Genomic DNA, 48,085 nt, shown 5'->3' on the forward strand with positions numbered 1-48,085 from the left:
CGGCACCCCGGAGTCGGGCAACCAGGTCTACGTCCTCGACGACCGGCTGCACGCGGTTCCGGCCGGTGTCACCGGCGAGCTGTACCTCGGTGGAGCGCAGCTGGCCAGGGGGTATCACGGACGGCCGGCGCTGACCGCGCAACGGTTCGTCGCCAACCCGTTCGGCACCCTGGGGACGCGCCTGTACCGCACCGGCGACATCGTGCGCTGGGGCGCGGACGGCAACCTGGAGTACGTCGAACGCCGTGACTTCCAGGTGAAGGTTCGCGGCTACCGCATCGAGCTCGCCGAGATCGAACACGCGCTGCGCTCGCAACGCAATGTGTCGGAGGCCGTCGTGGTCGCCCAACACACCGGGGACGCGAATGCGATGCTGATCGGGTATTTCACGGCGACCGAGCAACTCGAGCAGGACGCGCTGCGCTCGGCGCTGACCGATGTCCTGCCCAGCTACATGGTCCCGGCGCTGCTGTGGCAGCTAGAGGCGTTGCCGCTGAACGCGAACGGCAAGGTCGACCGGGCGGCCCTGCCACGACCGGAGCCGAGTACCCGCGAATTCCGGGCGCCGACCACCGAACTAGAGCGGACCGTCTGCGCGGTCTTCGCCGAGGTGTTGGATACCGGGCGAATCGGGCTCGACGACAACTTCTTCGAACGCGGCGGCAACTCGCTGCTCGCCACCAGGCTCGCCACCCGCCTGAGTGCTGCGCTCATCGAAGAGATCCCGGTGGTCTGGCTGTTCGCCGCCCCGACACCGGCGGGTGTGGTCGCGCGGTTGGCCACGCGTCGGTCCGGCCGCGGCCGGGTCGAGGCACAGGCGGCGTTCGACGTGCTGCTGCCGCTGCGGCCGGGCGGTGCCCGCGAGCCGCTGTTCTGCCTGCATCCGGTCGGTGGTGTCGCATGGTCTTTCGCGGGGCTCGCCGCGCATATCGACCCCGAGCGCGGCATCTACGGCCTCCAGTCGCCGGTGTTGAGTTCGGATGCCGCCCTGCCGGATTCGATCGAGGACTGGGCGCTGCGCTACGCACGCGAAATCCGCGCCGTACAGCCGGAAGGCCCATACCACCTGCTCGGCTGGTCGCTCGGCGGTGTGCTCGCGCACGCCGTGGCGATCCACCTGCAGGATGAGGGCAGGCATGTCGCCTTGCTCGCCATGATGGACAGCTCGCTGAACGTTGAGGTGGATGAGTCGGCGACAGTGTCGCTGGCCGATCTGCTCGGCGGCCTGCTCGGCGAACAGGCCGACGACGCGGACGCCGAACTCGACGCGTCCCGGCTCGCACAACGCATCGCCGTATTGCCGGAACCGTTCGCCTCCTTCGGCGCCGAGCGTCTGGGTCGGGTCCTGGAGGCGGGCACCCGCTCGCTGCGGCTCATCACCCGCTACCGCCCGCGCCCCTACAAGGGCAATCTCGTCTATTTCACCGCGGCGCTCGACGACCCGACCGGCGCTACCGGCGCCGCGAGCTGGTCGGACGCCATCGACGGCACCGTGCACAACCACGCCGTCCAGTCCTCGCACTGGCGGATGACTTCCGGGTCCGCTCTCGCCCGTATCGGCCATGTACTGACCACGGTGTTGGCCGATGCGGACCGTGCGTGATCCCGATTCTCCCGTTCCCACCAGAAAGGTCCCTCGATGAACAACCCGTTCGACGACGATGACGCCCAGTTCTACGTCCTGATCAACGAGGAGGGCGAACACTCGATGTGGCCGATCTTCGCGGCCGTTCCCGGCGGGTGGACCATCGCCTACGGTGCCGCGTCCCGCGCCTCCTGCCTGGAATACGTCGAATCCCACTGGCTCGACATGCGTCCCAATTCGCTGATCGCGGCGATGCACCCCGAAACCAACTGAATAACGGGGCGCGCCGGCCCACATCCCCCTGCCGGCCGGTGCGCCCCGGCAACACATCACACCAATCGGCACGTCATGCATACAGAGTTTGCCCAGGCGAGGATGATAGAAGACATGACAACCCGCCGAATCAGCTTGACACTGCCCGAGGAACTGGTCGCCACCGCCGAACATGCCGTGGCGGCGGGCCATGCCAGTTCGGTGTCCGCCTACATCGCCGATGCCGCCGAAGTCGGCCGGGCGCACGCGCCTTTCGCCGACCTCATGCCGAATTCCAGCGCTACCAAGACGGTCGGCGTGTGGTTGGCAGGCGTCATGCGGGGTAAGCGGCAGCGTGCGGCCCGCAGCAGCGTCGTGTGACGGTCTGTGAACTCGGCGTCCTCTGACGCTGGGATCTGCAGCGTCGTGTGACGCGTCGACCCGTCATGCCCGCGTCCGCGCGGAATCACAGATCAGCCGGGCCTGTTCGCGCCAATCGGATACCGCGCGGCCGCGCTGCCCGGTCAGGGTCGAGTCGAACTGTTCGGCGCGCTTGGTGACCGTCAGGCCGACGTAGGTGTGGCCGTTCGTGATCGCCCGGGTAGCGATCGCACACGCCTCATCGACCTCGCCGGAGCTGAGCAGTGCCGACGCGTGCTCGAATTGAACGAGGGCGGGTTCCATCGTCTCCTGCGGGTCGTACAGCGAAATCGCCCGTGCCGCGGCACTCGCGGTCTCCTCCGCGCGGCCGAGTCGGGAATATCCGATGGCCTGATAGAAGGCGAGTTTTTCCGGGCGAAAAGAAAAGATTCCGACCGGCAGGTCTGCGGGGGCGAAGTCATCGAGTGCGGCGGAAGATTTATTTATGCAATAGGCGAATTGGTCGGCGTCACCAAGACTGGCGTGTGCGCGCGCCGCCATTCCCCATAACCAGGCGACGGCGGGGCCGTGTCCCGGATTTTCTGCGAGACGTGGGTCGAGTAGGTGTAAAACTTCCTTCGGTTTATCGCTGTAGGTGGGCAGGTAGGTGAGGCCGGCCAACGCGATGTCTTCCGAGTAGCGGTCGCCGATGTCCTGCGCGGCATGAATCGCGGTCATATACCACAGCCTGGCCTGGCCGAAATGCCCTTCGTTGAAAAGGATTTCACCGACGATGTTGGCCAGTCGGCCCGCCGTGCGGACCAGCCGAATCTGATGATGGGTGGCCTGTCGCTCGGCGAGACAGCCTCGCACAGTACGGAATTGGTCGAGCGTGGCGTGCAGCAACTCGTAGGGCGGCACCTGTACTACGCGCGTGCCGAGCGTCTGCGCCGACTCCTCCAACAGGCCGAGTCTGCGCTCGCTGATCGATCCGGCATCGAGTGTGGCCAGCATCTTCTCGGGCTCGCTTGCCACGAGATCCGCCGCTCGGCCGGCCAGGCCGGCGCCCACGCAGGCTAATAGTTCACGCCGTCTCACGTCGTTGTCCTCGACTTCCTTGTCGAGCCCAGTTTCCCTACCGAGCTTGGTATTACGAACGAGCGCCGTGCTCGTGTCTTCGGTCTCGCCTGCCGCTGAGCGGTCCGCGAGGATCGCGTGCTCGAACCGTGCGACGACCACTGAATCGGCCTGCGACAGGACCCCGTCGAGTAGGCGCCTGCTTGCGTCGTGCATCCGGGTTGTCCGGCCGTTTTCCCACAGGACCACGGTGCGCGGGGTGACGCCCACCAAGCGCGCGAACTCGTAGCGACTTCGCTTCATCGCCGCGCGGAGAGCGCGTACCTCCTCGCCAGTCCAGTCGACCTCAACCATAGGTCTCGCTCCCTCGCGCCAGGTTGATTCAATCGGAAATTACTCGGATTTACCGGTTTCGGGACTGTTATACGCCGAATCGCAACGCGCACGCTTAGTCGGTACCCGGCATCGGGGGTTATGCCCAAACCCTGTCGGGGCGCCCGCTTTCCGGAAGACCGACGCACGGTCCCGACTCGGTCCGATCCAGCCGAGTCGAGCGCGGTTCCGGCGGTGCCCCTCGGTGTCGGGTGCATTTACTTTTCCTGGAGGTGAAAGATGGACGCATTGCGCTCGGATATCAGGGAATTGTGGCTCGTGCAGAGCCGCGATTGTGCACAGGAACCGATCGGTCTCACTTACGAGAGAGCCCGCTTCGTCCTCGCCGTCCACGCGGGTCACGGCGCGCACTGCCGCCAGTACCTGGCGTCGTCGGCCTACTGCTCCCGCCGCGCCGCCGAGAAATAGGCAGCTGCCGTCGTCGAGGGCTGCGCCGGCCCCTCGTCGCGCGCGCGGGGTGTGGTGTCGGCACCGACATCGGCCGGGGGCGAGAGACGCCGATCAGCTCACTGCGCGGTCGGCGAATACTTTACGTGCCACCGCGATTGCGTTGAGGGCGGCTGGGAAGCCTGCGTAGACCGCCATTTGGGTGATCACTTCGATGGCCTCGGTGGTGGTGCCACCGACGTTGAGTAGGCCGTGGATGTGCACATCCAGTTGGGGCGCGGCGGTGCCGAGGGCGGTGAGCATGGCGACGGTGGTCAGTTCGCGCGTCTTCAGGTCGAGGCCGGGGCGCGAGTAGATGTCGCCGAAAACGAATTCGAGGAGGTAGCGCGCCAGGTCGGGGGCGATGTCCTGCAGCGAGGCGATGACCTGCTCGCCGGCGTGGCCGTCGATCTCCGAAAGCCGGGCGCTGCCACGTTCGAACCGGTCACCGGTCGGGGCGGGCGCGGTGTCGGTCCGCGCTGGAAGGTCGGCGCGGGCTTCGAAAACCGCACGGGCCGCGGTCAGTCCGTTGAGCGCGGCCGGGAACCCCGCGTACACGCTGACGTGGATGAGGGTCTCCACGATATCCTCGCGCGTGCAGCCCACATTCAGCGCGCCGTCGAGGTGGAAGCGCAGCTGTGGCGCCGCATTGCCCATGGCCGCGAGCGCGGCCACCGTGGCGAGCTGACGTTGCGGCAGTGTCAGGCCGGGGCGGGACAGGATATCGCCGTAGCCGAATTCGACGGTCAGCCTGCCGAGGTCCGGTGCGATGTCGGCAAGGCTGTCGACCGCCGCGGGATTCGGGGTGCCACTGATGGTCCGCAAGAAGGCCGAGCCGCGTTCGAAGCGATCATTTTCGCTGGTAGAAGCCGCTGTTGTGGACTGTGTGTTTGTCATGTCCGAACTGTAAAAGCTGGAGCGCACTCCAACGCAAGCCCTTTCTCCGAGGCCGACGTCGAAATCAGGTGAATCTCGGGGTTCGGCCCGGATGTGGCGTTGCGCCGCGACTCCTAACGTCGAGGTATGCGCCTTCTTCCGATCGTGATGGCTACGTTCACGGTTACTCTTCTCGTCGGATGCTCATCGGACCCGAAACCGGCCACGCCAGGGGTGTCCGACAGCCGAAAGCAGGCCGTGCAGGCCGATATCGATCGTATGGTGGAGTCCGGGGTGGCCGGGGCGATCGCCACGGTCACCGAGAATGGTGCGACGGTCATCTTGACCAGCGGTGTCGCCGATCGAGACACTCGCGCGCCGATCCTCGCCGATCCACCGCAGCGGACACGAGTCGGTTCCATCAGCAAGTCGTTCATCGCTTCGGTGGTATTGCAGTTGGTGGCGGAAGACAAGATTCGGCTCGACGAACCGATCGACACCTACCTGCCCGGGATGCTGGTGGGCGACGGCATCGATGGCCGCGCCATCACCGTGCGCCACATACTGCGCCATCAGAGCGGACTGCCCGAATTGACCGACGACCCGCAGATCGACGAGTACCTGGCAGCGCTCGAAGGCCGCACGATGACCCCCGAACAGGAGGTCGCGAGCGCGCTGACCAGGCCGGCGGTGTTCGCGCCCGGCACTCGGTGGGAGTACAGCAATACCAACTACATCGTCGCGGGCATGCTGGTCGAGCGGGTCACCGGCGCGCCGTATACCGAGGAGCTGAACCGGCGCATCCTGCGCCCGCTCGCGCTCGAAGATACTTATCTCCCTGGCCCCGGTGAGCTGGACATCCGCGGGCCGCACCCGAAGGGGTACGCCTCCGTCGACGGGGTGATGACCGACGTGACCAGGATCGAACCCTCGGTGCCGTGGGCCGCGGGCGCGATGGTGTCCACGGGCGCGGATCTCAATCGTTTCTACTCGGAGCTGCTCGCGGGTCGGGTGGTGCCCCCGGCCCAGCTGACCGAGATGCGTGCGGGCGTAGCGACGGGGTCCGAGCTGGCAGGTATGAACTACGGACTCGGCATCGGGTCCACGCATTTGCCTTGTGGCGCAGAGTATGTCGGCCACACCGGCGGGATATTTGGGTTCCTCACGGTTTCCGGCGCCACGCAGGAAGGGCGCGCGATCACCTACGCCTTCACTCAGGTCCCGGAGTCGCGACCCGACATCCCGAGCATGTTGAGCCATGCCCTGTGCCCTTGACCGGACGCTGCCACCGCTGATACCGCCATCGACCGCCGCTACCCCACGTGATAGCCGGATCGAACGCAGTCGAATGGTTGCCGAGGCCCCTATTCGAGCCGCCCTTCGACTACCTTCGCCGAACTATCCGCAGGGTGCTGGTTGTCCACAGGGCTGGTGAGTGTGCTGGTGGGGTGGGATGGGTGGTGGGCGGGAGCGTCGATGCTGGGCGGATGCGGTCTGAGTTGGGACAATTCCGGGACAAGCAGTTCGGCGTGTTCACCGCGCAACAGGTGCGGCGGGAGTACACCCGCGCGGAACTGCGCGCCCGAGTCGACCGACAGGAATGGGTGCGGGTCTTCCAGGGTGTGTATCGCGAGGCGGCCATGCCGCCGACACCCGCGCTACGCGTCGAGGCGGCACGGCTTTCGATGGGCCTGCCGTTCCTCGCGGCCTGCTACGACACCGCAGCCGAGTTGCACGGATTTTCGGTGCTCGACGATCAGCTCACGCACGTGCTGGGCGGCCAAGTGTCGCGATCGCGGCGGCTGATCGTGCACCGCGATCGGATCGACCCCACGGAACTGGAGCTGATCCAGGGCTCGGTGGCCACGAACGCCGCCCGAACCGCGGTAGATGTGGCGCGCACCGCGAACCGAATGGATGCACTGGCAACTCTGGATCTAGCCCTTCGCCGCGGCCTTTCGCGCGCGGAGCTGGCCTTCGAGGTGGCCAAGCAGGTCGGCAGACGCGGCCGTAGGCAAGCCGTCGAACTGATCGAACTGGCCGACCACCGCGCCGAATCCCCCATGGAGTCGCGCACCAGACTGCAATGCATCGACGCAGGCCTGCCGCACCCCGAGCCCCAGGTAGAGGTTCGAACACGAGATGGCCTCCGCCGCATAGATCTGGGCTGGCGCCACTGGCGAATCGGCCTGGAATATCACAGCGCCACCTGGCATTCCGGCCCCGCCGCCGCGCTACGGGACAACCCCCGCCACAACTGGCTGACCACTGACGGCTGGACCATCTACTACGCCGACGCCCCCGACGTCTACCACCACCCAGACCACTTCACCGAACCCATCCGGCATGCGATGTATCGAGGGTAGTCGGTTGGCGGCTCGAATCAGGAGCTCCGGCCGCCATTCGACTACCGCCGATCGAGGCAGAGCTGACCCAGGTCGAGTCGGCCAGACCATCACCAGCAGGGGCACCCAGGGCAAGTAGGCGCCGGGCCGGTTGTGGATGGTGATGCGTTTGGCGAAGGTGGATGGAAAGTGGCTGGTCAACAAGGTGAAATCGCGCTCGCTGCGCGCAGGACGCCGTAATCAGATTGCGGGACGGCCGAACAGAATGAGCTGCATCAGGTGGATCACCCGCCGCCGCGAGCAGACCGGATTGTCGGGACCGAGCCATTGACCGAGGTCGACGACCAGCGCGAGCGCGGCGTGCACGAGCAGTCGCGCCTCGGCCGCGGTGAGCTCGGGACGAACAGCGGCGAGCAGCTTCGCCCACTCTTCGACGTTGAGCCGCTGGATGTTTCGCAGCACTGTGCGAGCCTCTGTCGGCACGTTGCTGATCTCGGCGTAGTAGACGAAGGTCAGGTCGCGCTCGGCGAACGAGCCCGTCACATACAGCTCGATCAGCGTCGTCAGCGCCTGTTCGGGGCTGTCGGATGCGGCGATCGCGGGCCCGATCGCCGCCGAAACCCGGTCCGCGGCACGACGGAACGCGGCGGCGAGGATATCGCCTTTACTGCGGTAGAAGCGGTACACCGCCGACGATGCGGGTAGTCCGGCCGCGTTGGCGATGTCCTCGACACTGACATTCGGATAGCCACGCTCGTGGAACAGTTCGACAGCGCGTTTGAGCAGCAGCTCGTGTTTGAACGTCAGCGGAATCTCGCTCGCCCCAACGGATTCGGTGTCGGTGCTCCGTGGTGGCAGCTCGGAGGTGGTCACCGAACGGCAAGCGGCACGCAACAGCGTGGTCAGCGGACGAACCGGCACCGAGACATGGTGATCGGAGATGCTGCCGATCACGCTCATGGCGGCGGCCGCGAGCACCGCTCGGTCCGCACCGTCCAATTCCGGACGTGTTTCGGCGAGCAGTGCCCGAACCACCGCATCGGTGGCCGTGAGTTGGTCGATCAGGATCTGGCGATCGGCATCCTCGAGGTAGCGGTTCTGCCAGCGCAACAGAGCGGCGCTGCGCCGATTCGCGATGGATGCCGCGATCAGGGCGTCGAGGATGTGGCCGAGACGTTCCTCGGCGGGCCGCTCGCGCAGCTGCGCGGGCAACGTCACGGCTTCTTCACTGAGTCCGCCCAGGCGCAGCGCCTCCTCCCGGAACAGCGCGTACTTGCTCGGGTAGTGCCGGTAGAGCGCGGTGGAGCTGATGTCGAGCCGGGAGGCGATGTCCTCCATGCTCACGCCGTGGTACCCGAAGGATCCGAATGCCTCCGCGGACGCCGCCGCGATCTGTGCCCGCCGGTCGCGCGGACGCCGCCGCACCGCGCGTGCGGAGCCGCCCGCGCCTGCGGCCACTTTCCGCGCAGTGCGGCGATCCTGGGCATCCATGCCGCGATGGTAGCCCAGTCGGATGCTTGGTATTCGCAGCTCTTCTGGCCTGTGATCGAATTGAATCGAAGATTACAAATTATCGTCGATACCGGCTTCTACATCGAGTATCTATTGCCAGCAGTATCAGAATTATTGATAACTTCATTGGCCGATCGGTATGGCATTCTGCCCACGTTTGGGGAGGATGCGGGACCCGCCCACGATGCGGGCGGACTACGCCCGCGCGGGACGCCCGAAGAGGACGAGTTGCATGAGCAGGGCCACCCGGGCCGGCGATGCGATCGGCTCGGTGCCGAAGGAGCGGCCGAGATCGACCACCAATGCGAACGCCGCATGAACAAGGAAGCGGGACGCCGCGGGCGACAGTTCTCCGCGCACCTCACGCACCAGCCTGGCCCATTCCTCCACACTGAGCCGCTGAATATTTCTCAGCACCGCTCGCTCGTCGGCCGGAACATGCTGGAATTCTGTGTAATACACGAACGTCAGCGCACGCTCGGCGAACGAGCCTTCCACGTACTGCTCTATCAGCGCGGTGATGGCTGCTTCGGAATCGGGTGCCGCGGCGACCGCGGGCCCGATCGCACCCGAAACCCGGTCGGCGGCGCGCCGAAACGCGGCGGCCAGCAGGTCGCTCTTGCCCCGGTAGAAGCGATACACCGCGGAAGCCGCCGAAAGTTCTGCGGCAGTGGCGATCTCCTCGACGCTGACATTCGGGTAGCCGCGATCGTGGAAGAGCTCGACAGCCTTGCGCAGCAGCAGCTCGTGTTTGAACGAATCCGGGATCTCCACCGCGGGCACCGGGTCCACCGCCGCCTGCTCGGGCGGCAGTTCCGCGGTGCTGATCGCCAGACTGGCCGAATTCAACAGGCGTGCAAGAGATTTCGACGGCAAAGTGGCGTGATGGTCGGCAATGCTGGTGATTGCGCTCAACATGGCCGCGCGCAGCACTCTGACGTCGTTGTCGCTGAGCGTGGGTCGCACTGCCGCGAGCTGATCGCCGAGCGCGCCGACGACGGTCAGCTGCTGTTCGGTGAGCACCTCGAGGTCCTCCGGTTCGAGGTAGCGCCCTTCCCAGCGGACCAGCGTGACCGTGGCGCGGTTCTCGATCGTCACGGCGATCAGCGAATCGAGCACCTCGCGCAGCCGCTGCCCGGGCGAGGAGTCCGCGGCCGTGTCCGGCAACTCGACGGACTGGGTCATCGCGGTGCCCACTCGCAGCAGTTCCTCCCGGAACAGCGCGTACTTGCTCGGATAGTGCCGGTACAGCGCCGCCGAGCTGATGCCGAGCCCCGAGGCGATGTCCTCCATGCTTACGCCGTGATACCCCAGCGCGCCGAAGGCCGCCGCCGATGCCGCGGCGATCTGAGCGCGCCGATTCTTCGGTCGACGCCGGATCTCGCGTGGTGCCGGGTCGCCGTTGACCGCCTTGCGCGCCGTACGGCGATTGTCGACACTCATGCCGACAATGGTAACGACCTGGCGGTCCGCATGATTTCCCCAGGTCGCGGTCCGACATCAGGCCCAGTGAACGCCAATGGTTTAACGTTTGATTTCTGCTTGATGTGGGAGGCTGGGCAATGAGTGCTCAACAAATCGCGATCGTTCTCTATCCGGGAATGACCGCGCTGGACGCGATCGGGCCGTACGAAGTGCTGCGGTTCGCGCCCGGCACCGAGATCAGGTTCGTCGGACACGAGCCGGGCCCGGTGATCACCGACAGCGGAGTACTCGCCCTCGGCGTGACGCATACCTTCGAGGAAACTCCCGCACCCCAGATCATCGTGATTCCCGGCGGTCCCGCCGCCACTGCCATCGCCAGCGACAAACGTGTTCTCTCCTGGTTGGAGCAGGCGCACGAAACCACCACGTGGACCACTTCGGTGTGCACCGGCGCGCTGGTCCTCGCCGCCGCGGGCCTGCTCGACGGAATACCCGCCACCACCCACTGGGCCGCACAGGGCGCACTCGGCCTGCTGGGCGCCAAACCCCAGCGCGACCAGCGCATCGTGCACGCGGACCGCATCGTCACCGCGGCGGGCGTTGCGGCAGGCATCGACCTCGCCCTCTGGTTGGTCGGTGAAACCCACGGCCGCGAACGCGCCGAAATCATCCAGCTCGACATCGAATACGACCCACAGCCGCCTTTCGACGCGGGCCACCCGAGCAAGGCCTCGGCCGTGGTGTGCCGCAAGGCGTTGGCCGATCAGGCCAGGATGGCCCCGGCCCTGCGGCGCAGCGAATCCTTCGTCCTGACCATCACCGGAGCTCAAAAAGCATTGTGGCGCAGCACAATTCGTCGAATCCGCAGCTGACGTCTCATGATGGATCGCGGTGCCCGTCGGACCCGCGGACTTGGCCTCGTAGTAGCCGACCTGATCGCAAAGGCAATTCCGGCGGAGCCGATATACGGCGCCTGAGCATTGACCGGAGGACCACCCCGGCTACGCGCTCACGCTGACTTCGAAACAGTGCGCGGACCGCCCCGTCCCAGATGCGCGGCGCCCACATGAGGTGCCGCGCACCCCGGATATATAGCCCACCCGAGGTGTACCGAGACCCCACTCACCCGACTTCAGCGCTGAGCGTAGTCGAAAGGCGGTTCTTACCCCTGCCTCCAGCCGCCACTTCACTACGCCCGAGAAAAGATTCCCAAAGATGGCAAAACAGTTGGCGCGCAAGATCTCATGGCTCTGCAATGATCGCCGCGTAGGGGCGGTCGACTGATACGCTGCGGCCCGTCCGGTTTCGAGCGTGACGAGGAGCCATCCGGTGAGTGCATCGCAATCGAACGCCCAGGGCGCCACCTGTCCGGTCCCGCATCTCGACTCACCGGTGACATCAGATAGTGAACGCGTCGCGCTGTACGCCCCGGAGTTCGCCACCGATCCGCATAACGCCTATCGGGCATTGCGCGATCGCTATGGCTCGATGGTGCCGGTAGACGTCGCCCCTGGCGTGCCTGCCACTTTGGTGATCAGCTACCGGACCGCGGTACGGATCTTGCACGATCCGGAACGGTTCCCGGCCGATCCGCGCACCTGGGAGCGCGACCTCCCCGCAGACTGCCCGGTACTGCCGGTGATGGGGTGGCGTCCGAACGCGCAGCACAGTGCCGGCCTCGAACACCACCGCTACCGGCAGGTCAACACGGCCAGTCTCGACGCGGTCGATCGGCACGCCATGCACGCCACCGTCGAGCAGATCGCCGTGCCGCTGATCGACAGCTTCTGCGAAACCGGTACCGCTGACCTGATCAGCCAATACGCCTTTCCGCTCGTTTTCGAGGCCGTCAATGCCATGCTCGGCTGCCCGCCGGAAATCGGCCGCCGGATCGCGGCGGGCATCGCTGTTGTCATCGAGAGCGTCGACTCCGCGGAGGGCAATGCGATGCTCGCCGAGGCGCTGATGGAGCTGGTCTTGCTCAAACGTGAACAGCCGGGTGACGATGTCACTTCACGGGTGCTACAACATTCGGCCGCACTCGATGATACGGAGGCGCTGCATCAGCTCGCCGCCCTCTACGGCGCGGGGATCGAACCGCTGCAGAATCTGGTTGTCAAAACCATGCTGCTGATCCTGGTCGACGAACGGTTCGCTGGTGATGTCCTGGACGGCAGATTGTCGACTCGCGATGCCCTCGACGAGGTCTTGTTCAACGACCCGCCGCTGGCGAATATGTGCTTCACCTATCCACGGCAGCCGATTCTGATCGACGGGGTCTGGCTGCCCGCCCATCAGCCGGTCGTCATCAGCATTGCCGCCTGCAATGACGACCCCGCGGTGAATACCGGCGACCGGGTGGGCAACCGCTCGCATCTGGCCTGGAGCATCGGACCGCACGCCTGTCCGGCCCAGTCGGTGGGCTACCAGATCGCTGAGGACGCCATCGACCAGCTACTCGACGCATTGCCGGAGCTCGGACTGGCCATCCCCGTTGACGAATTGGTATGGCGGCCAGGGCCGTTTTACCGCGCCCTGGCCGCGCTGCCGGTCACGTTTCCCCCGTCGTCGGCGTCGACGACGCTCTAACGCAGCGCCGCGTACCAATCGAGCAGGTCAGGGTTGTCGACGGCGCTGCGCTCGACGACGCGAGCCGGGTCCGCGCCCTGGAAGAGCTTCTTGATCGGGACCTCGAGCTTCTTCCCGGTACGGGTGTGTGGAATACCCGGGGCGACAAGGATTTCGTCCGGTACGTGACGTGGCGAGACCTCGGTGCGGATGGTGGTGTTGATGCGGGTCTTCAGCTCGTCGGTGAGTTCGGTGCCCGGCGTGAGGACCACGAATAGCGGCATCCAGTAGCCGCCGTCGGGTTGTTCGGCCCCGATGACCAGCGCCTCGGTGATTTCGGGAAGACGCTCGACGGCCTGGTAGATGTCGGCGCTGCCCATGCGAATCCCGTGCCGGTTGAGGGTGGAGTCGGAGCGGCCGTGCACGATGACGCTGCCGCGGTCGGTGATGGTAATCCAGTCACCGTGCCGCCAGACACCGGGGAACATGTCGAAATAGGCATCGTGGTAACGGGTTCCGTCGGGGTCGTTCCAGAAGCGCACCGGCATGGAGGGCATCGGCTTGGTGACGACGAGCTCGCCGACCTCGTCGCGCACGGGGTTGCCGTCGGTGTCGAAAGCATCCAGCGCTACGCCCAGGTAAGGCGCGGAGAGTTCGCCTGGCCAGGTGGGGACGGTGCGTGCGCCGCCGATGAAGGCGGAGACCACATCGGTGCCGCCGCTGATCGAGGCGACCTGTACGTGTGCACCGACGTTGTCGCCCAACCAGACTGCCGACGAGGGCGGCAGCGACGAACCGGTGATGCCGACCTGGCGCAGCGCGGACAGGTCGTGATCGGTGCGTGGCACCGCGCCCGCCTTGATGCAGGCGAGCACGTAGCCGGGACTGGTGCCCAGCACTGTCGCGCCCACCTGGGCGGCGTTGTGCCACAACGCATCCGGGGTGGGGTAGGTGGGGCTGCCGTCGTAGCAGACGATGGTCGCGCCGACGAGCAGGCCGGCGATCTGGAAGTTCCACATCATCCAGCTCGGACTCGTGTACCAGAAGAAGGTGTCGTCTGTTCCGATATCTGCTTGCAGCGCAATAGCTTTGAGATGCTCGAGTAGCACGCCACCGTGGCCGTGCACGATGCCCTTCGGCAGCCCTGTGGTGCCCGAGGAGAACACGATCCACAGCGGGTGGTCGAAGTCGACGGCCGCGGTCTCGATGATGGCAGCGGTGGTCTCGGCATTGGCGGTCGCCTCGCGCCAGGACAGCGTGTCGGCGACCTCGAGGCCCAGCTGCGAGACGGCCACGGTGGCCTTCAGCGAGCCGAGTCCGGTCTGGAGTGCGGCGATGTCATCGCGCTTGTCATGGGCCTTGCCGCCGAACCGGTAGCCATCGGCCGTGACGAGCACCGTAGGTTCCAGCTGGCCGAGCCGATCCAGCGCGGCCTTGGGCGAATAGTCCTGCCCGCAGGCGCTCCACACCGCGCCGATGCTGGCGGTCGCCAGGAACGCGATCACTGCCTCCGGGATGTTCGGCAGGTATCCGGCCACTCGGTCTCCGGCCCGCACGCCCAGTGAGCGCAGAGTGCGTGCGAATGCCGCAGTGCCGTCGATCAATTCGGTCCAGGACACCTCACGCAGCGGGCCGTCCTCGGTGACCTGGACGATGGCGGGCCGGTCGGTGCGGAACCGGCGTACCACCTGGTCGACATAGTTCAGCCGCGTGTCGGGAAACCACCGTGCACCGGGCATTTCGGCGCTCGCGAGCACCTCGCCGCCGATCTGGCCCAGCTCGAAGTAGTCCCACACGGCATGCCAGAAACCGGTCAGGTCATCGACCGACCACTGCCATAGCGCGCGGTAGTCCGCGGCGGCGACGCCGGTTCGGGCTTCGGCGAATCGCGCGAAGTCGGTGATCCTGGCGTCGGCGATATCGCGTTCGGTGGGCTCCCATTGTGGTTGCACCGCACTACCTCCTGCTCGGGAACTTGCTTATCTCAGCCAATCGGTGTGTGGCCGCAGGGCACTCTCAGCCGCGCGTGACACGGTCGGCGCGCCGCACAATCTGCTCAGCATGCCGTAGGACGGGAGCGTCGACCATGCGACCTTCGAAGGCGAACACGCCTCGATGTTTCGGCACCTCGTCGAGTACCCGACGCGCCCAATCCACCTCGTCGGGCGCCGGCGCATAGGCCTTCCGGATGACAGGAACCTGGCTCGGATGGATGGCCACCTTCGCGTCGAAACCGACCGCGACCGCATCCAGCGATTCCGCCCGCAACCCGTCGAGATCGCGGAAATTCAGGTACACCGAGTCGAGGGCGAACTTTCCGTGCGCCTTGGCCGCGAGCAGCGAGGCGGACCGAACATGCCGTGCCACATCGCGATAACTGCCGTCGGCATACCTGCTCGAGTTCCCGCCGAGCCCGGCGACCAGATCCTCGGCTCCCCACATCACGCCGATCGTATTGCGCGCCATCGCCGCCCTGCCGACCACGAGCGCGCCGAGCGGCGATTCGATCAGCGCGATCACTTCGTACTCCGACAGCGCGGTGAGTTGTTCGGCGGATTCGCACTTGGGCAGCATGATCCGTCGATATCCGGTGTGGTGCAGTGCCTCGAGGTCCAAGTCGTGGTCCTCGGTGCCGACGGCATTGATGCGCACGACGGTGGTCTCGGGATCGAGCGGGGTGTCGGCCAGCGCCTTGCGGGCCGCCGTCTTGTCACCGGCCGCCACGCCGTCCTCGAGGTCGAGGATCACCACATCGGCCGCGGCCGCGGCCTTTTCGTAGCGTTCGGGGCGATCGGCCGGGCAGAACAGCCATGCGGGACCCGCCATCTCCCAGCTCATGCGCGGCTCGGATCTTTGCGGACCAGCGTCTTGCGCACCGCCGTCGCGACGATATCGCCGTGCTGATTGCGTGCGGTGTGCGCGAAGGTGGCAATGCCCTCACCGGGGCGGCTCTTGGACTCCCGCTTGTCGGTGACCACGGTTTCGGCGTACATGGTGTCGCCGTGGAACAGCGGCTTCGGGAAGGCGATCTCGGAGAAGCCGAGGTTGGCGACGATGGTGCCCTGCGTCAGCTGCGCGACCGACAGGCCGACCAAGGTGGAGAGGGTGAACATCGAATTCACCAGGCGCTGGTGGAACGGCGGCAGCTGCTCGCTGAACGCCGCATCCAGGTGCAGCGCCTGGGTGTTCATCGTCAGCGTGGTGAACAGGACATTGTCGGCCTCGGTGATGGTGCGGCCCGGCCGGTGCTCGTACACCACGTCGGTCTCCAACTCCTCGAACCACAGGCCACGCTGCACAATCCTGCGCGGCTGCGCCGGTGCGTTCACAGCCCCAACTCCCGCCCGATCAGCATCAACTGCACCTCCGTTGTGCCCTCGCCGATCTCGAGGATCTTGCTGTCGCGATAGTGCCTCGCCACAGCGTATTCGTTCATGAACCCGTAGCCGCCGAAGATCTGAGTGGCGTCGCGGGCGTTGTCCATAGCCGCCTCGCTGGCCACCAGCTTCGCGATCGCGGCCTGCTTCTTGAACGGCTTGCCCGCGAGCATCAGTGCGGCCGCGTCGTAGTAGGCGGTGCGCGCGGCGTGCGCCCGCGCCTCCATGCGGGCGATCTTGAAGGCAATGGCCTGATTGCGGCCGATGGGCCTGCCGAAGGCTTCGCGGTCCTTCGCGTAGCGCACGCTTTCGTCGACGCAGCCCTGCGCGGCGCCGACCGAAAGCGCGGCGATGGCGATGCGGCCCTCGTCCAGGATGCGCAGGAAGTTCGCGTAGCCGCGGCCGCGTTCGCCGAGCAGGTTCTCCGCGGGCACCCGCACGTCGGTGAAGCTCAGCGGGTGGGTGTCGGAGGCATTCCAGCCCACCTTGTTGTAGGCGGGCTCGGCGACGAAGCCCGGGGTGGTGGCCGGCACCAGGATGGTGGAGATCTCCTTCTTGCCACCCGACTGGCCGGTCACCGCGGTGACCGTCACCAGCTTGGTGATGTCGGTGCCGGAGTTGGTGATGAACTGCTTGCTGCCGTTGATGATCCATTCACCGCTGTCGAGCGTGGCGGTGGTGCGGGTGCCGCCCGCATCGCTGCCCGCGCCGGGTTCGGTCAGCCCGAACGCGGCAAGGGCGCGGCCACTGGTCAGCTGCGGCAACCATTCCTGTTTCTGCTCGTCGTTGCCGAAGCGGTAGATGGGCATCGCCCCGAGCGACACTCCCGCCTCGAGGGTGATGGCCACACTCTGATCGACCTTGCCGAGTTCTTCCAGAGCCAGGCACAGCGCGAAGTAGTCGCCGCCCATGCCGCCGAACTCCTCGGGGAACGGCAGGCCGAACAGGCCCATCTCCGCCATGCCCGCGACCACCTTGTACGGGAAGGTGTGGTTCGCATCGTGTTCTGCCGCCACCGGCGCCACCACCGACTGCGCAAAATCACGCACGGTCATGGCGAGGTCGCGGTAGTCGTCGGGCAGTGTGCCCGTGGACAGGAAGTCGGTCATCGGGTGTTCGGCGCGGTGTCTGCCTCGTTCCGGAGGGAGAGAGCAAGCGCCATCCTCCTTTCAGAGGTTCGGTCGCGAGAATGTGTCGGTGTGCTGATCAGGGTGTCGAGTCAGCGGTATTCGTCTCGGTAGGCGCGGCGGGCGCCGCCTCGGTCGGTGCCGCGATGACGCGCGCGAGGGGCTGGCCGAGTCGAACCTGGTTGCCCGGCTCGACAAGCAGTTCGACGATGCCCGCGATCGGCGCGGTGAGCGAATGCTCCATCTTCATCGCCTCCACGACCACCACCGGTGCTCCGGCGGCCACGACGGCGCCGGAGCGGACCGGCGCCGCGATCACCGACCCCGGCATGGGGCTGACGATCTCGGCGTCGCCGACATGTTCATCGCCGCCGCGGACCTTGACCTCGGCCAACTCCCGCAGCGCGGTGACGCCGCCGGGTCCGGCCACCCAGAGCTGTTCGTCGTGTTCGGCGACGCGGTATTCGCGCCGCAGACCAGCCAGTGTGAGGGTGAGAGCACCGGCCGTTGCCGAGCTCCGCGCGACGAAAGCAGCGGACAGCGCGGCCGGTTCGCCGTCACCGACCCGCACGACCGCCGCATCCGGAGTCCCGCTCAGGTACACGTGCTCGATGCGATCGCCACCGGCCAGGCGGATCGGCGTGGGTGCGGCAGCCCCGATCCGCCACCCCGAGGGCACCGCCCATGGGTCGCCGGCAGTGCTGGGCCAGCGCCGCAGCCAGTGATAGGTCGCGGCCGCGATGAGGTCGTCATCGGTGACCGGCGCGGGGCGGAAGTCGGTGACCCGGCGATCGAGCAATCCGGTGTCGAGCTTGCCCGCGACCACATCCGGGTCGGCCAGCAGAAAGCGCAGGAACTCGATATTGCTCGTCACGCCGAGCAGCACCGTATCGGCAAGTGCCCGATCCAGTTTCGCGAGTGCCGCACCTCTGTCGTTGCCGTGTGCGATGACCTTCGACAGCATCGGGTCGTAGTCGCTACCGACCACCGTACCGATCCGCAGCCCCGAATCCACCCGTACGCCATGGCCTTGCGGCTCCGACAGATCGAGCACGGTGCCGCCGGTCGGCAGGAATCCGCGGCCAGGGTCTTCGGCGTACACCCTGGCCTCGATCGCATGCCCGACGAGCCGGATCTCGTCCTGCTCGACCATGAGTTTCTGTCCGGCCGCGATGCGCACCTGGCATTCCACCAGGTCGACGCCGGTGACCAGCTCGGTGACCGGATGTTCCACCTGCAGACGGGTATTCATCTCCATGAAGAAGAATTCGTCCGGCCGGTCGGCGGAGACGATGAATTCGACAGTGCCCGCGCCGACATAGTTCACGCTGCGCGCCGTGTTGCAGGCGGCGGCGCCGATACGGGCGCGTGTTTGCGCGTCGAGTAGTGGTGAAGGGGCCTCCTCGACCACTTTCTGATGGCGGCGTTGCAGGCTGCATTCTCGTTCGCCGAGATGGATCACGTGGCCGAACTGGTCGGCGAGGATCTGCACCTCGATGTGCCGCGGTCGCGTGACGAACCGTTCCAGGAACAGGGTGTCGTCGCCGAATGCCGCACCGGCTTCGCGGCGCGCACTCGCCAGCGCGCCCGGAAGCTCTTGGGGTGCTTCGACCAGGCGCATGCCCTTGCCTCCGCCACCGGCCGACGGCTTGACCAGCACCGGATATCCGATATCCGTGGCCGCGACGATGAGTTCCTCGTCGGTGAGGCCGGGCTTGGCGATACCGGGCACCACCGGCACGTCGAAGGCCGCGACGGTGTTCTTGGCCGCGATCTTGTCGCCCATGATTTCGATGGCCCGGGCGGGCGGTCCGAGGAAGACGATGCCCGCCTCGGCCAGCGCCGCGGCGAAGGCGGCATTCTCCGAAAGGAATCCGTATCCGGGGTGCACGGCCTGTGCTCCGGTGCGCACGGCGGCCGCCACCACCTTGTCGATGGCGAGATAACTCGCCCTGGCCGGGGCCGGACCGAGTCGCACCGCGACATCGGCCTCGTGCACATGCCTGGCGTCGGCGTCGGCGTCGCTGTACACCGCGACGGAGCGAATTCCCAAGGTACGCAAGGTACGCATGACCCGCACCGCGATCTCGCCGCGATTGGCCACGAGCACAGTGTCGAATTCGATGGGATGAGAATTGTTCAGCATCGCGCTCACATCCGGAAGACGCCGTAGGAAACGGGTTCGAGCGGCGCCTGCGCGCAGACCGAAAGGGCAAGTCCGAGTACGGTTCTCGTATCGGCAGGGTCGATGACGCCGTCGTCCCAGAGCCGCGCCGTCGAATAGTACGGATTGCCCTGGTGCTCGTACTGGTCGCGAATCGGCGCTTTGAACGCCTCCTCGTCCGCTGCCGACCACGGCTGTCCGCTGCTGTCGAGTTGATCGCCGCGGACGGTCGAGAGCACCGAGGCCGCCTGCTCGCCGCCCATCACCGAGATCCTGGCGTTCGGCCACATCCACAGGAAGCGGGGTGAATACGCGCGTCCGCACATCGAATAGTTGCCCGCACCGTAGGAACCGCCGATCACCACCGTGAGTTTCGGCACCCGCGCGCACGCCACCGCGGTGACCATCTTGGCTCCGTGTTTGGCGATACCACCTGCCTCGTAGTCGCGGCCGACCATGAATCCGGTGATGTTCTGCAGGAACAGCAGCGGGATCTTGCGCTTGTCGCACAGCTCGATGAAATGCGCGCCCTTCATGGCGGACTCGCTGAACAGCACGCCGTTGTTGGCGACGATGCCCACCGGGTGCCCGTGGATGTGGGCGAAACCCGCCACCAGCGTTGTGCCGTATTCGGCCTTGAATTCATGAAAGCCGCGCTCACCGTTCGATCCGCCGTCGACGAGCCGGTTGATCACCTCACGGACGTCGTAGGGCGTGCGCAGGTCGACCGGCACCACGTCGTAGAGCTCGGATTCCGGCGCTGCGGGCGCGACGGTGGGCAGCACTTCCCACGGACTGGCCGGACGCGGGCCGAGCGTGGCCACGATGCGGCGCACGATGCGCAGCGCATCCTGGTCGTCCTCGGCCAGGTGGTCGGTGACTCCCGAAGTGCGCGAGTGTAATTCACCGCCACCGAGCTCCTCGGCAGTCACCACCTCGCCGGTCGCCGCCTTTACCAGCGGCGGGCCGCCGAGGAAGATCGTGCCCTGGTTGCGCACGATCACCGCCTCGTCGCTCATGGCGGGCACATACGCGCCGCCCGCCGTGCACGACCCGAGCACCGCGGCGATCTGCGGGATCGCCTTGGCGCTCATGGTCGCCTGGTTGAAGAAGATGCGGCCGAAATGCTCCCGATCGGGGAACACCTCGTCCTGGTGCGGCAGATAGGCGCCGCCGGAGTCGACCAGGTACAGGCAGGGCAGCTGGTTCTGCAACGCGATCTCCTGCGCGCGCAGATGCTTCTTCACCGTCATCGGGTAGTAGGTGCCACCCTTGACGGTGGCGTCGTTGGCCACGATCACGCATTCGCGCCCGGACACCCGCCCGATGCCGGTGATGATGCCGGCGCCGGGGGAGTCCTCGCCGTACATCCCGGTGGCGGCCAGCGGGGAAAGCTCGAGGAACGGGCTGCCCGGATCGAGCAGCTGATCCACGCGTTGCCGGGGGAGCAGCTTGCCGCGCGCCACGTGGCGTTCCCTGGCCTTCGCGGGCCCGCCGAGCGCGGCTGTCGCCAGCCGAGCCCGCAGGTCGTCGGTCAGCGCCTGATGCGCCGTGCGGTTGTCGACCGCCGTTTCTACTGCCGTCATCACGCTGTCCTGCCATCCAGTTAGTCGCCGATAACTGGAATTCAGGTTAATCTTGATTAACCGAGATGTCCAGGTCGGCCGAAAGGAGCGCGTGTGACCAGCCTCGAACCTGTCGCGCTCACCCGCAGGGAGCAACTGAAAGCGCAGCGCCGCACGCAGCTGAAGGAGGCGGGTGCGCGGCTCATCGCCGAACGCGGGTTCCTCGGTATGCGTCTCGACGACCTCGGCGCGGCCGTCGGCATCAGCGGCCCCGCGGTCTACCGCCACTTTCCCAATAAAGAGGCGCTGCTCGTCGAGCTGCTCGTCGGTGTCAGCCAGCGGCTGCTCGACGGCGGGAAGGCGGTGGTGGCGGGGATGGGGTCGGCGGAGGAAGCATTGGCGGGCCTCGTCGACTTCCATCTGGATTTCGCGCTCGGCGAGCCCGAACTCATTCGGATCCAGGACCGCGACCTCGACAACGTGCCCGCCGCCGCCCGCCGCGAACTCCGTCGCACCCAGCGGCAGTACGTCGAGATCTGGGTCGCGGTCCTGCGTGACCTGCATCCGGATCTGCCGGAGGAGGTCGCGCGCGTCCAAGCTCACGCGGCCTTCGGCCTGATCAACTCCACCCCGCACAGCGCGATCTCCGCCACCGCGACCCGCGCCCGGCCGGTCCTGCGCCGGATGGCGCTCTCGGCCCTGGGGTGAGCAGTCACCGCGCGCTCCACCCGCCGTCCATGGTGTAGGAAGCGCCGGTCACCATGCCCGCTTCGGCGGCGGCGAGCCAGCCGACAAGGGCGGCGACCTCCTCCGGTTCGACGAGACGTTTGATCGCGCTTTCGGTCAGCAGCACCTGCTCGAGCACCTGCTGTTCGGCGATTCCGTGCGCCCTGGCCTGATCGGCGATCTGCTTGTCCACCAGGGGTGTTCTGACGTAACCGGGATTGACGCAGTTGCTGGTCACTCCGTGCCTGCCGCCCTCGAGCGCGGTCACCTTGGACAGCCCCTCCAGCCCATGCTTGGCCGTCACGTACGCGACCTTGTATTCGGACGCGCGCAGACCGTGCACCGACGAGATGTTGATGATCCGGCCGAACCCCTGCCGGTACATGTGCGGCAGTGCCGCACGAATGAGCAGGAACGGCGCTTCGACCATGAGGGTGAGCAGGTCGCGGAACTGTTCCGGCGCGAACTTCTCGATCGGGTTGATGCTCTGCACCCCGGCGTTGTTCACCAGGATGTCCACCGCGAGGTCCAGGTTCTCCAATGCGGTGACATCGAGAAGGTCCACCGCCCAGGCTTTGCCGTCGAGTTGCGCGGCCAGCGTTTTCGTGCCGACGTCATCGACGTCGGCGATGGTGACCTGGGCCCCGCGTGCGGCCAGTGCGCGGGCGCACGCCGCACCGATGCCGCTCGCGCCACCGGTGATCAGTGCCGAACGTCCTGTCAGATCTGTCATTTCGCTTCCACCGGGGTGGTTTCGGCCGGTGTCGTCGCGGCCGGTTCCGTCGCGGACGGTGTCGACGCGGCCGGCGTTGCCGCGGCCTCCGCGGCCAGGGTTTCGGCGTCGGCGAGGTCGACGCTCTCCAGGTCGATGCCGCTGGTCTCCCTGGCGAAGTAGACGGCGATCGCGGTGACGGCGGCGGCCCCGGCCAGATACCAGGCGATCGGGACGGCGGAACCGAATTCGTCGAGTAGCCGCACGGCGACGATCGGCGCGAGCGAGCCTGCCACGATCGAAGTGACCTGATATCCCAGTGAAACACCGGAATAGCGCATCCGCGTCGGGAACATCTCCGCCATGATCGCGGGCTGTGCGGCATACATCAGCGCGTGGAACACCAGGCCGATGATTATCGCGGACATGATGACCGCGTTGTGCCCGCTGTCCATCATCGGGAACGCGAAGAAGCCCCAGGTGCCCGCGGTGATCGCGCCGACGAAGTAGACAGGCCGCCTGCCGAATCGGTCGCTGAGTCGGCCTGCCAGCGGGATGGCGAGCAAGTGCACCGCGTGCGCGGCAAGCAGCCACCAGAGGATTGTCTTGGTGTTGATGCCGACATGCACCTTCAGATAGGTGATCGTGAACGTGACGACCAGGTAGTACATGATGTTCTCGCCGAATCGCAGGCCCATGGCGGTGAAAACGCCACGTGGATAACGCTTCAGCACCTCGAGAACGGTGAACGAGCCGGCCTTGATCCGCTCGACCTGCTGCTGCGCCTCGACGAAGATCGGTGCGTCGGTGACCTTCGTCCGGATGTAGTAGCCGACGAGCACCACGACCGCGGACAACCAGAATGCGACTCGCCAGCCCCAACTGAGAAACGCTTCATCCGAGAGCGTCGAGGTCAAGGTCAGCAGCGCGACCGTGGCGAGCATGTTGCCCGCGGGTACGCCTGCCTGTGGCCAACTGGCCCAGAAACCGCGGCTCTTGCTCGGACTGTGTTCGGCGACGAGCAGCACCGCGCCACCCCATTCACCGCCGACCGCGAAGCCCTGGATGAATCGGAGTGTGACCAGAAGCGCGGGTGCCAAGTAACCGACTTGGCCGAAGGTCGGCAGACAGCCCATCAGGAATGTCGCGCTGCCCACCAGCAGCAGGCTGAACTGGAGCAACTTCTTGCGACCGTAGCGGTCGCCGAAGTATCCGAAGACGATGCCACCGAGTGGGCGCGCGGCGAAGCCGACCGCGTAGGTGACGAAGGCGGCGAGGATGGCGTCGAGGTCGCTGGTGCCCTTGGCGAAGAACACCTTGCTGAAGACCAGCGTCGCGGCGGTGCCGTAGAGGAAGAACTCGTACCACTCCACGACCGTGCCCGCCATCGACGCGGCCACCACTCGCCGCAGGCCCGCGGGCACTCCGCCGGGATCGCCGCCTGTCGGCCGCAACGCATTTCGCACGCTCATCGAACTTCTCCTTCATGACCGGGGCCACCTCTGGACCTCACATGTGATGGCCCCCACAATTTCATGGTCAGACCGAGTATTCGTGCAGATATCTAGGACCGCAATGTCCAGATGTGCACGACATATCTGCAAGAATGCAGATATGAGCCCGGTGTCTTCGGGGGCCGATCGCCCGAGCGCGGATGATCTGCTGGTTCTGCTCGCGGTAGGCAGGTCCGGCCGCTTCGTGTCGGCGGCCGAAGAACTCGGCATCAACCACACCACGATCTCGCGTCGAATCGCCGCGTTGGAGCAGACGCTGGGCGGGCGGGTGCTCGCCCGCGCCAGCGGCGGTTGGGAGCTCACCGACCTCGGGCGGGAGGCACTGGCCGCCGCGGAGGTGGTGGAATCGGCCGTCAAATCGCTCACGGTCGACGCGGGCGGTGCGCGGGTGCTGGAAGGCGTGGTCCGGCTTTCGGCGACCGACGGTTTCAGCGCCTATCTCGCCGCGCCCGCCGCCGCCGAAGTGCGGCGGCGCCATCCGAAGATCGCCGTCGAAATCGTGGCGACGACACGACGGGCATCCCAACAGCGTTCGGGACTGGATATCGAGGTGGTGGTGGGCGAGCCGCAGGTGCACCGCGCCAAGGCGATACACCTTGCCGACTACTGCCTCGGGCTCTATGGCTCCAGGGACTATCTGCGCGAACGCGGAACGCCGCACGACATCGATGATCTGGCGCGGCACCCGCTGGTCTACTTCATCGATTCGATGTTGCAGGTGGATGACCTCGATGTGGCCTCCAGCTTCGTGCCCGCGATGCGCGAATCGGTGGCATCCACCAATGTTTTCGTGCATGTCGAAGCGACACGGGCGGCGGCGGGACTCGGCTTGCTGCCCTGTTTCATGGCCGACCGGCACGACGACCTGGTGCGCGTGCTCCCCGACGCGGTGTCGATTCGGCTCGCGTATTGGCTGGTCACCCGCACCGAGACGCTGCGCAGGCCGGAGGTGGCCGCGGTGGTCGACGCGATTGGTGTCCGGCTGCGCGAACAGCGTGACGCCCTGCTGGGCGTGCGGTGAAATCACCGGTTGCACGGATCGGCGAGTGCGGGATCCATATTCGAAGTGGCGCAGGATGTTCGGTAGGTCTCGAACTGGATGGAGATCGGCAGCCTGCTCAGGCCGCCACTCGGTGAATCGCCTTCCCGATCCGCATGGCCACCAGCGTCATGGGTGCGGGCACCCGGCGGCGCGCGGCATCTCATCGATGCCGCCGCGTCCTGCTTCCCGGGGCGGCGCTGACCATTCGATGGCGGCTGTCCTGACTCGGGCCGCGCCCGATTCCGTTGTCAGGCAACGCGGGTGATGGTGCGGTCGATGTCGAGGGCACCGTCGACCATGCGATAGACGGCGTTCATCTGATGCAGGTGGGTGCGGTCGTGGGTGACGAGCAGGGTGGCGGCGCGGTGATCGTGGACGACGGTGAGGATCAGGTCGATGATGGCGGCGCCGCGTTCGGAGTCGAGAGCGCTGGTCGGTTCGTCGATGACCAGCAGTGCGGGGTCGTTCATCAGCGCGCGGGCGATGTTGACGCGCTGGCGTTGGCCGCCGGAAAGCTGGGCGGGGCGTTTGGTGTGCTGGTCGGCGAGACCGACGGCATCGAGGAGTTCCATTGCCTTGGTGTGGGTTTCGCGGCGACGCGACGGTGGGGTGAAGAGGTGCTGGCCCAGGCGTGACATCACCTCGAGTTGTTCGACCGCGGTGAGGGCCGGGATCAGATTCGGCTGTTGGAAGACAATGCCGATGGACGAACGGCGCAGCGCCGCCGCCTCGCGTCGACTCAATGTCACGAGATCGACTGTGCCGTGTGCTGTTTCGAGATGGATACGGCCGGAGTCGGGCCGGATCAGTGTCGACACGGTGGCGAGCAGGCTGGATTTGCCCGAGCCGGAGGGCCCGGTGATGGCGGCGATCTCGCCGCCGGTCACGTGCAGGTTCACTTGGTCGAGCGCGGTGAGTCTGCCTGTGCCGTCCGGGTACGTGAGGGTGACATCGTCGATGGTGAGTGCGGTGGCGGTCATCGGGTGTTCGGCGCGGATTCTCCCTCGTGCACCGGGAGCAAAAGCGCCATCCTCCTTTCAGAGGTTGGGCGGGGAGGCTTTGTAGGCGGCGGGGTCAGCGGGAGTGAGCTGACAATCCCGCCTGCACACCGGGGAAGCGTTGAGGTCCAGCGGCCTCGTAGGTCAGCGCGCCGCGTTGAGCGCGGTGAGCGGGTCGGTGGTGAACAGGAAGCGCAGCGCGAAGGCGGCGCCGAGTAGGCCGAGTGCGATCAGGGCCACCGCAGGGAGCAGGGTGGTGGTGAGGGCGAGCACGAACGGCAGCGCATCGCCCAGAAATGTGGCTGCGACCACCGTGATTCCGAGGCCGAGCGTGACACCGACGGCCAGCACTGTCGCGGCCTGCGCGAGTGCGTCGCGAACCAGGGAACCGGATGTCGCGCCGAGCGCTTTCAACGTCGCGATGTCGGGAGCGCGCTGGACCGTCCACACGGTGAAGAAGGCCCCGATGACCAAGGCAGAGATGGCGAACAGCAGCACCGTCATCAGTGTCAGGGAACCGTTTTCGGCTTGGTATGCGCTCAATGCCGACAGCGAACCGGAGACGGTGGTCGTGGTGGTGTGGGCAGTGGTGTCGACAGCGGAGATATTCGGGATGCCCGACACCGCGAGCACCGTGGCGGTCCCGCCGCGCGGGCTCACCGACTGCCAGTCCGCGAGGGTCGACCAGACCACCGGAGTGTGGCTGTACCAGTCGTCGCCGCCGACGGACGCCACGGTGAATGTTCCGGTGCCGAGGGTGACTGTGTCGCCGGTCCGTGCGTCGAGAGCCGCCGCCGCGCCGGAGCTGAGCACCACTGTGCCCTGCTCGGTTGCGACACGGTTGCCGAAAGCGGCGCCCGCAGCGCCGAACAGAGCAACCTGAGCGGACTCGCCGGCGGACCGGCCTACCACCGCCGCCTCGGCATGGCTGATGCCGACCGGGTCGACGGTGCCGTCCGGGCCCGCGGCCGCCTGCCAGGTCTCGACCTGTCGACTGGTCAGTGCGGAGGCGTCGAACGACGGATCGGCACCGGTGTCGGCGAACACGATGGCGTCGGCGGAGATGGACTCGACGGCCGAGATGTTCTGGTGCGCGAGCCCGGCCGTGAGCCCGCTGAGGAAGCTCACCAGGACGGCCACCAAGGTGACGACCAGCGTGATGAGCAGGAAACGGCCGCGTGCGGCCCGCAGATCCCGGAGTGCGACGAACATGCCTCCACCCTGCTGTGCGTCGGCCCCGCTGCCATCGCGCACGCGATGGAGTACGGGCCGATCGAACGGTGGCCGGTGTTTTACACCTTTCGATGGATGCCGCTGCGGTAGCCGCACATAAGCTGGCAACGTGCATTCGTCGCCGCTCACCCCTGTCTTCACCGCGCTGCGGTTGGGACTGCATGTGCTGGTGACAGCGTTGGCGGTGTTGATAGCCGTGCGGGCGCTGCTGCCGGGTGCCGCGCATCCGGCCGCGGTGCTCACGCTGACCGTTGTATTCCTGGTGACCTACTTTGCGGGCGTACTACCCGGCTCCAGTCCACGGGCGATCGGGCTCTGGCTGCTGGCGCTCACGGTGCTGTGGCTCGGTCTGGTCGTGGTCGCACCCGATGCCGGATACCTCGCCTTCGGCCTGTTCTTCCTCTACCTGCACCTGTTGCCGCGTCCGTGGAGTCTGCTCGCGGTGGCGAGCGCGGATGCCGTGGCGGTGGTGGGTTTCGGGCTGCACCGTGGCTGGTCGGTGGCCGGTGTGATCGGCCCGATCCTCGGCGCCGCCGTGGCGGTGGGTATCGGGCTCGGCTATCAGGCGCTGTTCGGTGAGTCCGCCGACCGGCAGCGACTGATCGACGAATTGCTCAGCACTCGAGCGACTCTGGCGGATCAAGAGCGCACCGCGGGCAAGCTGGCCGAGCGGGAACGGTTGGCGCAGGAGATCCACGACACGGTCGCGCAAGGGCTGAGCAGTATCCAGCTGCTGCTGCACGCCGTGGAACAGGCGGCGCCGGATCATCCCGCGCTGCATCGGATTCGGCTCGCCAGAGAGACCGCAGCAGAGAATCTGGCCGAAACCCGAAGGCTGATAGCCGAATTGACGCCCGCCGCGTTGGAAGGGCAGTCGCTCGCCCAGGCGCTGGAACGAATCTGTCTGCGGGCCGAGGGGCCAGGGCGCACCACCCAGATGGTGATCGAAGGTGTCCCCGAGCGGCTGCCCATGCCTGTCGAGGCCGCGTTGGTGCGGATCGCCCAGGGTGCTGTCTCGAATGTCGTCCGCCACGCCGGCGCGAGCCGGATGCGGCTCACCCTCACCTACGCCGATACCGACGTGTATCTCGACGTGGTCGACGACGGCATGGGCATCGACCCCGCCGTGCTGGAGCGTGCCCCGTCGGGCACCTTCGGGCTGGCGGCGATGCGCAGCCGAGTGGAGCAGCAGGGCGGAACCCTGGCGGTCGAGTCCGAACCCGGCCATACCGCCGTCACCGCCGCTTTCCCGCTCGACTCTGGCCCTGTCGAATCGAATTCGACTGCATCCCTCTCGAATTCGGACGAATCCGATTCGATCGACCAACGTGATCGCTCATGATCAGACTGCTACTGGCCGACGACCACGCCATCGTCCGCGCCGGACTGCGTGCCCTGCTCGAGAGCGGCGACGAAATCACCGTTGTCGGTGAGGCGTCCACCGCCGAGGCGGCTGTCGCCTTCTGCGCGACAACACCGGTCGAGCTGGTGCTGATGGATCTGAGCTTCGGCGCAGGCCGCTCCGGCGTCGACGCGACCACCGAACTGCGCGCCTTGCCCACCCCACCGAATGTGCTGGTAGTCACCAACTACGACACCGACGCCGACATCCTCGGCGCTATCGAGGCGGGTGCCTGCGGCTACATCTTGAAAGACACCCCACCCACCGAATTGCTCGCCGCGGTCCGTTCGGCGGCCGCAGGGGAGAGTGTGCTGTCTCCCGCGGTGGCCTCCAAACTGATGACCCGCGTCCGTCGGGCCGACACCACGCTGAGCCCACGCGAGATCGAGGTGCTGCGTCTGGTGGCCGATGGCCGATCCAATCGTGAAATCGCCAAAGAATTGTTCCTCAGCGAGACCACCGTCAAGTCCCACCTCGTGCACATCTACGCCAAACTCGGCGTCCGCTCCCGCACCTCGGCAGTAGCCCGCGCCCGCGAACAAGGCGCGATCTAGCCCGGGGTGTGCGGACGGCGGCGAGGTCTGGGGAGGGGCTCTAAGGTGGGGTTCATGGCCTCACTGTCGGATCCAGATGTGCGTGAATTCCTCTCCAACGGCACCAAGACGGCGAAGGTGGCGTTCGTCGCCGCCGACGGTCGCCCGATCGTGACTCCGGTCTGGTTCGTCCTCGAGGGCGAGGAGATGGTGTTCAACACCGGCAAGGGCTCGGCCAAGGGCAAGGCTTTCGCTCGCGATCCCCGGATCGCGGTGTGCGTGGATCTCGAGGAGCCGCCCTACGGTTCGGTCCAGATTCAGGGCACCGTCACCCTGTCGGAGGACCTGGACGAACTCGTCCGCACCGCCACCGAAATCGGCGGCCGCTATATGGGCGCCGACCGGGCCGAGGAATTCGGCAAGCGCAACGGTGTCCCGGGCGAGCTCGTGGTGCGGGTGCGACCGACCAAGGTCATCGCGCATTTCGACGCGACTGCCTGAGTCATGACGGACGAGGGGTCTGCATAGACTCGGCCGCATGACCGTGCACTTCATCGGGGCCGGGCCCGGCGCCGCCGACCTCTTGACGGTGCGCGCCGTGCGGCTGCTGCAGACTTCACCGGTTTGCCTGTACGCGGGCACCTATCTGGATCCGGAGGTGCTCGCGCACTGCGCGCCCGACGCTGAACTGGTCGACACCCAGCATCTGGATATCGACCAGATCACCGGCCACTTGGTCCGCGCACACGAATCCGGCAAGGACGTCGCCCGACTGTGCTCGGGCGACCCGTCGATCTACTCGGCGCTCACCGAGCAGACCCGTCGCCTCGATGCCGGCCACATCCCATGGGACGTCACCCCTGGCGTTCCCGCCTACGCCGCGGCGGCCGCCCTGCTCGGCGCCGAACTGACCGTCCCGGAACTCGTCCAATCGGTCGTGCTCACCCGAACCCAGGCCCGATCGACGGCGATGCCCGAATCCGAGGCCTTGGCGAATTTCGCCCACACCGGCGCGACAATGGTTCTGCATTTGGCTATCACCAGGATCCGCACGCTCGCGGCCGAACTGGCCGTCGACTACGGCGCCGACTGTCCGGCCGCGGTGGTGTACCGCGCGAGCCAGCCACAGCAGTTGATCCTGCGTGGCACCCTCGCTGATATCGCCGACCAGGTCGAGGCGGCGAAGCTCAGGCAGGCCGCGATCATCCTCGTCGGCCGAGCTCTCACCGAAGGTCAGCTCTGCGCGGGATCACACCTCTACGATCCGGCCCGTGGCCGCCCGGTCTCGAGTTGATCGATAGGCTGTTGTTCCTCAGCGCCCGAGCCACACGCCGTTGAGCAGACCGGCGGGTAGGTAGTCGGACTCGACCTCGATCGGGATACCGACAGCGCGAGCGAGGATCGCGATGGCCAGGGGTGCGGTCGCGGCGAAGCCCACGGGATTCTCGGCCAGCTCCGGCACCTCCCAGTAGGTGCGGTGCATGGTCAATGCCTCGGCGAGCGCGTTGTTGAAATTCTCGGCGTCCCGTCGAAGCAGGTAATAGAACATCTGCACCGGGGGAAACGCAATGAACAGCATGAAGTCCCGTGGCGTGTATCGCGCTGCCTCGGGTTCGGTCAGTCGCATGACCGTCTTGAACAATTCGGGCGGAACTTCTTCGTGCCGGAGAAAGCACTGCACGGTTTCCAGCCATGGGTAGACATAGTCGTCGACCTGGACGCCACTGGCGCGAATCGTGTACTGACCGACCGCGCACAATTCCTGGATACGCTGCTGGTTCTGGGTGATGACCGCCAGCCACGCCGCGCCGATCCAGTCTGTCGGGCCGCTGAGGCGATTGGGGCCGAGAGCGGGCAGCTCGTGCGGTGCGTCGATGGTGTAGCGCACCATGCCGTCGGAGATACGGGAGGCGGCGAAGACCGCATTCGCCGCCTGCGATGCGAGTACGGCCGCATGCCATGTTTCTTCGTCGCAGGCTCGGGAGTCGACAGCCAGCAAGTACCTCAGCCGATCGGCGCTGCGGCGACGGACAGCACTGAGCGCGTCGGCGTCGTTGTCGATGTCCTCGAGAGCCGAGGAAATCAACAATCGACCGGTCTCCGCGCGGCCGCGGGCGAAGTCCGTGTCGATGTGGTGTCTGTGAACACTGCGCATCCCGATGTACATCCTCACTCGAGGGGGAATCGTGGCTGGTAGTTGTATCCATCGAATGGTCGGTACTTCCAGCCGTCGAACTCGTGATCTGGTCCGCTTTCATCGACCTGGGAGCGGACTTCAAGATAGTCCAAACGCCCATCGCGGTTTGCTTTCCGCAGTTCTTCTGCCAGCAGAGCCTCGCTGTCGCTCCGGCGTTCCATCGCCTGCAACGTGTCCTCGAAATAATCGGGATGGCCCTGTTGCACGACTCGAATGCCGTCATCACCGTGCAGGGTCCGCTCACTGGCAGGGCCACTGGGGGCCTTGGCTTCGTGGATGACGTAATCGGGCGGATCCCCGTCCTGATAGTCGACCTTCCAGATCTGATCGAAGTTGCTCTGGCCCGGGGTGCCCTCCGAGTGCATCGGCCGGATTTCGGCGAACACCTTGCCGGTGTCGGCGTCATAGGCTTGCAGAGTTTTTCTGCTCGTATGGCTCGGGTCGAACTCTCCGCCGTCGGCATGCCTGAACTCGATCCGCGCATCCGGGAACGCGGCGGCGAATTGGCCGTGCACGCGCTCTCGGATGGCATGCGCGGAGACCTGCTCGCCGAACCGTTCGGAGACTTTCGTCTGCGTGCGAATGGTGTCCGACCGTTCCGCGGAACCCTCCAGGGTGTCTCGACGGGCCGCGGCGGCGGCCTCCATTGCCTCTTGCCGTCTCGATAGATGGCTGTCGATCTCGCGGTAGTCCGCCGGACGCCAGCCCTGAGTACCGGGGTAGCCGCCGGGCGCGACATTGGTGTCGCCGGGCAGCGGTCTGAGAATCCTGGATCGATCTTCGTCGAATCCGAGTGACTCGGCCGGCGGGCGATCCGATTTGAACTTCGGTACACCTTTGTCCAAATCGACCGGCGGCGGGCGCATTCCGTCGGCGTCCGGACTGCGATTGAATCTGACCACCAAGCTCACGCGTCCGTCGGCTTCCTGGCGCACGTGATAGTGGCGTTCGATGTAGTCGATGTCGGCGATCTTCTGGTTCGGCGTCATGCCGGTCACCCGTCCGGGCAGCGCCCGCCAATCCTGGGGATCCCTGAAGACCGTGGGCAGGTTCAGATGATCGAGCGCTCCCATGGCATTGACGTCGCCGGCGCCGAGCCCGTCGGCGTCCTCGTGTACGCCCGATCGCAGTGGTCTGCTGAAGTCGCCTATTGCCCTCGCAGTGGTGTCGCTCGCGGTGTCGGCGGCGTTGCGCATACGCGCCAGGGCCAGCCGGATCGCCTCGATGACCTCTTTGCTTACCGGCATCCGACTGCGCCGAGATCGATGGCTGCGGCACGATTCGGCCGTGCACGTTGTCCTCGGCGGTACGTCAGGTGGACACCCCCGGAATTCCCCACGTTGGCAGGCTAATCGGGTCGGTGATCCGACGGAGCCCCTCGCCTTCCCAGTTTGGGGGAGCTCGAGTGCGGCACGGCGGTGTATAGGGGCCTGGGCTCGGTCGAACTCGCGCGGGGATATCCTCTGCGTGCCTGGTGCCCAACGCCCCTGTTGCCGCCGCCATCGGTCCTTCGCAAGAAGTGTGAGAACGGCGACAGTGGGCTAGCAAACTTGCGATGATCCCACTGCCTGGGGTGATGTGGTACCGCTATGGGTATTGGTTGGTCGGGTGCGGTCAGCGACGGTAGATTGTCTCGGTGATCAGCAGCGGAGTTCCCGGCGAAGCCGGTCGGTGGGTATCGGGCACGGTCGGGCCTATGTAACAAGATCGCCCTGATCGACAGATAGTGCCAATGGACTTTTTACCTGATTGATATGAGAACTGAACCCGGTGACGCGGACGCCACGCTTGGAAAAAGCGGGCGTCCTGTCCCGGTGTCGTCGGGGAGCGCTTGCGTGGTGTTCCGGAAGCGAGGTTACGGTTGGACCGGCTGGATTTCGGCGGAAACGGCGAAACTGAGGACGCAAATGGGGGCGCTTCGCAGGCCGCTGCGGAGTACTTTCCGTTGTCGCCCGCACAGCTGGGCATCTGGTACGCGCAGCATGTAGACCCGCATGTCCCGATCAATATCGCGCAGTACCTCGAGCTGAACGGTGATCTCGATCTCGACGCGCTTCGGCAGGCCGGTATCGACGCGGGGAACGAGTCGCAGTCGGGTTGGCTGCGGATCATCGAGCGCGACGGGCAGCCGATGCAGGCGGTCGACACCTCGCTCTCGACCGAGGTCGGGTATCTAGACCTGCGCAACGTCGACGACCCGGAGGCCGCGGCCGCGGAGTGGATGCGGGCGGAATACAGCCGTCCGCTGGACATCGTCAACGATCGCCTGTTCTGGAATGCCGTGTTGCAGCTGGAGGACCAGCGGTGGTTCGTGTTCTCCAGGATTCATCACATCGTGCTCGACGGGTTCGGCGCGATGACCTATATGAAGCGGATCGCCGAGTTGTACACGGCGGCGGTGACCGGCACCGAGGCGTCGCCTGCCAAGGCCGACAGCCTGCGAACGCTGTATGAGCAGGAGATCGCGTACCGGGACAGCACTCGATTCCAGGCCGACAAAGAGCACTGGGCCCAGCGGGTAGCGGGTCTGGAGGACGGGACGAGCCTGGCCGGCCGTTCTGCGCCGCCGGCCCCGTTCAACAATGTGGCAAGCGCCATGCTGTCGCCCGAGCAGGACACGCTGCTGGCCGAGGCGGTGGCACGGCACGACAACTCGCCCGCGGGTCTGTTGATCGCGGGGTTCGCGGGGTATCTGGCGCAGTGGACCGGCGCCGAAGAAGTGATCTTGAGCCTGCCGGTGACCGCGCGCACCACCGCGGCGATGCGCCGCTCTGGCGGTGCGACGTCGAATATCGTGCCGCTGCGCATGCGCGTCGGCTTCGACACCACCGTCGCGGAGTTGCTGAAGCAGGTGCAGGTAGAGGTGTCGGGGGCACTGCGGCATCAGCGCTACCGGCACGAGGATATCCGCCGTGATGCGGCCGGTGACGGTGTGGTGACCACGGAGTTCTTCGGTCCGTGGGTCAACATCATGCTGTTCCAGAACGAGGTCGTGTTCGGCGACATGGCGAGCCAGCTGAATGTGCTCTCCACCGGCAGTATCGAGGACCTCGGCGTCAATTTCTACCAGTCGGGCGCGGGCACGCGCTCGCACATCGACTTCGAGACCAACCCGAACCTCTACACCGCGGCCGAAGCCACGCAGCATCATTCGCGGTTCCTGGAGTTCTTCGACAGGTTCCTCGCCGCCGACGCCGATACGACGGTGTGGGGCCTGCAGGCCACCACCGACGCCGAGCGCATCCGCACCCTGCACGAGTGGAATGACGCCGAGCAGTTGGTGCCGGACACCACGCTGCCCGCACTCCTGGACGCACAGATCTCGCGGACCCCACACAAGATCGCACTCGATTTCGAGGACGCGACGCTGACATACGCGGAATTCGCCGCACGGGTCAACCGGCTCGCCCGGTTCCTGATCGCCGACGGCGTCGGCCCGGAATCGCTTGTCGCGCTCGGTATGCGCCGCTCGCTCGAGCTGGTCATCGGCATGCACGCGGTGCTGAAGGCCGGCGGTGCCTACGTGCCGATCGATCCGGATCATCCTGCCGACCGCACCGCCTACATCCTCGACAGCGCGGACCCGGTCTGTGTGCTCACGCTGTCCCACGACGAGCTCGAACTGCCCGATACGGTGCGCAGGGTCGAGATCGACACCCTCGACGTATCCGCGTACTCCGATGCGCCGGTGACGGATTCGGAGCGGCTGGCGCCGCTGCGCCCTGGCAACACCGCCTACGTCATCTACACCTCCGGCTCGACCGGGCGCCCGAAGGGCGTCGCGGTCACCCATCACGCGATCGTGAACCAGCAGCTGTGGATGCTCGACGAGTACCAGCTCAGCGCCGACGACGTCTATCTGCAGAAGACCGCGACCACCTTCGACGTGTCGCTGTGGGGCTATTTCCTGCCACTGCTCGTCGGCGCGAAGCTGCTCATCGCCGCCCCGGACGGGCACCGCGACCCGTTGTACGTGGCGGACATGATCCAGCGCCACGGCGTGACGGTGACGGACTTCGTTCCCTCGATGCTGACGGTCTTCGTGGCGCACGCCACAGCGGCGCAATGCGTCACACTGAAAGACGTTTTCGTGATCGGCGAGGCGTTGCCGCCGGAGACCGCGGCGGGCTTCCGTGCCATCACCTCGGCGGGGTTGCACAACCTGTACGGGCCGACCGAGGCGGCGGTGTCGGTCACCTACTGGGAGGCCACCGCTGCTGACACCGTGACGGTGCCGATCGGCATTCCCGAGTGGAATGTCCAGGTCTATGTGCTGGACTCGCGGTTGCGGCCCGCCGCGATCGGTGCGCCCGGCGAGCTCTACCTGGGTGGCCGCCAGCTGGCGCGCGGCTACCGCGGCCGTCCCGACCTGACCGCGGACCGCTTCGTCGCCAACCCGTTCGGGCTGCATGGCGACCGCATGTACCGCACCGGCGACCTGGTGCGCTGGAACTCCGTCGGCACGTTGGAATACATCGGCCGCACCGACTTCCAGGTGAAGTTCCGTGGCCAGCGCATCGAGTTGGGGGAGATCGAGACCGATCTGCTCGCCCACACCGCGGTCAGTCAGGCCGCGGTGCTCGTCGTCGATACGGCTACCGGACAGCAGCTGGTCGCGTATGTCGTTCCCGCGCCGGGTTATTCGATCGATCCCGCCGAGCTCACCAGGTTCGCCGCCGAGCAGCTGCCGAGCTATATGGTGCCCGCGGCGATCATGGTGCTCGACGCGTTCCCGCTCAACACCAGCGGCAAACTGGACCGCAAGGCCCTGCCGGAGCCGGTGTTCACCGCGGACGCGGCCGGATTCCGTGCCCCGCGGACCCAGGCCGAGCAGGTCGTCGCCGGCATCTTCGCCGATGTGCTGAGCCAGGAGCGCATCGGCGTCGACGACAACTTCTTCGACCTGGGCGGCAACTCGTTGGTCGCCACCCAGGTGGTCGCGCGCATCGGTGCGGCGTTCGGCATCCAGCTCGGTGTGCGCGCGCTGTTCGAGACGCCGACCGTGGCAGGCATCGCCCTTCGCGCCGAAACCGCAACGCCCACAGACGGTTTCCGGCCACCGCTCGTCGCTCAGCGGCGCCCCGATCGGGTGCCGTTGTCGCTCGCGCAGCAACGCATGTGGTTCATCAACCAGTTCGACCCGACGGTGCCGACCTACAACCTGCCCTTCGTGGTCCGGTTGCGCGGCCATGTCGATGTCGATGCGCTGCAGCCCGCGCTCGCCGATGTGCTGACCCGCCAGGAATCGCTGCGCACGATCTTCCCCGAATTCGGCGACAGTGCCTACCAGCAGGTGCTGCCGACCGAGGACATCGACCTCGGCCTCACCGTGCAGCCGATCGAGGAGTCCGAACTCCTCACTGTGCTCACCGAATTCGCGTCCACGGGCTTCGATGTCTCTCGCGAACTACCTATCCGGGTGCGCGCCTATCAGATCACCGGCAGCTCGCGTAACGGCACCGCGGACTACATCCTCGCGTTCGTGGTGCATCACATTGCGGCGGATGGCTTCTCGTTCGGGCCGCTGGCCCGCGATGTCGCCACCGCCTATCTGGCCCGCTCGGCAGGGGAGCCGCCGGCCTGGGCTCCGCTGTCGGTGCAGTACCGCGACTACTCCCTGTGGCAGCGCGAATTGCTCGGCGCCGAAACAGATCCCGACTCCATGGCGGCCCGCGAGATCGCCTACTGGCAGGGCACGCTCGCCGGGCTGCCCGATCAGCTCGAGCTGCCCACCGACCGGCAGCGTCCGCCGGTGCAGAGTTTCCGTGGCGCCCAGTTCCGTTTCGAGATCGACGCAGAACTGCACGCCCAGCTGACCGGGCTGGCTCGCGCTCAGGGCGCGACTCCGTTCATGGTGCTGCACGCCTCGCTCGCGCTGCTGCTCGCCCGACTGTCCGGCACCACCGACATCGCCATCGGCACCCCCATCGCCGGACGTGGCGAGCAGGCCCTCGATGACCTGATCGGCATGTTCGTCAACACCCTCGTGCTGCGCTCGGAGGTCGAGCCCGCCCTTTCGTTCGCCGAATTGCTGGCGCGGACAAGGGAAATCGACCTCGCGGCCTTCGCCCACGCGGATGTGCCGTTCGAGCGACTCGTCGACGTACTGAACCCGACCCGCTCCCAGGCCCGGCACCCGCTGTTCCAGGTGATGCTGTCGTTCCAGGAGATGTCGCACGGCACCCTGGAACTGCCCGATCTGTCGGTCTCGGCCGATGAGCTCGAGGTCGACATCGCGAAGTTCGACCTGCTGTGGACAATGACCGAGCAGCGGGGTGCGCAGGGCGAACCCGACGGTGTGTCGGTGGTCGTCTCCTACGCTACCGATCTGTTCGACGCCGATACGGTCTCGTCGTTCGCCGATCGGCTGCTGCGGATCCTGCGGCAGATCATCGTCGAACCGGCGGCGGTCGTCGGTGATATCGAACTGCTCGACGAGCACGAATCCTTGCTGTCGCTGGCCGACTGGCACGGCGACGTACACGAGATCGATACAGCGGCAACGATTGTCGACCTGGTCAATGCTCAGGCGGCGGCGACCCCGGATGCGATCGCCGTGGTGGACCGTTCCGCCGAAGGTGCCCTGGACAATCCGGCATCGCCCACTGGTGAATCGCTGACCTACGCCGAATTCGGGGCCCGGGTGCACCGGCTGGCCCGCCGCCTGATCGAGGCTGGTGTCGGCCCCGATGTCCCAGTGGCGCTGGGGATCCGGCGTTCGATCGAGCTGATGGCCGCGATCCACGCCGTGCTCGAGGCCGGTGGCACCTATGTGCCGCTCGACCTCGACCAGCCGGCCGAACGCATCGCGCACATCCTCGATACCGCCGCGCCCGCGGTAGTGCTGACCACCTCGCGGGATTGGTTCCGGCCCGAGGGGCTGCCGGTCCTGGTGATCGATGACATCGAGCTGTCCGGATATGCCGATGGCCCGGTGACCGACGGCGAGCGCACCGCGCCGCTGCGGCCCGAGCATCTGGCCTACGCGATCTTCACCTCCGGCTCCACCGGGCGCCCGAAGGGCGTCGGGGTGTCGCACGCCGCGCTGATGCACCAGATGCGCTGGCTCATCACAGAATTCGGCATCAACGCCGACGACGTCGCGTTGTTCAAGACGCCCTCGACCTTCGACGCCTCGGTGTGGGAGCCGCTGGCGCCGTTGGCCACCGGTGCCCGGACCGTCATCGCGATGCCCGACGGCCATCGCGACGCCCAGTACCTCGCCGACGTCATTGCCGCGGACCGGGTGACGATTGCTTCGTTCGTGCCTTCGTTGCTGACGGTGTTCGCCACCAGCGTCGATGCGGATGCGTTGACCTCGCTGCGGACCCTGCTCGTCGGTGGTGAGGCGTTCACCAGCGATGCGGTGGAGGCATTCCGCAAGCTCGGCGCTTCCGATGTGGTGCTGGTCAACCTGTACGGCCCCACCGAGTTCACCGTCAACGCCACGCACGCGATCGCCGCCGAGGAGGTGCGCGGCGCGGTCCCGATCGGCCGCCCGGTCTGGAACACGCAGGCCTATGTGCTGGATTCGCGACTGCACCCGGTGCCCCCCGGTGTCGCGGGAGAGCTCTATCTCGCGGGCGCGCAGTTGGCCCGCGGATACCTCGGCCGGGCGGATATGACGGCGGATCGCTTCGTCGTGAACCCGTTCGGCCCCGACGGAACGCGCATGTACCGCACCGGTGACCTGGTGAAGCGCGACGCCGACGGTGTCATCGAATACATCGGCCGCACCGACTACCAGGTGAAGCTGCGTGGTGTCCGCGTCGAGCTCGGCGAGGTCGAGTCCGCACTGCGGTCCTACCCCGAGGTCTCCCAGGCTGTGGCACTGGTGCGCTCGGACAACCGGCTCGGTGACCAGCTCGTCGGTTATGTCGTGCCCGTCGAGGGTGGTGCAGAGGACCGCGCGGCATTCGACGTCGCCCTGCGTGCGCATCTGGCCACTCGACTGCCGTCGTACATGGTGCCCGCCGTCATCGTGCCGATCGATGCCATTCCGCTCAGCCCGAACGGCAAACTGGACCGGCGGGCACTGCCCGCGCCAGTGTTCGAGGTCCGGGCCTTCCGCGCGCCGAGCACGCCGATCGAGGAGATCGTCGCGCAGGTGTTCGGCGAGGTGCTCGACCTGCCTCGGGTGGGTGTGGACGATGATTTCTTCGACCTCGGCGGCAACTCGCTGATCGCCACCCAGGTTGTCTCCCGCGTCGGCAACGCCCTCGATACCCGGGTGCCGGTTCGGATGCTGTTCGAGGCCCCCACGGTGGCCGCGCTCGCCGCCCGCGTGGAGTCGCAGGCCGGTGACGGTGCCGGCAAGGCGCTGGTGGTTCGTGAACGGCCGGAAGAGATTCCGCTTTCGCTCGCGCAGCAGCGCATGTGGTTCCTGAACCGGTTCGACACGCAGTCCGCGGTCAACAACATGCCGATGGCGATCCGGCTGTCCGGTGAGCTGGACGTGGCGGCGCTGCAGGTCGCCGTCATCGATGTGATCGACCGGCACGAGTCGCTGCGTACCGTATTCCCGGAGACCAACAGTGGCCCGGTCCAGGTGGTTCTCGACGCGGCACAGATCGTTCCTGACCTGACGCCCTACCGGGTCACCGAGGAGACGCTGGTCCAGCACCTGATCGACCTCGCGTCGATGGCCTTCGACGTCACCAGCGAAGTGCCGTTGCATGCCCGCTTGTTCGAGATCAGCGAGACCGAGTACGTGCTCGGCATGGTGGTGCACCACATCTCGGCCGACGGTTGGTCGATGGCTCCGCTGTCGCGCGATGTCATCGTCGCCTATGCCGCCCGTACCTCCTGGGAGGCGCCGACCTGGGCCGAATTGCCGGTCCAGTACGCCGATTACGCACTGTGGCAGCGCGAGGTACTCGGGTCGGAGACCGATCCGAGCTCGCTGATCTCCACCCAGATCCGTTACTGGCAGCGCGAACTCGCCGACCTGCCCGACGAATTGGTGCTCCCGTGGGATCATCCGCGTCCGGCCGCCGCGTCCTATCGGGGCGGTACCTACGCGTTCGTGATCTCCGGTGAGACCCAGCGCGCACTGGTCGAACTGGGTCGTCGCTACAACTCGTCGTTGTTCATGGTCATGCACAGTGCGCTCGCCGTACTGCTCGCCAGGGCAAGCGGAACCTCCGATATCGCCATCGGCACCCCCGTGGCAGGCCGTGGCGAGGCCGCGCTCGACGACCTGATCGGCATGTTCGTCAACACGCTCGTGTTGCGGACGAACGTCGACGGCGCAACCAGTTTCGCCGACCAGCTCGCCAAGGCCAGGGAAACCGACCTGCACGCCTTCGCGCACTCGGACGTACCGTTCGAACGACTTGTCGAGGTGCTCAACCCGGCCCGTTCACAGGCGCGCCACCCGCTGTTCCAGGTGATGCTGGCGTTCCAGAACATCAAACAGGCCACTCTGCAGCTGCCGGGTCTTTCGGTCAACGGCATCGACTACGACGCGCAGCTGGCGAAGTTCGATCTGATGCTGACGCTGTCGGAAACCCAGGACGACCAGGGTGCCGCCGCCGGGATGTCGGCCGAATTCTCTTATGCGCTCGACCTTTTCGACGAGGCGACCGTTGCCGGTTTCGCCAGGCAGCTGGATCGGATTCTCGCCGCCGCTATCGCCGATCCGGAAGTACCGGTCGGCGATATCGACCTGCTCGCGCCGCAGGAGCGGGCGCAGGTGTTGGTGGACTGGAACGACACCGCACACGCGGTGCCCGCCGAAACGCTTGTCTCCCTGTTCGAGAACCAGGTTCGGCGCAGCCCGGATGCCGTCGCACTGGTATTCGAGGGCGAGCAGCTGACCTACGCCGAATTCGCGGGCCGTGCACGTCGTCTGGCGCGCAAGTTGATGGCGGATGGTGTCGGCACCGAATCGCTGGTGGCATTGGCGATCCGGCGTTCGATCGATTTGGTCGTCGCGATTTACGCGGTGCTGGAGGCGGGCGCGGGGTATGTTCCGCTCGATCCTGATCAGCCGGCCGACCGGATCGGCCATGTGCTCGACACCGCCCGTCCGGTAGCGGTCCTCACCACCGAACGCGACGGTTTCGCCACCGAGCTGGCGCCGGTGCTGGCCATCGATACGCTCGAGCTGGACGGGTTCGACACCGCGCCGATCACCGATTCCGAACGGGTGCAACCGATTCGGCTGGCCAACACGGCGTATGTGATCTTCACGTCGGGTTCCACCGGCCGTCCCAAGGGCGTGGCGGTGAGCCATGGCTCGGTGGTGAACCGGCTGCTGTGGCTGCAGTCCGCGCGTGTCCCGCTCGACCACACCGATGCGGTGCTGCAGAAGACCCCGCTGACGTTCGATGTCTCGGTGCCGGAGTTCTTCTGGCCTTTGCAGGTTGGCGCCCGACTCGTGATGGCTCGCCCGGACGGCCATCAGGATCCCGCCTACATCGCCGATCTCATTCGGCGCGAAGGGATCACCTCCGCCCACTTCGTCCCGTCGATGATGGCCGTTTTCGTCGCGGACCAGGGGGACGTACCGACCCTGCGGCAGGTGTTCGCCTCCGGTGAGGCATTGCCGGTGGTGACTGCGCAGCGGATGCGCGAACTGACCGGCGCACGGTTGCACAACCTGTACGGCCCGACCGAGGCCGCGGTCGAGGTCACCTTCCACGAAGTGACCGACGCGGACACCGTGTCGGTGCCGATGGGTGCCCCCGTGTGGAACACCCGCACGCTGGTGCTGGACGCCAGGCTGCATCCGGTCGCCGTAGGTGTCGCGGGTGAGCTCTACCTGGCGGGTGTTCAGCTGGCTCGCGGCTACCTGGGACGCCCGGAGCTCACGGCGGACCGATTTGTCGCCAACCCGTACGGCGCGCCCGGTGAGCGGATGTACCGCACCGGCGACTTGGTCAAGTGGACCGCGAACGCGGAGCTGGAGTACCTGGGCCGCACCGACTTCCAGGTGAAGCTGCGCGGCCTGCGCATCGAGCTCGGCGAAATCGAGGCCGCGCTGCTCGCCCTCCCCGGCGTCTCGCAGTCGGTGGTGCTGGTGCGCAGTGATGCGCACGCGGGTGATCAGCTGGTCGGTTACGTTGTCGCCGAACCGGACACCACAGTCGATATCGATGCGGCGAAGGCCGCGCTGGCCACCTCGTTGCCCGGGTACATGATCCCCGCGGCGCTGGTCGTGCTGGCCGAGTTCCCGGTCAATGCCAGTGGCAAGCTGGATCGAAAGGCATTGCCCGCGCCGGTCTTCGAGGCCAAGCGTTTCCGTGCGCCGTCCACGCCGATCGAGGAGATCGTGGCCGACGTCTTCGCCGATCTCCTCGGGGTCGCCCGCGTGGGCGTCGACGACGACTTCTTCGAGCTCGGCGGCAACTCGCTGGTCGCCACCCAGGTCATCGCTCGGATCGGCGCGGCGCTGAACGCCGAAATCGGTGTCCGGGTGCTGTTCGAGGCGTCGACCGTCGCCGGGCTCGCGGCCCGGGTGGAATCGCACGCGGGGACCGGTGGCCGCGAACGGCTGACCGCGCGTACCCGTCCGGAATATCCGCCGCTGTCGCTGGCGCAGCAGCGAGTGTGGTTCCTGAACCGTTTCGATGCCGACTCGGCCGCCAACAACATTCCGGTGGGCGTCCGACTGCAAGGCGCCCTGGATCTGCCCGCACTGCGTGGCGCGATCGCCGATGTATTCGCGCGGCACGAATCGCTGCGCACCATCTACCCCTCGCACGACGGAGTCGCCTACCAGCGTGTGCTCCCGTCCACCCGGGCCGTTCCGGAACTCGACGTCGTCGCGATCAGCGAGGACGAGATGATCGGCGCGCTGCACGAATTCGTCGGTCGCGGGTTCGACGTGACTGCTCAGGCGCCGGTGCGGTTGCGTGCCTATCAGCTCGGCGAGCAGGACTACGTGCTCATCGTCGTTGTGCATCACATCGCCTCCGACGGTTTCTCCATCCGCCCGCTGGTCCGCGACCTGATGACCGCCTACGTGGCGCGTACGTCTGCCTCTGAGCCCGGCTGGCCGCCGCTTGCGGTGCAATACATCGACTTCGCGCTGTGGCAGCGCGAAACGCTGGGATCCGAGGACGATCCCACCTCGCTGATCTCCGAGCAGCTCGACTACTGGCGCGGTGCGCTGGCCGGTCTGCCCGACGAGCTGCGCCTGGCCGGTCGACCGCGTCCGGCCGTCGCCTCCTATCAGGCGGGCACGCACCGCTTCCGGGTGCCGGGTGAGCTGATCGACGAGCTGAACCGGGTCGCGCACGCGCATGGCACCACGCTGTTCATGGTGGTGCACAGCGCCTTTGCCGCATTGCTCGCGCGGCTGAGCGGATCCGACGACATCGCGATCGGCATCCCGGTGGCCGGTCGTGGCGACCAGGCGCTCGACGACCTGGTCGGCATGTTCGTCAATACTCTCGTGCTGCGCGCGCAGGTCGATTCGACGGCCTCGTTCGCCGATCTGCTCGCGCAGGTGCGTGAGCGGGACCTGCAGGCCTTCGCGCATGCGGACGTGCCGTTCGAGCGGCTGGTCGAGGTGCTCAACCCGGCCCGCTCGCAGGCTCGCCACCCGCTGTTCCAGGTGATGTTGACCTTCCAGAATCTCGGTCGCACCTCGTTGGAACTGCCCGGCCTCACGGTGTCCGAGCTGGGTATCGACGCGCCGTCGGCCAAGTTCGACATGCAGCTCACGCTGAGCGAGGTGCCCGGCGGCACCGCCGAGATGGATGCCGAGCTGGTCTATGCCACCGACCTTTTCGATGCCGCGTTCGCGAATACCTTCGCCGAGCGCTTCGTTCGGGTGCTGCGTGGGGTTGCCATCGAGCCGTCGATCGTGGTCGGCGATATCGAGGTGCTCGATCCGTCCGAGCGCTCGCTCGTGCTCGAGCGGTGGAACGCCACCGAATTCCCGGTCGATGCGGCACTGACCTCGCCGGTGGGCGATGCGGCCGCGACGCTGGTCTCGCTGTTCGAAGCCCAGGTGGCGCGGACGCCCGACGAATACGCTGTCACCTTCGAGGGGACAAGTCTGTCCTACGCCGAGTTCGCCGAGCGGGTGCACCGCTTGGCGCGCTGGCTCAAGCACAACGGCGTCGGCCCGGAATCGTATGTGGCACTCGGCATGCGGCGCTCCATCGATCTTGTCGTCGGCATGTACGCGATCAACGCCGCAGGCGGTGCGTATGTGCCGCTGGATCCGGATCATCCGGCCGAGCGCATCGACTACATCCTCGACACCGCGCGTCCGGTGTGCGTGCTCACCTCGGGCACGGATCTGGAAACCACTGTCTCACGTCAGGTTCGGATCGATGAGCTCGATCTGTCCGAGTTCTCCGCCGAGCCGCTGACCGACGCGGACCGGCACCGGCCGCTGCGGCCTGCCAACACCGCGTACGTCATCTTCACCTCCGGTTCGACCGGACGTCCCAAGGGTGTCGCGGTCTCGCACGCGGCGATCGTCAACCGGCTGGTGTGGATGCACGCCGAGTACGGTCTCGCCGCCGATGACGTGGTGGTGCAGAAGACGCCCGCCACCTTCGACGTGTCGGTGTGGGAATTCTTCTGGCCCTTGCAGGTCGGCGCGCGCCTTGTCATCGCGAAGCCGGACGGCCATCGCGATCCGGCCTACCTCGCCCAGCTGATCACCGATGAGCAGATCACCACGGTGCACTTCGTGCCGTCGATGCTCTCGGTCTTCGTGAGCTCGATCGCGGCGTCCGCAGGTCCTTCCGTGGTGACGCCGGCTGCTGCCTCCGGGGCTGAGGCTCCCGCCGCGGCCGAATGCACAAGCCTGCGTAATGTTTTCGCCTCGGGTGAGGCATTGCCGGCGGTGACCGCACAGCGGTTGCGTGAGCTGACCGGCGCCAGGCTGCACAACCTGTATGGTCCGACCGAGGCCGCTGTCGACGTGACCTTCCACGAGGTCACCGACGTCGACATCGCGTCGGTGCCGATCGGTGCGCCGGTGTTCAACACCAGGGTTTACGTGCTGGATTCGCGGCTGCGACCGGTTCCGGTCGGTGTTCCCGGCGAGCTGTACCTGGCGGGCGCGCAACTGGCGCACGGATATGTGGCACGCCCGGACCTGACCACCGAGCGTTTTCTCGCCGACCCGTTCGGCACGGCCGAACGCATGTACCGCACCGGCGACCTGGTGGCCTGGACCGCCGACGGCGAGCTGGAATACCTGGGCCGCACCGACTTCCAGGTGAAGCTGCGTGGTCTGCGCATCGAGCTCGGTGAGATCGAATCAGCGCTCACGGCACTGCCGAACGTCGCACAGGCCGTGGTACTGGTGCGCACCGACGAGCGGACCGGCGATCAGTTGGTCGCCTACCTCATCGCCGCCGCACGCACGACCGTGGACATCGACGCGGTGAAGATCGCGCTCGGCGGGCGGCTGCCCGCGTACATGGTCCCGTCGGCCTACGTGGTCCTCGACGCGTTCCCGCTCAATGCTTCCGGCAAGCTCGATCGCAAGGCGCTGCCCGCGCCGACGTTCGCGGCCAAGGTGTTCCGCGCGCCGAGCACGCCGGTGCAGGAGATCGTCGCGAGTACTTTCGCCGAGGTCCTCGGCCTCGACCGGGTCGGCCTCGACGACGACTTCTTCGAACTCGGCGGCAACTCGCTGGTCGCCACCCAGGTGGCGGCCCGACTCGGCGAGGCGCTGGACGCGCAGATCCCGGTGCGCGTGCTGTTCGAGGCATCCAATGTCGCCGCGCTGGCTTCGCGGGTGGAATCGGCTGCCGGACAAGGCGGCCGGGCACCGCTGGTGGCGCAACCGCGGCCCGAGCTGGTTCCGCTCTCGCTCGCGCAGCAGCGCATGTGGTTCCTCAACCGCTTCGACAATCGCACGGCCGTCAACAACATCCCGGTGGCCATCCGGTTGACCGGCGCTCTGGACACCGGCGCACTCGACGCCGCCATCGCCGATGTGCTGGCGCGCCACGAGGCGCTGCGCACCGTATACCCCGAGGTGGAGGGGACCGGCTACCAGCGCGTCCTGACCGTCGACGAGGTGCGTTTCGAGCTCGCACCCGAGCCGGTGACGGCTGCCGCGCTGCCCGCGCGCATCGTCGAACTCGCCAGTGTGCACTTCGATGTGACCAGCGCGGCTCCGTTCCGGGCCGCGTTGCTGTCGCTGGACGCGCGCAACCACGTCGTCGTGTTCGTCATGCATCACATCAGCGCCGACGGGTTCTCGCTGCGTCCGCTGCTGCGCGATGTGGTGGTGGCCTATAGCGAGCGGGCCAGGGGCGAGGCCCCCGTCTGGGCCCCGCTCGAGGTGCAGTACGCCGACTACGCGCTGTGGCAGCGCGAAGTGCTCGGCAGTGCGGACGATCCGGAGTCGGTCGCGGCCGCCCAGATTGCGTACTGGACAGAGCAATTGCGTGATCTGCCCGATCAGATCGAGCTGCCCACGGACCGGCCGCGTCCGGAGATCGCCACCAATGCCGGTGGCATGCACAACTTCTCGGTCGACGCCGAGCTGCACAAGGCATTGACCGAGGTGGGCCGTGCGCACGGCGTCACCCTGTTCATGGTCGTGCACGCCGCGCTCGCCGCGTGGGCGGCCCGGCTGTCCAACAGCACCGACATCGCCATCGGCACCCCGATCGCCGGACGTGGCGAACGCGCGCTCGACGACTTGGTCGGCATGTTCGTCAACACGCTGGTGCTGCGCAACGAGGTCGACCCGGGCGCGAAGTTCAGCGACCTGCTCGAGCAGGTGCGTCGCACCGACCTCACGGCCTTCGCCAACGCGGACGTGCCTTTCGAGCAGCTCGTCGATGTCATCAGCCCGGCTCGTTCCCAGGCACATCATCCGCTGTTCCAGGTCGCGCTGACCTTCGAGGCGGCTTCGGCCGCCGAGATGGGCACCGTCACGCTGCCCGGGCTCGAACTCGACGTGGTCGAATTCGATACGGGCACCGCGAAGTTCGACGTTCAGCTGACCGTCGGCGAGGCCGCCGACGGTGTGCTGAACCTGTCCTGGAACTACGCGACCGAGCTCTTCGATCCGGAGACGGTGGCTTCGTTCGCCGACCGCCTGATGCGAATCCTGCAGAGCGTTGCCGAAGACCCGGCGATCATCGTCGGCGATATCGACCTGCTCGGTGAGGCCGAGCGGCTCGATGTGTCACAGCGCTGGGTGTCCTCGGGCGCCGACAATGGTGCAGGCCGGTTCGCCGAGGCCGACGCCACCCTGGCTGGGCTGTTCGATGCGGCCGCGCTGGCACATCCGCAGCGCACGGCGGCGAAGTTCGGCGCCGACACCCTGACCTATGCCGAGTTGGATCGGCGTGCGAATGTGTTGGCGCGCAGGCTGATCGCTGATGGTGCGGGTCCGGAGTCGTTGGTGGCGGTGATTCTGCCGCGGTCGCTGGACCTGGTGGTGGCGTTGCTGGCGGTGGTGAAGACGGGTGCGGGTTATGTGCCGGTCGATCCGACTTATCCGGCTGATCGTATTGCCTTTGTGTTGTCGGATTCGCGTCCGACGAGTGTGGTCGTCGATTCGACGGTCGAGGTCGCGGTGCCCGAGGGCCTGCCGACCGTGGTGGTGGACGGGTTCGCCGTCGAGGCCGGCGATATCGAAGACGCCGACGATGCGCCCATCACCGATGCGGACCGCAACGCGCCGTTGACTCCGGACAGCGTCGCTTACGTGATCTATACCTCCGGTTCGACCGGTCGCC

General features: G+C 66.7%; 31 protein-coding genes (1 of these 31 cut by a window edge). 15 read left to right on the forward strand and 16 right to left on the reverse strand.

What is annotated here, in order from left to right:
* The 3 genes from AB0M74_RS13205 to AB0M74_RS13215 form a co-directional block, all read left to right on the forward strand.
* Window positions 1-1,603, forward strand: the 3' end of a protein-coding gene (locus AB0M74_RS13205; protein WP_364905828.1) for a non-ribosomal peptide synthase/polyketide synthase. Its footprint begins 23,657 nt before the window's first position; 1,603 of the gene's 25,260 nt are visible here — the last part of the coding sequence; its start codon lies beyond the left edge, outside the window; the stop codon is at window positions 1,601-1,603.
* 36 nt (window positions 1,604-1,639) lie between these two features.
* Window positions 1,640-1,858: an MbtH family protein gene (locus tag AB0M74_RS13210; RefSeq protein ID WP_364905831.1), complete on the forward strand. Its 219-nt coding sequence runs from the start codon at window positions 1,640-1,642 to the stop codon at window positions 1,856-1,858.
* A 114-nt stretch (window positions 1,859-1,972) separates the two neighbouring features.
* Window positions 1,973-2,218, forward strand: a complete 246-nt coding sequence (locus AB0M74_RS13215; RefSeq protein ID WP_364905834.1) for a ribbon-helix-helix domain-containing protein — start codon at window positions 1,973-1,975, stop codon at window positions 2,216-2,218.
* A 63-nt stretch (window positions 2,219-2,281) separates the two neighbouring features.
* Here AB0M74_RS13215 and AB0M74_RS13220 read toward each other — a convergent pair whose 3' ends face one another.
* Window positions 2,282-3,628 carry a helix-turn-helix transcriptional regulator gene (locus AB0M74_RS13220; protein WP_364905836.1) on the reverse strand — a complete coding sequence of 449 codons (1,347 nt, stop codon included), beginning with the start codon at window positions 3,626-3,628 and terminating at the stop codon, window positions 2,282-2,284.
* Window positions 3,629-3,886: 258 nt separating this feature from the next.
* On the opposite strand from AB0M74_RS13220, the gene AB0M74_RS13225 reads away from it, so the two are divergent.
* Entirely contained in the window at window positions 3,887-4,075 is a 189-nt protein-coding gene (locus tag AB0M74_RS13225; RefSeq protein ID WP_364905838.1) for a hypothetical protein, read from the forward strand.
* A gap of 93 nt (window positions 4,076-4,168) precedes the next feature.
* Here AB0M74_RS13225 and AB0M74_RS13230 read toward each other — a convergent pair whose 3' ends face one another.
* Window positions 4,169-4,990, reverse strand: coding sequence for a carboxymuconolactone decarboxylase family protein (locus tag AB0M74_RS13230; protein WP_364905840.1), 822 nt, complete (start codon window positions 4,988-4,990; stop codon window positions 4,169-4,171).
* A 126-nt stretch (window positions 4,991-5,116) separates the two neighbouring features.
* On the opposite strand from AB0M74_RS13230, the gene AB0M74_RS13235 reads away from it, so the two are divergent.
* Complete coding sequence (locus AB0M74_RS13235; protein ID WP_364905841.1) at window positions 5,117-6,244, forward strand: serine hydrolase domain-containing protein; 1,128 nt, start codon at window positions 5,117-5,119, stop codon at window positions 6,242-6,244.
* A 212-nt stretch (window positions 6,245-6,456) separates the two neighbouring features.
* Window positions 6,457-7,335 carry a hypothetical protein gene (locus tag AB0M74_RS13240; RefSeq protein ID WP_364905843.1) on the forward strand — a complete coding sequence of 293 codons (879 nt, stop codon included), beginning with the start codon at window positions 6,457-6,459 and terminating at the stop codon, window positions 7,333-7,335.
* Between the two features lie 219 nt (window positions 7,336-7,554).
* Here the strand turns inward: AB0M74_RS13240 and AB0M74_RS13245 are convergent, their stop codons facing one another.
* On the reverse strand, window positions 7,555-8,805 hold the full coding sequence (locus tag AB0M74_RS13245) for a TetR/AcrR family transcriptional regulator (RefSeq protein ID WP_364905846.1): 1,251 nt from the start codon (window positions 8,803-8,805) through the stop codon (window positions 7,555-7,557).
* A 216-nt stretch (window positions 8,806-9,021) separates the two neighbouring features.
* Window positions 9,022-10,269: a TetR family transcriptional regulator gene (locus AB0M74_RS13250; protein WP_364905848.1), complete on the reverse strand. Its 1,248-nt coding sequence runs from the start codon at window positions 10,267-10,269 to the stop codon at window positions 9,022-9,024.
* A gap of 119 nt (window positions 10,270-10,388) precedes the next feature.
* On the opposite strand from AB0M74_RS13250, the gene AB0M74_RS13255 reads away from it, so the two are divergent.
* Window positions 10,389-11,123 carry a DJ-1/PfpI family protein gene (locus AB0M74_RS13255; protein ID WP_364905851.1) on the forward strand — a complete coding sequence of 245 codons (735 nt, stop codon included), beginning with the start codon at window positions 10,389-10,391 and terminating at the stop codon, window positions 11,121-11,123.
* A gap of 457 nt (window positions 11,124-11,580) precedes the next feature.
* On the forward strand, window positions 11,581-12,840 hold the full coding sequence (locus AB0M74_RS13260) for a cytochrome P450 (protein WP_364905854.1): 1,260 nt from the start codon (window positions 11,581-11,583) through the stop codon (window positions 12,838-12,840).
* On the opposite strand, the gene AB0M74_RS13265 is transcribed toward AB0M74_RS13260, so the two are convergent.
* From AB0M74_RS13265 to AB0M74_RS13290, 6 genes are all read right to left on the reverse strand, one after another.
* Entirely contained in the window at window positions 12,837-14,771 is a 1,935-nt protein-coding gene (locus tag AB0M74_RS13265) for an acetoacetate--CoA ligase (protein ID WP_364905857.1), read from the reverse strand. The two genes, AB0M74_RS13260 and AB0M74_RS13265, sit on opposite strands and share 4 nt — an antisense overlap.
* A 64-nt stretch (window positions 14,772-14,835) precedes the next feature.
* Window positions 14,836-15,657, reverse strand: a complete 822-nt coding sequence (locus AB0M74_RS13270) for a CoA ester lyase (RefSeq protein WP_364905860.1) — start codon at window positions 15,655-15,657, stop codon at window positions 14,836-14,838.
* A complete protein-coding gene (locus AB0M74_RS13275; protein WP_328406476.1) occupies window positions 15,654-16,148 on the reverse strand; it encodes a MaoC family dehydratase in 495 nt (164 codons plus the stop codon). Before AB0M74_RS13275 ends, AB0M74_RS13270 begins: the two co-directional genes overlap by 4 nt.
* Window positions 16,145-17,305: an acyl-CoA dehydrogenase family protein gene (locus AB0M74_RS13280; protein ID WP_364905864.1), complete on the reverse strand. Its 1,161-nt coding sequence runs from the start codon at window positions 17,303-17,305 to the stop codon at window positions 16,145-16,147. The genes AB0M74_RS13275 and AB0M74_RS13280 overlap by 4 nt, the downstream gene beginning before the upstream one ends.
* A gap of 97 nt (window positions 17,306-17,402) precedes the next feature.
* Window positions 17,403-19,469 (reverse strand): biotin carboxylase N-terminal domain-containing protein, encoded by a 2,067-nt coding sequence (locus tag AB0M74_RS13285; protein ID WP_364905867.1) that lies wholly within the window; start codon window positions 19,467-19,469, stop codon window positions 17,403-17,405.
* A gap of 5 nt (window positions 19,470-19,474) precedes the next feature.
* Window positions 19,475-21,073: a carboxyl transferase domain-containing protein gene (locus AB0M74_RS13290; RefSeq protein WP_364905870.1), complete on the reverse strand. Its 1,599-nt coding sequence runs from the start codon at window positions 21,071-21,073 to the stop codon at window positions 19,475-19,477.
* A gap of 93 nt (window positions 21,074-21,166) precedes the next feature.
* Between AB0M74_RS13290 and AB0M74_RS13295 the strand changes: the two genes are divergently transcribed.
* Window positions 21,167-21,760, forward strand: a complete 594-nt coding sequence (locus AB0M74_RS13295) for a TetR/AcrR family transcriptional regulator (RefSeq protein WP_364905873.1) — start codon at window positions 21,167-21,169, stop codon at window positions 21,758-21,760.
* Window positions 21,761-21,764: 4 nt separating this feature from the next.
* Here AB0M74_RS13295 and AB0M74_RS13300 read toward each other — a convergent pair whose 3' ends face one another.
* Complete coding sequence (locus tag AB0M74_RS13300) at window positions 21,765-22,511, reverse strand: 3-hydroxybutyrate dehydrogenase (RefSeq protein ID WP_364905876.1); 747 nt, start codon at window positions 22,509-22,511, stop codon at window positions 21,765-21,767.
* Window positions 22,508-23,962: an MFS transporter gene (locus AB0M74_RS13305; RefSeq protein WP_364905879.1), complete on the reverse strand. Its 1,455-nt coding sequence runs from the start codon at window positions 23,960-23,962 to the stop codon at window positions 22,508-22,510. Before AB0M74_RS13305 ends, AB0M74_RS13300 begins: the two co-directional genes overlap by 4 nt.
* 142 nt (window positions 23,963-24,104) lie before the next feature.
* Between AB0M74_RS13305 and AB0M74_RS13310 the strand changes: the two genes are divergently transcribed.
* Entirely contained in the window at window positions 24,105-25,025 is a 921-nt protein-coding gene (locus AB0M74_RS13310; RefSeq protein WP_364905940.1) for a LysR family transcriptional regulator, read from the forward strand.
* 269 nt (window positions 25,026-25,294) lie between these two features.
* Here AB0M74_RS13310 and AB0M74_RS13315 read toward each other — a convergent pair whose 3' ends face one another.
* Window positions 25,295-26,026 carry an ABC transporter ATP-binding protein gene (locus AB0M74_RS13315; RefSeq protein ID WP_364905882.1) on the reverse strand — a complete coding sequence of 244 codons (732 nt, stop codon included), beginning with the start codon at window positions 26,024-26,026 and terminating at the stop codon, window positions 25,295-25,297.
* Window positions 26,027-26,188: 162 nt separating this feature from the next.
* Entirely contained in the window at window positions 26,189-27,256 is a 1,068-nt protein-coding gene (locus AB0M74_RS13320) for an ABC transporter permease (RefSeq protein WP_364905885.1), read from the reverse strand.
* Window positions 27,257-27,386: 130 nt separating this feature from the next.
* Here AB0M74_RS13320 and AB0M74_RS13325 point away from each other — a divergent pair, with 130 nt between their 5' ends.
* Genes AB0M74_RS13325 through cobM form a run of 4 tightly spaced genes read left to right on the forward strand, consistent with a single transcriptional unit; the run spans window position 27,387 to window position 30,506 of the window.
* A complete protein-coding gene (locus AB0M74_RS13325) occupies window positions 27,387-28,619 on the forward strand; it encodes a sensor histidine kinase (protein ID WP_364905887.1) in 1,233 nt (410 codons plus the stop codon).
* Window positions 28,616-29,233 carry a response regulator transcription factor gene (locus tag AB0M74_RS13330; RefSeq protein WP_364905889.1) on the forward strand — a complete coding sequence of 206 codons (618 nt, stop codon included), beginning with the start codon at window positions 28,616-28,618 and terminating at the stop codon, window positions 29,231-29,233. The genes AB0M74_RS13325 and AB0M74_RS13330 overlap by 4 nt, the downstream gene beginning before the upstream one ends.
* Before the next feature lie 54 nt (window positions 29,234-29,287).
* Window positions 29,288-29,713: a PPOX class F420-dependent oxidoreductase gene (locus tag AB0M74_RS13335; RefSeq protein WP_364905892.1), complete on the forward strand. Its 426-nt coding sequence runs from the start codon at window positions 29,288-29,290 to the stop codon at window positions 29,711-29,713.
* Between the two features lie 37 nt (window positions 29,714-29,750).
* Window positions 29,751-30,506 carry a precorrin-4 C(11)-methyltransferase gene (cobM, locus tag AB0M74_RS13340; protein ID WP_364905895.1) on the forward strand — a complete coding sequence of 252 codons (756 nt, stop codon included), beginning with the start codon at window positions 29,751-29,753 and terminating at the stop codon, window positions 30,504-30,506.
* 18 nt (window positions 30,507-30,524) lie between these two features.
* On the opposite strand, the gene AB0M74_RS13345 is transcribed toward cobM, so the two are convergent.
* Window positions 30,525-31,367 (reverse strand): immunity 49 family protein, encoded by an 843-nt coding sequence (locus AB0M74_RS13345; RefSeq protein ID WP_364905898.1) that lies wholly within the window; start codon window positions 31,365-31,367, stop codon window positions 30,525-30,527.
* Between the two features lie 14 nt (window positions 31,368-31,381).
* The gene (locus tag AB0M74_RS13350; RefSeq protein ID WP_364905900.1) at window positions 31,382-32,656 is read right to left on the reverse strand and encodes a hypothetical protein; all 1,275 of its coding nucleotides are present in this window, start codon (window positions 32,654-32,656) and stop codon (window positions 31,382-31,384) included.
* A gap of 614 nt (window positions 32,657-33,270) precedes the next feature.
* On the opposite strand from AB0M74_RS13350, the gene AB0M74_RS13355 reads away from it, so the two are divergent.
* A partial coding sequence (locus AB0M74_RS13355; protein ID WP_364905903.1) for an amino acid adenylation domain-containing protein occupies window positions 33,271-48,085 on the forward strand: 14,815 nt, incomplete at its 3' end.

Origin of the sequence: Nocardia sp. NPDC051463 (assembly GCF_040681975.1) — a bacterium.
Classification (GTDB): domain Bacteria; phylum Actinomycetota; class Actinomycetes; order Mycobacteriales; family Mycobacteriaceae; genus Nocardia.

Bases quoted from the DNA above. Each gene is read 5' to 3' on its own strand.
- AB0M74_RS13210 (WP_364905831.1), top strand. From the start codon at position 1,640: ATGAACAACCCGTTCGACGACGATGACGCCCAGTTCTACGTCCTGATC.
- AB0M74_RS13215 (WP_364905834.1), top strand. From the start codon at position 1,973: ATGACAACCCGCCGAATCAGCTTGACACTGCCCGAGGAACTGGTCGCC.
- AB0M74_RS13220 (WP_364905836.1), bottom strand. From the start codon at position 3,628: ATGGTTGAGGTCGACTGGACTGGCGAGGAGGTACGCGCTCTCCGCGCG.
- AB0M74_RS13225 (WP_364905838.1), top strand. From the start codon at position 3,887: ATGGACGCATTGCGCTCGGATATCAGGGAATTGTGGCTCGTGCAGAGC.
- AB0M74_RS13230 (WP_364905840.1), bottom strand. From the start codon at position 4,990: ATGACAAACACACAGTCCACAACAGCGGCTTCTACCAGCGAAAATGAT.
- AB0M74_RS13235 (WP_364905841.1), top strand. From the start codon at position 5,117: ATGCGCCTTCTTCCGATCGTGATGGCTACGTTCACGGTTACTCTTCTC.
- AB0M74_RS13240 (WP_364905843.1), top strand. From the start codon at position 6,457: ATGCGGTCTGAGTTGGGACAATTCCGGGACAAGCAGTTCGGCGTGTTC.
- AB0M74_RS13245 (WP_364905846.1), bottom strand. From the start codon at position 8,805: ATGGATGCCCAGGATCGCCGCACTGCGCGGAAAGTGGCCGCAGGCGCG.
- AB0M74_RS13250 (WP_364905848.1), bottom strand. From the start codon at position 10,269: ATGAGTGTCGACAATCGCCGTACGGCGCGCAAGGCGGTCAACGGCGAC.
- AB0M74_RS13255 (WP_364905851.1), top strand. From the start codon at position 10,389: ATGAGTGCTCAACAAATCGCGATCGTTCTCTATCCGGGAATGACCGCG.
- AB0M74_RS13270 (WP_364905860.1), bottom strand. From the start codon at position 15,657: ATGAGCTGGGAGATGGCGGGTCCCGCATGGCTGTTCTGCCCGGCCGAT.
- AB0M74_RS13280 (WP_364905864.1), bottom strand. From the start codon at position 17,305: ATGACCGACTTCCTGTCCACGGGCACACTGCCCGACGACTACCGCGAC.
- AB0M74_RS13285 (WP_364905867.1), bottom strand. From the start codon at position 19,469: ATGCTGAACAATTCTCATCCCATCGAATTCGACACTGTGCTCGTGGCC.
- AB0M74_RS13290 (WP_364905870.1), bottom strand. From the start codon at position 21,073: ATGACGGCAGTAGAAACGGCGGTCGACAACCGCACGGCGCATCAGGCG.
- AB0M74_RS13300 (WP_364905876.1), bottom strand. From the start codon at position 22,511: ATGACAGATCTGACAGGACGTTCGGCACTGATCACCGGTGGCGCGAGC.
- AB0M74_RS13305 (WP_364905879.1), bottom strand. From the start codon at position 23,962: ATGAGCGTGCGAAATGCGTTGCGGCCGACAGGCGGCGATCCCGGCGGA.
- AB0M74_RS13310 (WP_364905940.1), top strand. From the start codon at position 24,105: ATGAGCCCGGTGTCTTCGGGGGCCGATCGCCCGAGCGCGGATGATCTG.
- AB0M74_RS13315 (WP_364905882.1), bottom strand. From the start codon at position 26,026: ATGACCGCCACCGCACTCACCATCGACGATGTCACCCTCACGTACCCG.
- AB0M74_RS13320 (WP_364905885.1), bottom strand. From the start codon at position 27,256: ATGTTCGTCGCACTCCGGGATCTGCGGGCCGCACGCGGCCGTTTCCTG.
- AB0M74_RS13330 (WP_364905889.1), top strand. From the start codon at position 28,616: ATGATCAGACTGCTACTGGCCGACGACCACGCCATCGTCCGCGCCGGA.
- AB0M74_RS13335 (WP_364905892.1), top strand. From the start codon at position 29,288: ATGGCCTCACTGTCGGATCCAGATGTGCGTGAATTCCTCTCCAACGGC.
- cobM (WP_364905895.1), top strand. From the start codon at position 29,751: ATGACCGTGCACTTCATCGGGGCCGGGCCCGGCGCCGCCGACCTCTTG.
- AB0M74_RS13345 (WP_364905898.1), bottom strand. From the start codon at position 31,367: ATGCGCAGTGTTCACAGACACCACATCGACACGGACTTCGCCCGCGGC.
- AB0M74_RS13350 (WP_364905900.1), bottom strand. From the start codon at position 32,656: ATGCCGGTAAGCAAAGAGGTCATCGAGGCGATCCGGCTGGCCCTGGCG.